Here is a 43080-nt window from a genome sequence, read left to right as displayed (position 1 = left end):
GACCGACAAGGCCACGATGGAATTCGAGGCGGTCGATGAAGGCGTGATCGGCAAAATCCTGATCGCGGAAGGCAGCGAGGGGGTGAAGGTCAACACCCCCATCGCCGTGCTGCTGGAAGAGGGCGAAAGCGCCGAGGACATCTCTGCGCCGAAGGCCGAGGCCCCTGCCCCCAAGCCGGAAGCCAAGACCGAGGCGAAGGCCGCAGCTCCCGAGGCGAAAGCCGCGGCGGCCACGCCCGCCACCCCGGCACCGGCTCCGGCGGAGGCATCCTCCGGCGAGCGCGTCTTCGCCTCGCCGCTGGCGCGGCGGATCGCGGCGGAAAAGGGTCTGGATCTGGGCCGCATCAAGGGCTCGGGTCCACATGGCCGCATCGTGAAGGCCGATGTGGAGAATGCCAAGCCCGAGGCGGCCCCGGCTGCAGCCGAGGCCAAGGCGGCCGAGGCGCCGAAAGCTGCCGAGCCCGCCAAGGCGGCGATGCCCACCGGTGCCAGCGCCGATGCCGTCAAGAAGATGTACGAGGGCCGGGAGTTCGAGGAGGTCAAGCTGGACGGCATGCGCCGCACCGTGGCCGCCCGTCTGACCGAGGCCAAGCAGACCATCCCGCATTTCTATCTGCGCCGGGACATCAAGCTGGACGCGCTGCTGAAATTCCGCAGCCAGCTGAACAAGCAGCTGGAAGCGCGCGGCGTGAAGCTGTCGGTCAATGACTTCGTCATCAAGGCCTGCGCGCTGGCGCTGCAGCAGGTGCCCGCCGCAAATGCGGTCTGGGCGGGCGACCGCATCCTGAAGCTGAAGCCGTCGGATGTGGCCGTGGCCGTGGCCATCGAGGGCGGGCTGTTCACGCCCGTGCTCAAGGATGCCGAGATGAAATCGCTGTCGGCCCTGTCGGCAGAGATGAAGGATCTGGCAGGCCGCGCCCGCAACAAGAAGCTGGCGCCGCATGAATATTCCGGCGGCACCTTCGCGATCTCCAACCTTGGCATGTATGGCGTCGACAATTTCGATGCCGTGATCAACCCGCCGCATGGCGCGATCCTTGCCGTGGGCGCGGGCGTCAAGAAGCCCGTCGTCGGTGCGGATGGCGAACTCAGCGTGGCGACGGTGATGTCGGTGACGCTGTCGGTCGACCACCGCGTGATCGACGGCGCGCTGGGGGCCGAACTGCTGCAGGCCATCGTGGACAACCTTGAATCCCCGATGCTGATGCTGGCCTGAGCCTGATCGTGTGACCTAGGAAACGCCCTCCGTTCGGGGGCGTTTTCCACCAAGATTTAGGCCCCGGGAAACGCCAAGTTTTCCGGGGCTTTTTATGTTCGGGATCTGCCGCCGCGCCTGCCGCCGCAGCCGGCTGATCCGCGCCCTTGGGCAAGGGGGCAAACGACATCGACGCCTCTCCGGCACGAGGGAATGCGGCATCCGGCATGCAGCTTATGCATGGCACCCTTGAGCCTGCTGCCGGTTGTGGTGGCGCTCACACGGGCTAATCTCCGCCGCGTGCCGCAGTGCGGCGGATTCTTACCCTGAACGGGCACCCCCGACAAACCGGAGCAGACCATGGCCTTACAAGACCGTCAGGCGACGCTGACGATCCTTTCGCTTGCGCTGGGGGCCTTTGCCATCGGTGTCACCGAATTTGCCGCGATGGGGCTGCTGCCCTATTACGCCGCCGATCTGGGTGTGACCGAACCCGAGGCCGGCCATGCCGTCAGCGCCTATGCGCTGGGGGTGGTGGTGGGCGCGCCGGTGCTGGCGGTGCTGGGCGCGCTGGTGTCACGCAAGACGCTGCTGATCCTGCTGATGGCGCTTTTTGCCGTTGCCAATGTGATGGCGGTGCTGGCGCCGAACCTGCCGCTGCTGGTGGCGGCGCGGTTTCTGGCGGGGCTGCCCCATGGCGCCTTTCTGGGCATCGCGATGCTGTTTGCCGCCGAATTCTCGCCGCCCGGACGCAAGGGCGCGGGGGTGGCGCAGGTGCTGATGGGGCTGACCATCGCCAATGTGGTGGGCGTGCCGCTGGCCGGCGCCATCGGGCAGGCCTTTGGCTGGCGCTGGTGCTTCGTGATCGTGACCGGGCTTGCCATCGCCTCTGCACTGATGATCGCGCGGGTGGCGCCGGATGTGCGCACCGGGCGAGCCCCGAGCCCGCTGCGGGAACTGGGCGCGCTGGCCAATCGCGCGGTCTGGATGACGCTGCTGGTGGGCGCGGTCGGCTTTGGCGGGGTGTTTGCCGTCTATGCCTATCTCACCGCCGCGATGCTGGATGCGACCTCTGCCCCGTCCTGGGCCATTCCGCTGGCGCTGTCGGCCTTTGGTGTCGGCGCCACGGCGGGCACATGGGTGGGTGGACGGCTGACCGACTGGTCGCGGTTCGGCGCGGCCTTGGTGCTGCTCATCGGCATGACGCTGATGTCGCTGGTCTATACGCTGGTGATCGGCAACTGGGTGGCGATGACGGTGACGGTGATGGCGCTTGGCCTGACCGCCAGCCTTGCCATCCCGCTGCAGATGCGGCTGATGGATGTCGCCGGAGAGGCGCAGACGCTGGCCGCCGCACTGAACCATGCCGCCTTCAACGCCGCCAACGCGCTGGGGCCGTGGCTGGCGGGGCTGGCTCTGGCAGCAGGCCATGGCTGGCAGGCCACCGGCCATGTCGGCGCGGCGCTGTCGCTGGCGGGGATCGCGATGCTGGGTCTGGCGTGGCTGGATGCCCGCAGGCCGCGCGGTCTGGTCGCGGCGCCGGGCATGTGACGGAGCGGGGCGCGGGGGCCTTACCCCGCGCCGTGCCAAGGCTCAGCCGCTGCAGTTGCAGCCGGTGAGTTTCTGGTCCATCGACCGCGAGGGCTGGTCGCAGCCCGCCTCGCCCACGATCTTGGCAGGCACGCCCGCCACGGTCTTGCAGGGCGGCACATCGGCCAGCACGACCGACCCCGCCGCGATGCGCGACCCGTCGCCCACGCGGATATTGCCCAGCACCTTGGCGCCAGCGCCGATCAGCACGCCATTGCCGATCTTGGGGTGACGGTCCTCGTCCTCCTTGCCGGTGCCGCCCAGCGTCACCGAATGCAGGATCGACACGTCATCGCCCACCACGGCGGTTTCCCCGATGACGATGGAATGGGCGTGGTCGATCATGATGCCCTGCCCGATCCGGGCCGCCGGATGGATGTCCACCCCGAACACCTCGGAGGACCGCATCTGGAAGAAATAGGACAGGTCGCGCCGCCCCTGATTCCAGAGCCAATGCGCCACGCGCTGGCTTTGCACCGCCTGAAAGCCCTTGAAGAACAGCAGCGGCTGCAGATAGCGATGGCAGGCCGGATCGCGTTCATAGGTGGCGCGGATGTCGGCCCGCGCGCGCAGGGCCAGCACCGGATCGGCGGCATAGGCCTCGTCGCAGATTTCGCGCAGGATCTGCTCGGACATCTCGCCATTGGCGAGCTTCAGCGAAATGCGATAGGCCAGCGCCCGTTCGATGGTGGGATGGTGCAGGATGGAATAATGCACAAGCCCGCCCAACAGCGGCTCGCTGGAAACGACATCCTCGGCTTCCAGCGTGATGCGACCCCAGACAGGGTCCAGTTCGGCGATCTTCGCCCGGGTTTCGGCCATGGTCTTTCTCCGTCCGTTCAGCCCAGTCTAGCAGATAGGATGGCCCGGCTGAAACGCAAAACGGTGATGGTCGGCAGCGGCAGCGGTGATGAATGGTCAAAGGCGCGCCCGGTGAGGAGCGCGCCTTCGGGTCAGGATCAGACCGACAGGATCAGCCGGGCAAAGGGCCCCGGACCGTAGCGGGCAGAGATCTGCGCCACCTGCACCTCGATCAGCCCCGACAGCCCCTCCGCCGCCGGGCTGATCTGCCAGAAAGGCGCGCCCAGCGTCACGTCGCGCAGCAGGGTGCCGCCCTGCGACAGGCGCAGCAGATAGGCCTCGCTTTCCTCGCCAAGCGGCACTTCGGGGGTGTCCCAGCCATCGCCGTCGATCCGGGTGCGGCGGATCCAGCGCAGCGTCAGCCCCGAGCCCGCCCGCTCCGCCCGCAGATGCGCGGGCCGGTAGGGGCGCAGACCATTGCCGTCAAACGCCGCGACCACATGCACATAGGACGGATCGTCATAGCCGCGCCGGGCGGGGCCGATGCGGAAATGCCGTGCCTGCCCCCGGGCGGCGGGGGACAGCGCGATCTGCTGCGCGGCCCCGTCCAGCACCACCACGCGCGATCCCGCAGGCCAGAGCGCGGGCGCCGTGCCATCGGTGCCAAGCTGCCCGCGCAGGCGATGCGCAACCTGCCAGACCCCCGGCGCCACCAGTGCCGCGTCACGGAACTGCAGCAGCTCCCACGCACCCGGGCTGCCATCGCCGATGGCGAGCAGGTTCGCGCCCCCCAGCAGCGCCGCGTCCGACACCGATTGCAGCGTGCCGCCGCGCAGCCGGATCCGCAGCGGCGCCCCCCGGTCGATGCGGCCTGCGGGATGGGCGGGCAGATCGGCTTCGGTCACGCCGGTGACGGCGGCGGCGGCAATGACCTCGTTCAGCACATAGTCGCTGTCCGTGGCCGCATCATAGACCGCGACCGCCCCCGGCCATGGATCGGCGGCAATCGCCAGATGCGGGGCATGCGGCACCTCGTCCCCGCCCATCAGCGGCAGGTCCAGAAACAGCGGCAGCACCGGCGCCGCCGCCACGCTGGGCCGCAGGCTGGGCGGCGTGTCGGCAAATTCCGCCGGAAGGTAGATGTCCGGCTCGATCCGTACCGCCTCCACCAGCTGCTGCGCGCCCAGATCCACCCGGTCGATCCGCGCCAGCGTCCGGCCAGAGGCGGCGGAGATCGACACCACATCCCCCGCCCCCAGCGCCAGCTGCGACGGCGGCAGGGCAAAGCGCAGGGTCTCGCGCGCCACCCGCGCCTCTGACAGCCAGCGTTCGGCGACCATGCGCCCCTCGGCGCGGGTCAGGGTCAGGGCCAGCTCGGTTTCGGCCACGGCATGGGTGCGGTCGTCGGGCAGCACTGCCTCCTCGGCCACCACCGCATGATCGCCATCCGCTTCGACGAAGCGCAGACGCACCCGACCGGCCAGTTCCGCAGCACTGGCGCGCGACTGCACCAGACCACCCTCCACCTCCTCGCTCAGCGCAAAGCCCGCCGGATCCAGCGGCAGCGCGCGCCGTCCGGTGCGGGGCAGGAAGATCAGCGCACCATCCCGTTCGATGGCGTCAAAGCCATGCGCCAGCATCAGGGGCTGCAGGGCACGCCGCGCCTCGCCCACCTGAGCGACCAGATAGCCGCGCACCCAGCCGTGCAGGCGGCTGACATCCACCTCGCGCAGCCCGGCCCGCGCGCAGATCTCCGCCACGACCGAGGCGAGCGTGCGCGAACTGCACCGCCCGGTGATCCAGTGCCCGCGCCGGTAATTGTCGCCATCGGCCCACAGATCCGACAGGCCGGGAAACCACGGATAGGGCCGCGCGTCCCATGCCCAGACAAAGGCGCGGCTCAGATCCAGCATCGGCGCGCCGTAAACTTCGGACACCGGATTGCGCGCGGGGTCCGCCCAATAGCCGAACTGCGCCCGCAGATACTGCCGCTGGATCAGCTCGTCCCGCATCCCGTTGGAATAATGCGGCAAGGTGCTTTCCGAGCTTTTGGGGTCCAGAAACTTGTTGGGCTCGTTGGTGCCCTTGTCCACCGCAGCACAGCCCAGTTCGGTGAACCACAGCGGTTTGGACTGCGGCACCCAGTCTGTCGGGTCGGGCTGGCGCTGACCGCCGATGCGGTCGTGATGGCGCAGGCTCCACCAGCTGCGGAGGTCCTTGTAGCGGAACACCCACGGCTCGCCATAAGCGCCGTCGGTGATGGCATCGCGGCGCTGCGCGGCGCGGGCCTCGGGCGTGGGGTAATGCCAGTCATAGCCCTCGCCGCCCTCGATATTGGACATGAGGTAGCCGGGATCATAGACACTGTCCCAGCCCGCATCCGCATGGCTGTCGCCGTCGCGCCAGTCCGACAGCGGCATGTAATTGTCGATGCCGACAAAATCGATCTGCGGATCGGCCCAGAGCGGATCGAGGTGAAAGAAAACGTCGCCCGATCCGTCCTGCGGATGATAGCCAAAATATTCCGACCAGTCCGCCGCATAGCCCAGCTTGACCGCAGGCCCCAGCAGCGCCCGGCAGTCCGCCGCAAGCGCGCGCAGCGCCGCCACCGCCGGAAAGCCTGTGGCGCCGCGGATCTGCGTCAGACCGCGCATTTCCGACCCGATGCAGAATGCCTCCACCCCGCCCGCCGCCGCACAAAGCGCCGCCTGATGCAGGATGAAGCGGCGATAGGACCACTCGTCCGGCCCGTGATAGCTGACCGCGCCATCGCTGACGGTAAAATCCATGGCCGAAGCGCTGCCGAAAAACGCCGCCACCTCTGCATCCGCCGCCAGCGTGCCATCGGGCGATCCCGCCCGACCCGGCGCCACGCTCAGCGTGAGGCGCCCGCGCCATGGCAGCACCGGCTGGTCCGCAGCCCCGGTCCATGGATCGGGCCGCGCATTCCCCGCCATCTGCGTCATCAGGATGAAGGGGTAATACATCACCTTCAGCCCCTGCGCCGCCATGTGCCGGATCGACTGGATCACCGAGGCATCGGCGGGCGTGCCGCCATAGACCGGGCGGTCGGCGTCACGCGGCACCAGCAGCGCCTCGGTCCGCGACAGGCCGCTGACCCGCCATGGCATGTTGCCCGCGTCAAACGCCTGCTGTTCCACCCCCGGACGCAGCGTGCAGAGCCCGCAGCGCAGATCCTCGCCGAACCAGCTGACCACCAGCGACACCGCGCCACAGGCAGGCAGATCCGTCTGCAACTGGTCCAGCGCGGTGCTGAAATCCGGACGGTCCGAGGGCGAATTGACATTCGCCACCCCCGAAACCCCGTCTCCCCACGCCATATGCACCGGTTCGGTGGCCAAGGCATATTCGCCGGTGCCGGGGATCATCGCCACCGCCTGCACCGCCTGCGGCACATCCAGCGGATCGGCCAGATCGGGGCGCGTCACCTCGAAGCTGAACTGCGGCACCCGGTTGCCGAAGCGGTCCAGCATCAGATCCTCGATGACCACATAGGCGGTGCCGCGATAGGCGGGCACAAGGCCCGCACCCTCGACCGCCTCCATGCAGGGATCGGGATCCTGATCCGCCGTGCCACGATAGACCCGCATGTTCAGATCGCGCAGCGGCAGTTCGGCACCATCCGCCCAGACCCTGCTTACGCCCGAAATCTCGCCCTCGCACAGCGCCAGCGCAAGGCTGACCGAATAGCTGTAGCTTTTCACCGTGGTCTTGGGTGCCGATCCCTTGCCCCCGCCGCTGCTGACCTTCTTCTTGGCGACATGTTCGCGGAATTCGGTGGCCCAGATCACCTGACCGCCGATGCGAACCCGTCCGTAAACCTGCGGGATGGCAGCACCTTCCCCGGCCCCGCTCAGCCGGAACCGTTCGATCCGCCCGGTCTCGACGGTCTGCGCGCCCTGTCCCATCAGCCGCTGGTCCAGCGCCTGTCCCAGCGTCGCCCCCACAAAGCGGCCCACCGCTGTCATCGACAGACCCAGCACCGTGCCGCCCAGCGTGCTGCCAAGGGCGGCCCCCGCGGCGGAAAGAAGGATCGTGGCCATCAGTTCTGCTCCAGTGGCAAGGCAAACCGCGCCACCAGACGGCGACGCCAGGGCGTGGTCAGCGCGCATTCCAGCACGCCATGACCGCTATAGGCATGAATGAACGCGGGGCTGGGTCCGGCGCGCGACTGGATCCCCAGATGTTTGGCGACAGACCCGTCGCGCATCCGGAACAGCAGCACGTCACCCGGCGCAGGGCGGGTCAGCGGCTTCGGCCGCAGATGCCGCAGCCCCGCCGCCAGCAGCACCTCGTCGCCCTGCGGCTCCGCCCAGTCCATGCTGTAGGGCGGCACGGGTTCCGGCTCCGCGCCGATCACCTCGCGCCAGACGCCGCGCAGCAGCCCCAGACAGTCGCAGCCCGCCCCCCGGACCGAGGCCTGATGCACATAGGGCGTGCCGATCCAGCCGCGCGCGGCCCCCACCACCTGCCACGCGCCGGTCATCTGCGGCTTCCTCCGCCGCTGACCGGGGCCTGCGTGGCATGCACCATGATCCAGTCCTCTTCGGGGATGTCGGGAAAGCCCTGATAATTCACCAGATTGTTGAACTTCAGCCGACAGGTCTCGAACCGCTTGTCGCAGCCCGCCGTCAGGCGCAGCAGGTCGCCCGCCCGCACCACCGCGCGCAGCGGCTCCCACAGTTCCACCACGCGGCGCCCGTCCAGCACGCGGTCACGCTTGACCGAGCCGACAAGCCCCTCGGCGGCTCCCGACATCCCCTGCACCCGGCCCCGCGCGAACCAGCCCTCCTCGGCCCCGGCAAGCGGGCCCAGATCGAACAGCCGGTTGTCTTCGGCGGACAGAACCACGCCGTCCCGAACATAACCCGGCTCGGTCAGGTCCATGCGGCAGGTGGCATCCCCCAGCACCGCCGAACAGGGCTTCTGATAGGCCCGCCCCAGCGGGCGGTTCAGCGCCTCGGTCAGCCCGCGCAATTCGGCATGAAAGGCGCCGCCGCTGCGCCGGATCTCGCCCAGACTGCCGCGAAACAGCAGACGCCGCGCCGCAGGATCGGCCCAGTTGACCAGCCAGCAGACCACCTCGGCGCCGTCATAGCGCCCCGCCTCCACATCCGCCTCGGACAGCGCGCCATCCGACAGCGCGCCCAAGGCCTCGGTATTGTCCACCGACAGGCCGGTCGCCTGCTGCAGCGCCATGGCCGAAAGCCCGGTGCCCGCGCGAAAGCTCAGCCCGTCAAAGTCCAGATCGCAGTCATGATCGGTGAACCCCAGCCGCAGCCCGTCGCTGCGGGTCAGCGCCCAGCACCGCGCCACCGTGGTCAGCCCTGTGGCCAGATGCGCGTGAAGCTCCGCCGCGCCCATCAGACCCGCACCTCCACCACGGGCACATCGGGCACCTGCCCGGCCTGAAAGCTGGCGACCGACACGTTGATGCGGTCTGTGTCGAACCGCACCGGCACGTCAAATTCATACCCTGCGGTGATCTCGGCCCCCGCCAGCGGCGGCTCGACAAAAGTGACGCGCCCGGTTGTGTCGTCGAGCGTAAAATGCACCCCCTCCATCATCTCCACATCCTGCACCGCCGTGCGCACCGTGCCCGCCACCGGCTTTGTGATGGGCCGCGCATAGCCCGCCCCGCCCGAGAGATAGGTCTTGGTCAGCGCGAACACCCGGGTCACCCCGTCGCCCCGCGCGATCACCTGATCCGTGGCCCCGATCCGCCCCGAGGGCCGGCAGGATTTGAAATCCGCCCAGTCCTTCCAGCGGAACCCGTAAAGCTGCCCGCGCCGCGCCTCGAAAAACGCGATCAGCGCCTCGATATCGTCCAGCGACCGCAGCCCCAGACCGGCATCATAACGCCGCCGCGAATGCGCCCATGGCGTGTTGCGCTCTTCGTGCCCGCTGGTCAGTTCGACCACATCGGTCCGCCGCTCCGGCCCGCCAAGCGCACCAAAGCTGAGGCTGGCGGGAAATCTCACCTCGTGAAAGGACATGGACATGGATCCTCAACGGTTGCGGGCACCCTGCCCCAGCGCCCGGCCCATCTGGGCGGCGATCTGGGACTGGCTGCGGCGAAAGCCCTGAACATCGGGCGTCTGGATATGCATGACGACGGTGACAGGCGCGCCGCCGCCCTGTGCGCGCACTCCCAGCTTGCCATCGGCGCCCCGGGTCAGCGGCATGATCGCCTCCGGCCCCGCCTCGCCCATCAGCCCGGTGCCGCCGCGCATGGGAAAACTGACCGGCCCGCTGACAATGCCGCCGGTGGCAAAGGGCATCACCCGTCCCTGCGCAAAGGCCCCGCCCTGCGCAAAAGGCGAAAACGCCCCGAACAGCCCCTGCATCCCCGCCGCCAGCATGCCGCCGAAATGGTCGGTGACGGGCCGCAGTGCCGCCTTGTAGGCGGTGTCGATCATCGACCGCGCCACGGTTTCCAACGCTTCCGAGGCTTTCATGCCGTCAAACACCAGCCCGTCAAAGGCCCGCGCCAGCCCGCGGCTCAGCGCGCCTTCCAGCTTCGACACGTTGCGCCCGGTGTCGGAAAAGGTCTGATGGATGCGCTTCAGTTCCGCATCGAACCCCGCCGCCATCGAGGCCGCCTGCCCAAGGCTCGCCTCCAGCGCGGCGATGCCCTCGTCCAGATCTCCCAGCTTTTCGATCTCCGTCATCTCCGCTCTCCGTTCGATCCATCGGGAAAGGCCGCGATCAGCTCGTCCAGCCGGTCCCGGCCCATGGGGCCCGCGCCGGTCTCTGCGCCCAGCATCAGCCGCAGCTCCACCGGGGTCAGCGCCCAGAACTCCGCAGGCCGCAGCCCCAGCCCGCGCAGCCCCGCCCGCAGCAGCACTGGCCAGTCAAAGCCCGTCATCCGCCTTCTCCCGGCAGGGCAAAGGCGCGGGCCAGCAGTTCGGCGGCGGCGCGGGCGGCGGCCATCGGCCCGCCCTCGATCTGGGCCGCCAGCAGATCCGGCGCCTGCCCCGGCCAGCCCGCACCGCGCAGCCCCGCCACGATCAGCGCCAGCACGTCACGGGTGGAACAGCGCCCCTCTTCGAAGCGCCGCACCAGATCGACCAGCGATCCCTCCGCCAGCCCCGCCTCAAGCTCGGCGAGCGCCCCCAGCGTCAGCCGCATCAGGTGACGCTCGCCGTCGATGGTCAGCGCCACCTCGCCCCGCCACGGATTGACCATCTACGCCTCCGGCTGCGGCACGAACTGCAGCGCCCCCGCCGAGGCCAGCGCCACCTCATAGGTGGCCTCGCCGTTATGCGCGCCCGCATAGTCGATCGAGGTCAGCTGGAACGGCCCCTCCACCCGGCCGAACCCGGGAATGATGACCTGAAAGGCCGGGGTTTCGCCGTCAAAGAAGATCTGCCGCGCCCGTTCATCCGTGCCCGCATCCTTGAACACGCCCGAGCCCGAGATATTGGCCGATTTCACCCCGGCCCCCGCCAGCAGTTCCCGCCAGCCGCCCTGAGATTCAAGCGTGGTGACATCCACGCTTTCGGCGTTGAAACTGACCCGCGTGGCGCGCAGGCCCGCCATGGTCTCGAACTGGCCATCCCCGGTCAGGTCGACCTTGATCAACAGATCCTTGCCGTTCTGCGCAGCCATGCGCCTTACTCCTTGCTGTGGTTGAATTTCCCCGATCGGGGCAGGCACAGGCCCGCCACGCGGTCAGGCATCCTCGGTGCGCGCGCGAAAGATCATCTCGACCCGCCGCAGCCCGCCGCCCTCGCGCCGCGCGCGCGCCTTCAGAAAGCGCAGGCTGACCAGCCGTCCGCGGCCCAGATCCGGCAGCGGGCCCAGAAGCGCATCCGACACCGCCGCCGCCACTTCCTTGGCGCGCTGGAATCCGGCGGCGTCGCTGATCACCGCCACCGACAGATCGTGCCACGCCCCGGCCCCGGTGGCATCCGACGCGTCGCGCGCCACCTCCGCCCCCAGCGTGACGTAAAGCGCGGGCAGCGCCCCCTGCGGCAGCGCGTCATAGACATGGCCCTGCACCAGCGCCGCCATGGCCTCGTCCTGCATCAGCCGCTGATAGATCGCGGCCTGAAGGGCTGCGGAAACCGCATAGCTCATGCCGCCACCTCCTCGCGGGTCTCGCAGATCAGATACAGGCCACCCGGGTCCAGTTCGGTCACCGCCAGCACGCGGAACACCCGCAGCCCCTGACGGAACCGCTGCCCCGGCACCGGGCGGCTGCTGGCGCCCATGGGCGCGCCGCGCACGATGATGCGGAAGGCGTTGATCGCGACCGGCCCGGTCTCGCCCAGCGCCTCGCGTCCGCTGCGCGGCGACACCTCGGCCCAAAGCGTGCCCAGTTCCGCCCAGCTTTCGACAAGCCCGCCCGCCCCGTCCGGCATCGATACCGGCGCCTCCAGCACCAGACAGCGGTTCAGCAGCGGCGCGGTCATGATCCGAACCCCACCCGCAGGGGCCGGTAGCGCGCGATCAGCGAGGTCACGCCGAACGGCATGCAGCCTTGGCCCAGCGCGGTTTCGGCGCGGTAGTCATAGTAATGCGCGGCCAGCAGCAGCACCGCCTGCGCCAGATCCGGCGGCAGCCCGTCAAACTGCGGCGCATATCCCGCAGCAAAGCGCAGCTCGGCACTGCCCCCCGCCGGGATCACCGGCAGCAGCCCCCCCGGCGGCTTCAGCCGCGGCGCATGGGCGTCCTTTTCCAGCCGGTATTCGCCCAGATCGATCAGCTGCGCCACGCCCTCCCGGTCCGTCAGCCTCAGCGAAATCAACGCCTGCACCGGCGCCACCGGCAGCACCACACCGTCGCGGTCCCGCCACGCGCCCAGCGTCCAGACAAAATTCCGCACCAGCAGCGCCTTGCCCGTCCGCGCCTCCACCGCCGCCAAGGCCGCGCGCAGGAACGATCCAAGAACGACATCCTGCAGATCATCCTCGGCAAAGCCGCTGCCCAGACGCAGATGCCGTTTCAGGGCCGCAACCGGCAGCGCCGTGTCGGGCAGCTGGCTCTCTTCGATCAACATCATCGCATTCTCTCCGCAATCCTATCCCGGTCTCCGTGGTCCGGGACAAAGGCGGGCGCGTGCCAGCCGCGTTGCTCGGACGGAGGGAGCAGCTGGACAACGCGGGCCAGTCCGGCACGCGCCCCACAAGGGCGGGTCTCCCCGCCCCCATGTCCGGTCACGTTCAGGCCACGGCGCAGCGCAGAAGCTTGATCGCGGCGAAATCGCTCACATCGCCGCCGACGCGCTTGGTGGCATAGAACAGCACATGCGGCTTGGCGCTGAACGGATCGCGCAGCACCCGCAGGTCGGGACGTTCCGCGATGGTGTATCCGGCGGCGAAATCGCCAAAGGCCACGGCGAAACTGTCGGCGGCGATGTCGGGCATGTCCTCGGCGATCAGCACCGGATACCCCATCAGCCGCGCAGGCTGTCCCGCCGCCAGACCGTCGGACCACAGATGGCGGCCATCCGCGTCCTTGAGCTTGCGCAGCGCGCCTGCGGTCTTGGAATTCATCACGAAACTGGCGCGCGCGCGGTACTGCGCGCCCAGCGCATAGACCAGATCGATGATCGCATCGCCATTACCCAGACCGGCATCGGTGCCGGTGGGCACATAGCCAAGGTTGCCCCATGTCCAGACATCATTGTCGATGGCCGGATGCGAGAGGAACCCGCGCGGCTTGTCATTGCCATCCCCTGCGACGAAGGCCGCCGCCTCGGCGCGGGCGAACCGGTCGGCAATGCGCCCGGCCAGCCAGCCCTCGATGTCAAAGGCGCTGTCATCCAGCAGCCGCTGGCTCGCCTTGGGCATGGCCGACAGCTCGTGCAGGCGGATGGAAATGCGGTCGATGCCCGGCGTCGCCGTCTCGGCGGTGGCGGCGGTCTCGTCGGCCCAGCCCACACCGGTCTCGCCCTGATCGATCAGCACGTCATAGGACGAGGCCTCCACCGTCACCACGCCAGCAATCGCCCGGATCGAGGCGGTGCTGTCCAGCACCGACTTCACCGAATCAGAGGTGACGGGATCCACCAGATAGCCGCCATCCCCGGCCACGGCGCTGGACATGGCCTTGCCCTCCAGCACCAGCCCCCGCAGCCCGTCATCGTCGCCATGACGCAGATAGGCGGTGAAGGCGCGGCGATGCGGCAGGGTCACATCCTGCGCACCGGCAAGGGCGGGGCGGGCCAGCGCCGCGGAAGTCTTGGTCTCAAGCATGGTCAGTCGCTCTTCCTGTTGTTGCATCTTGGCGTGAATGTCGGCCCTTGCGGCCCTCATATCCCCGATAAGTCCCGCCATCGCGGCGCTCACCCGGGCGACCGGGGACGGATCTTCCCCGATCCGAGACGTGGTCTCGGTCCTGCTCATCATCTCTGTCCCTTCAGCGATGGCGTGCGTCAGCCGCGCGCCAGGTCAAGGCGGGCGCCCTCCAGCGCCAGCGCCAGATCGCGCAGCAGGACGGCCTCGGGGCTCTCTCCCTTGGCCTCCACCCGCGCACCGGGCAGCATCGGGAAGGTCACCAGCGACACTTCCCAAAGCTCCAGTTCCGTCAAAACCCTGCGCCCCTGCGCATCCTTGCTGGCACGCAGCGTGCGATAGCCGATCGACAGCCCGTCGATGACCCCGGCAGCGATCAGCGCCGCCGCCTCGCGACCCCGCACCACGCTGTCCAGAAGCCGCCCCCGCACCCACAGCCCGCGCCCGTCCTCGCGCACCTCGTCCCAGATCCCGATGGGCTGCGCGGGATCGTGCTGCCACAGCATCTTGACCCCGCGCCCCTCGGCGGCCAGCCGGGCCAGCGACTGCGCATAGGCGCCCGGCGCCACCACGTCGCCGCCCTGATCGCAGGCGCCGAACACCGAGGCATAGCCCTCGATCCGGCTGCCCTCCGCCACGGTGACCTCGGCCCCCAGACGGCAAAACTTGTGCTCCAGTTCCATTGCAGATCCTCCTGTGGCCCGCTCAGGGCGCCGCCGTCATCAGCCCTTGGAACGCCTGCGCCAGAATGACCCCGGCCACCCCGTAAACGGTCAGCCACAGCCGCTTCTCCAGCCGCTCCATCAGCACCTCGATCCGGTCGAGCCGCGCGTTCAGCGCATCGACCTGCAACCGGCTCACCCGCTCATGCGCCTCCAGCTTCAGCGCGGGGGCGCAGGCAAAGGGATCGTAGCCATGCCCGCGTTCACTCACCCGCATCCTCCTCCTGCGGCAGGGCGGGCAGGCCCAGCATCCGCCGTTTCTCGGGATCGGTCAGGAACGCCGCCTCCGCCACGCGCCGCCACTGCGCCTCGCGCTCGGCGGACAGGGCGGGCACCTGATCCAGATCGGGCTTCAGCTCCACCTCCTCGCCCAGAAAGCCCGACAGCCAGCGCCCCACCGCCGCCGTGACCCGGGTGGCCAGCGGCAGCACCGTCAGCCGGTAAAAGGCGCGGTGCGCCTCCTGATAATTGGCATAGGTCGCCTCGCCGGTGATCCCCAGCAGCATGGGCGGCACACCGAAGGCCACGGCGATCTCGCGCGCCGCCGCCTCCTTGGTCTGCTGGAACTCCATGTCAGAGGGCGAAAACCCCATCGGTTTCCAGTCAAGCCCCCCCTCCAGCAGCATGGGCCGCCCGGCATTGCGCGCGCCCTGATGATGCGTCTCCATCTCCGCCACCAGACGCTCGTACTGGTCCTGGCTCAGGCTGCCCTGCCCGTCACCGCCCGACCACACGATCGCCCCCGAAGGCCGCGCCGCATTGTCCAGCAGCCCCTTCGACCAGCGCGAGGCGCTGTTATGCACATCCACCGCCTGCGCCGCCGCCTGAATCGGCGACAGCCCGTAATGGTCGTCCTGCGGGTGAAAGGTCTTGATATGGCAGATCGGCGGCAGATCCCCGCTCACGTCAAAGCGATGCGTGCGCCCGTCCACCACATAATCATAGGCGACGGGCCAGCCATCCGCCCCCGGCACCAGCCGCATCCGGTCCGACCGCAGCACATGCAGCTCGCGCGGCAGACCGTCCCCCGCCGACACCGCCTCCAGATAGGCGTCTCCGGACAGCAGAAGCTGGCCATAAAGCGCCTCGAACAGCTCCGCCTTGCCCTGTGCCGCATTGGGCAGCAGCACCAGCCGCAGCAGCGGATGGCTGACATAGCGCGTGTCCTGATCCTGCAGCACCAGCGGCAGCGCCGCCGCGGCTTCCGCGATCAGCTTCACCGCCCGGAACCCCACCGGATTGCCGACAAACCCCGCCCGGCTCAGCGAGGCGGTGTCGCGCGGCGACCAGGCGACCCGCCCCGCGCCCTGATAGGCAAAGAGACGCCCGGTGGCAGAGGCCTTGACCTCCGCCGCCCCCTCCACCCCGCCGCGCCCCCGCCGCAGAAACTCAAACACCATCGCCCGCTGCTCCTTCATCGCTTCCGAAGACAGGCCCACTCTGCACCGCCGGGATTAACCCCGCTTGACCCCGGCGCGCGCCCTGCGCGCAACACCCCTTCCCGGTTTCCAGCGGCCAGAAATATCCCGGGGGAGGCTGCGCGCAGGCGCAGCCGGGGGCAGAGCCCCCAGCCCCGCCCCGGCAGGGCTAGAGCGACCGGATGCCCGGCCGCTTCCAGCCCTCCGCCGCCCCGCAGATCAGTTCGGTCAGCGCCCAGACCAGCGCATCGACCCGGTCGGGCGATCCCTGCCCCTCATAGCCGCGCGCGGTCATCAGCCCCATCTGCTCTTCCAGCGCGGGAAAGGCGCGGGCATGGCCGACCCGCCCCTGCTCGTAAAGCGCCGCCACCGGTTCGGCGCGCAGCACCTTGCCGCGCGTCGCCGTGACCTTGCGCAGCGGCAGGTTGGGGGCCACCTGCCGCAGCACCGCCTCCACCATGGCGCCCCCCTGATTGACCTCCGCCACGATCCGGTCGGCCTGCCAGCGCTCGAAGGCCGCAACCGCCGCCCCCGCCCAGCCCAGCGGCCCCAGCCCCTGCACGCTGGCATCCTCCAGCACCACGGCACGCCATGCCTGCGGCGGCCCCTCGCAGATCACCCCCGCCACCACGATGCCGCAGGCATCCGCCGCCTTGCCCTCACCGGCGGGCGGATCCACCGCCACCACCACCCGGTCGAACGCCTCGGGCAGCGCCGCGCCCTGCGCCCGCTCCAGCACCTCCTGCGTCCAGAGCGCGCCGTCCACATCGCTCACCAGCACGCCATCCAGTTCCTGCCGGGCCAGACGGCTGTTGCCATAACGCGCCCGCACCTCCTCCAGGAAAGAGGCGGCCAGATTGGCGCGGTTCGCCTCGGTCCGCGCCCGCGTCACCACGGTCGACGGCAGCGCCAGCAGATCTTTCAGCACGCCGACATTGCGCGGCGTGGTGGTGACACAGACCTGCGGATGCACCCCCAGCCGCAGCGCGAACTGCAGCATGTCCCATGTGTCGCGCGCCTTCTTCCACTTGGCCAGCTCATCGACCCAGGCCGCATCGAACTGCGGCCCGCGCAGCCCCTCGGGATCATGCGCCGAAAACGCCATGGCCTCGGCGCCATTGGGCCAGACCAGACAGCGGCGCGTGGCGCTCCAGTCGGGGCGCCGGTCGGGGGGCGAACAGGCAAGGATGCCGCTTTCGCCAAAGATCATCACCTCGCGCACCTGATCCAGCGTTTCGCCCACCAGCGCCACGCGGCGGCAGCGCCCGGGCGTAAGCGGCAGCGCGCCCTCGACCTGCGCGCGCACCCATTCCGACCCGGCGCGGGTCTTGCCCGCGCCGCGCCCGCCCATGATGACCCAGGACCGCCAGTCCCCCTCGGGGGGCAGCTGGTGGTCCATGGCCCAGAAGTCGAACAGAAAGGGGAGTGCAAGGCACTCCCCCTCCGTCAGATCCTCAAGAAACCTCGCCTGCACCGCAGCACCGGCGGAGGCGAGCCATGCGGCACCCGATCTCATGGCGGGCCCGGTCAAGGTCAAGCGCCCAGTCTCCGGCGATCCCTTTCTGCTTACGTCTGACATTGGCGATCTGCGCCTCCGTTTCGTGCGAAGCCCTCAGCCAGTAGCGGAGATCGCCCAGCAGTTTGCCAGCCTCCGTCTTGTTGGTGCCTTCCCCCGCCTCCAGCTGCAGCAGCAGACGCGTCAGCGCCTCGCTGGACTCCCGCAGCAGGACCGCGATCCTCTCCCGCTCGTGTTCGAGTCGGGAAAGTTCTTCTTCGATGTGAACAAGGATCATGCTCGATACCTTTCGTGCCTGAATATTATTGTTGTCCCTCCAGGCGAGCGGAACGAAAAAGCGGCCACAGGGATCAGACCCGGGGGCCACCTGCCCATTTCGTCCAGCAGGCCCAAGAGCTACGCCCAACCGGGCAGAAAGTCAATTCCGGGGCAGCGAACGCCGAAGCCTAAGTCCCTGTTCAGACATATAAATTCCGCCTTAACCCCAGCGGACGCCACCCAAACCATCAAGCCCGCTTGCGCTTTTGGCAGCGCGCTGGCAGGCTCCGCACGCAGCTATCGGAGCCCGCCCATGCCCAGCCTGTCTTCCCGGATCTCCAGCCTCAATGCGGGCGGCAGCGACGGCTGGGGCATCTTCTACAAGGCCCGCGCGCTCAAGGCGCAGGGCGCCGCCGTGATCGAACTGACCATCGGCGAACCGGACGCCCGCACCGATCCCGCCATTCTCGACGCGCTCAGCGCCTCGGCGCGGGGCGGCCATACCGGCTATGCCGTGGTGCCCGGCATTCCCGCGCTGCGCGATGCCATCGCCGCGCGCCTGACCCGCCGCACCGGCGTGCCCACCACCCGCGACAACGTGCTTGTCACCCCCGGCGGGCAGTCGGCGCTGTTTGCCGCCCATATGGCCGCCTGCGATCCCGGCCAGACCGCCCTGATGGTCGAGCCCTATTATGTCACCTATCCCGGCACGATCCGCACGGCGGGCGCGCGGCCCGTGGCCGTGCCCACCGATCCCGCCCGCGGCTTCCTGCCCGATCCCGTAACGCTGGCGCGGATCGCGGCGCAGACCGGCGCCGCCTCGCTGCTGGTCAACACCCCCAACAATCCCACGGGCGCCGTCTACCCCGCCGCCACGCTTGCGGGCATCGCCGAGGTGGCGCAGGCGCAGGATCTGTGGCTGATCTCCGACGAGGTCTATGACACCCAGATCTGGCAGGGCCAGCATCTGAGCCCGCGCGCCCTGCCCGGCATGGCCGAGCGCATGCTGGTGGTGGGCTCGCTGTCGAAAAGCCACGCCATGACCGGCAGCCGCATCGGCTGGCTGGCGGGCCCGGCAGAGGCGCTGGCGGCGCTGGTCGATCTGGCCACCAACACCACCTATGGCGTGCCCGGCTATATTCAGGACGCGGCACTTTTCGCCCTGACCCAAGGCCCCGATCTGGAACAGCGCATCGCCGCCCCCTTCCGCCGCCGCCGCGATCTGGCGCGGCAGATCCTTGGCGCGCAGCGCGTGGTGCGGCTGATGCCCTCGGACGGGGCGATGTATCTGTTCCTCGACATCCGGGCCACCGGGCTCTCTGGCGAAGGCTTCGCCGAGGCGCTGCTCGACAGCCAGCGGATCGCGGTAATGCCGGGCGAAAGCTTCGGCCCCTCGGCGGCGGGATTCGTGCGCGTGGCCCTGACCCTGCCCGATGACCTGCTGGCCGAGGCGCTGCAGCGGATCTGCAGCTTTGCCGCCGGACGGGCGCAGGCAGCATGAGCACCCCCGTCTCCAGCCTGCGCAACCTTGGCCCCGCAACCGAAGCCGCCTGCGCCCGCGCCGGGATCCCCGATGCCGAAACCCTGCGCGCGCTTGGCGCGGATGAAACCTACCGCCGCCTGCTGGCCTCGGGCACCCGCCCGCATTTCATCAGCTATTACGTGCTGCACATGGCCCTGATGGGCCGCCCGTGGAACGACTGCCGAGGCAAGGAAAAAGAGGCGCTGCGCCTGCGCTTCGACGCGCTGGTGGCGGGGTGGCCGCAAAGCGCGCCCCCGATGCGCCCCCCGCCGGGATCGAGGCGATCCTGAACGACATCGGCGTGCTGCCCGCCCCGCCCGTCTGAGCACCGACGGAACCTTCCCCGGTCCCGCGTGTTGGATCCGTGACCTTTTTTGAAAACGGAGTTCACAATGGATCTTGTGCGCATCATCGTCGCCATCCTGCTGCCGCCGCTTGGCGTGTTCCTGCAGGTCGGGCTTGGCAAACATTTCTGGATCAACATCCTGCTGACGCTTCTGGGCTATATCCCCGGCATCGTGCATGCCATCTGGATCATCGCCCGCACCGGCCCGCGCACGGTCTGAGCCGGACTTGGCCGATGACCGCCGCACAGGATTTTGACCGGCTGGCCCGGGTAGAGCGGCTGGCGCGGCGCATGGACCGCGCCTTCCGCCTGCCCTTCACCCGCATCCGGCTGGGCTGGGATGCGATTCTGGGCCTCGTGCCCGGCATCGGCGACACGCTGGCGCTGCTGCCCGCCGTGTGGATCCTGAAAGAAGCCCGCGACATGGGGGCGCCAAACCCCCTGCTGGCGCAGATGGCGGGCAATATGGGGGTCGACTGGCTGATCGGCCTCGTGCCGTTTCTGGGTGACATCTTCGACGTGGGCTTCCGCGCCAACCTGCGCAACACGGCGCTGCTGCGCCGCTGGCTGGAACAGCAGCACGGCAAGCCGGAGCTGCGTCCCGAAGTCAGCCGCGTGTGAGCGCAGAGCGCCCAACCTGCCCGCCCCTCACCCCGCACACAAAAAAAGGGGCGCCAGACTGGCGCCCCTTTCTGCATCATGTCGCGGGACAGGTCAGCCGACCAGCTCGGTCCCGGCGAAGAAATAGGCGATCTCGGCTGCGGCGGTTTCCGGCGCGTCCGAACCGTGCACGGAGTTTTCGCCAACCGACTCGGCGAATTCGGCGCGGATGGTGCCCGCATCGGCATCGGCGGGGTTGGTGGCGCCCATCACTTCACGGTTCTTGGCCACGGCGCCTTCGCCTTCCAGCACCTGCACCACGACGGGGGCAGAGGCCATGAACTCGCAGAGTTCGTCATAGAAGGGACGCTCGGCGTGAACCTTGTAGAATTCGCCAGCCTGAGCCTTGGTCAGGTGAATGCGCTTCTGCGCGATGATGCGCAGGCCCGCTTCTTCGAACTTGGCATTGATCTTGCCGGTCAGGTTGCGGCGCGTTGCGTCGGGCTTGATGATCGACAGGGTGCGTTCGACGGACATTTGAGTCTCTCCATATCGCAAGGCCGGGCAAGGGGCCCGGCCGGTATTCGCTGGTGTGGGCGTTAACACGGGGCGGCGGGATTGGGAAGCCCCAGAAGGGGGCAAGCGCGTCTGGCGCAGGGGCGGCCCCTGACCCTGAAGCTGCCCCGGAAAGGAAGGGGGGCGCTGCCCCCCGAGGCCTGCGGCCTCTCCCCCCGGGATATTTTTGCCAAGAAGAAGCCGCAGCCTCGACTGCGATGGGGGATTTTGTCCGCCCGCGGGCTCTGCTAAGGGCTGCCCATGCTCAGGATCGAAGACATCTCTTATTCCGTCGAAGGCCGCCCTCTGTTCGAGGGCGCCTCCGCCACCATTCCCGCCGGTCACAAGGTGGGGCTTGTCGGACCCAACGGTGCTGGCAAGACCACGCTGTTCCGGCTGATCCGGGGCGAGCTTACGCTGGATGGCGGGGTCATCGACCTGCCCGCCCGCGCCCGCATCGGCGGTGTCGCCCAGGAGGCGCGCGCCTCGGACGTGTCGCTGATCGACACGGTGCTGGCCGCCGACACCGAACGCGCCGATCTGATGGCCGAGGCCGAGACGGCCACCGACGCGCATCGCATCGCCGAGGTGCAGACCCGGCTGGTCGATATCGACGCATGGTCGGCGGAGGCGCGGGCCGCCTCCATCCTCAAGGGGCTGGGTTTTGACGAGGCGGCGCAGCAGCGGCCCTGCTCGGCCTTCTCGGGCGGCTGGCGGATGCGCGTGGCGCTGGCGGGGGTGCTTTTTGCCGAACCCGACCTGCTGCTGCTCGACGAACCGACCAACTATCTGGACCTTGAAGGCGCGCTCTGGCTGGAAAGCTATCTGCAGCGCTATCCGCATACCGTCATCGTCATCAGCCACGACCGGGGCCTGCTGAACCGCGCGGTGGGGGCGATCCTGCATCTGGAGGAGCGCAAGCTGACGCTTTATCAGGGCGCCTATGACACGTTCGCGCGCACCCGGGCCGAACGCCGCGCGGTGATCGCCGCCATGGCACGCAAGCAGGATGACCGCCGCGCCCATCTGCAGAGCTTTGTCGACCGCTTCCGCGCCACCGCCTCCAAGGCGCGGCAGGCGCAGGCCCGCGTCAAGATGCTCGAAAAGATGGAACGGATCACCGCCCCCGAGGAAGCCGCCAAGCGCGTGTTCAGCTTCCCGCAGCCCGACATGCTGTCGCCGCCGATTCTGGCGCTGGAGGAGGCCTCCACCGGCTATGGCGACACCGTGGTGCTGCGGAACCTGTCGCTGCGCATCGATCAGGACGACCGCATCGCGCTTCTGGGGCGCAACGGTCAGGGCAAATCCACCCTGTCGAAGCTGCTGGCCGACCGGCTGGAGCTGATGGGTGGCACCATGGCGCGCAGCTCCAAGCTGCGCATCGGCTATTTCGCCCAGCATCAGGTCGACGAGCTGCATCTGGACGAGACGCCGCTGCAGCATGTGCAGCGCGAACGCCCCGACAGCCCGCCCTCCAAGCTGCGGGCGCTGCTGGCGGGATTCGGGCTGGGGGCCGCGCAGGCGGAAACCGAGGTCGCGCGGCTGTCCGGCGGGCAGAAGGCGCGGCTGTCGCTGCTTCTGGCGACGCTTGATGCGCCGCATCTGCTGATCCTTGACGAACCGACCAACCACCTTGACATCGAAAGCCGCGAGGCGCTGGTCGAGGCGCTGACCGCCTATTCCGGCGCGGTGATCCTTGTCAGCCACGACATGCACCTGCTGGGGCTGGTGGCGGACCGGCTGTGGCTGGTCAAGGATGGCACCGTCACGCCTTACGAGGATGACCTTGACACCTACCGCACGCTGCTGCTGACGCAGGACAAGCCCGCCAAGCCGGAAAAACCGGCAGCGCCCAAGCCGCGCAAGGCGACGCGGGACGAGCTGATGGCGCTGCGCGCCGAGGCCCGCAAATGCGAGGAGCGCGTGACCAAGATCGAGGACATGCGCGAAAAGCTGGCCGCGAAACTTGCCAACCCTTCGCTTTACGAAGAGGGCCGCGCCGGAGAGCTGGAGACATGGAACCGCAAATACGCGGAAGTCATGGAAGGCCTGCACCGCGCCGAGGCAATGTGGGAACGCGCGCTGGAAAAGCTGGAAGGCGCGCAGCGGCAGGGCTGACGGCGCGGGGTGGTCCGACACCTGCCCGCGCCCCTTCTGGGAGCGGGCCGGACCGTGCCGCCTGCCCGATCTGCCCGCGCAGACGCCACCCGCCGCAGATGCGGCGCGCCCGTCCCAAGCCGCGATGGACAAGCGCTCTGCCGCAGGGCTAGGGTTGGGCATGGATCCGGCCTTTCTCATCAGCGCCTTTGCCACGCTTTTTGTGGTGATCGACCCGATCGGGCTGACGCCCGTGTTCATCGCGCTGACGCCCGGTGCCGATGCGGCGCATCGTCGGGCGGTGGCGGTGCGGGCCTGCGTGATCGCGCTGCTGGTGCTGACGCTGTTCGCGTTTTTTGGCGAGGCGGTGCTGGGTTTCATCGGCATCTCCATGCCCGCCTTCCGCATCGCGGGCGGCATCCTGCTGTTCCTGACCGCGCTCGACATGCTGTTCGAACGCCGCACCCGGCGGCGCGAGGACAAGGCGACGCCGGAACCGCAGCCCGATCCATCGGTGTTTCCGCTGGCCATTCCGCTGATCGCCGGTCCCGGGGCCATCGCCTCGATGATCCTGCTGGTGGGGCAGACCGGCTCGCTGCCGGGGGCGCTGGCGGTGATGGGCGTGCTGCTGGTGGTGCTGGCGCTGGTGCTGGCCCTGTTTCTGGCGGCGGGATTTCTGGAACGGGCGCTGGGGCATACCGGCATCGTGGTGGTCACCCGCCTGCTGGGCATGCTGCTGGCCGCGCTGTCGGTGCAGTTCGTGCTGGACGGGCTGCGCGACGTGGCCGCCTTCGGCTGAGACTGGCAGAAGCCCCGCTCCGCGCCTACATCAGACGGGACGCAGGACGGGGGAACGCGGATGTCAGGCTTTGATCTGGGACGGCTGGGCTATCTGGGCCTGCTGCTGGCGGTGCTGGTGATCTGGATGTTCGTCCAGCATCGCGGCCAGCTGGCAAAAAGCCTGCAGCAGCTGGCGGCATGGGGGCTGATCTTTGTCGCGGTGCTGGCGGCGATCGGGCTCTGGGAAGACATCCGTCACACGGTGATGCCGCAGCAGGCGGTCTTTGCCGAGGCCGGACGGGTCGAACTGCCCCGCGCCCCCGATGGCCATTACTATGTGACGCTCGACATCAACGCAGTGCCGGTGCGCTTCGTGGTCGATACCGGTGCCACAGGCATGGTGCTGACGCGCGAGGATGCAAGCCGCGCGGGCCTTCACCCCGAGGATCTGATCTTTCACGGGCAGGCGATGACCGCCAATGGCGCGGTGATGACCGCCCCCGTCCGGCTTGACAGCGTGGGGCTCGGGCCGTTCGAGGATCGCGGCGTCCGCGCCTTCGTCAATGGCGGCGAGATGGGCCAGTCGCTTCTGGGCATGAGCTATCTGCAGCGCTTCGACCGGCTGGAAATCTCCGGCGGGCGGATGGTGCTGGAACGGGGCTGACCCGCTCAGCTTTCCGCCTTTTTCTTCCAGCTGCCCGACTCTTCGGACCAGTATTGCGCGGCGCAGCCTGCCGCGGTCAGGCTGCGCCAAAGCCCGCGCGCCGCCTGCAGGGCCTGCGTGTCGTTGCCGTCGAACAGGATGCAGGTCCGTTCCATCCGCCCCGCCTCCTCGGCGGAGACGGCGGCGCCGTCCACCGCCATCAGGCAGGCGGGATCGTTGGGCAGATCGCCCCGTTCGGTCAGCAGCACGGGCTGCAGCGCGTCATGCGGCCCACCCGCGCGGCCATGCGGCAGGAACCCGTCCTCCGGCCCCAGCCACAGCTTTTCATCCAGCCAGTCCAGCCGCGCCGGATCGGTGCCGCGCACCACCACCCGCCAGCCCGCCGCCAGCGCGCGGTCCAGCAGCATGGGCAGCGTCGCCTCCAGCGGGCGCTGCGTCAGGTGGTAGAACATCGCCACCCCCATGGCTCAGCCCTCCGCGTCGGTCTCGGCCTCGGGCCGCGTCTCGAACCGGGCGCGCACCAGCCGGTCCAGCGTCAGCACCCCCCAGCCCGTCGCCCCCTTGGGCGCCAGCAGCGAGTCGGTCTTGAGCGAGGCGACCCCGGCGATGTCCAGATGGATCCACGGCACGTCGTCCTTGACGAAGCGCTTGAGGAACTGCGCGGCGGTGATCGACCCGCCGGGCCTGCCGCCGATGTTCTTCATGTCCGCGATGGGCGATTTCAGCATGTCGTCATAGGCCTGCGCCAGCGGCATCCGCCACGCGCCCTCGCCCTCGGTCTGGGCGGTGCGCAGGAACTGGCCGCAGAACGTGTCCTCGTTGGAATAGACGGCGGCGTTCTCGTATCCCAGCGCCACGATGCAGGCGCCGGTCAGGGTGGCCAGATCGACCATCGCGGCGGGCTTGATCACCTCCTGCGCATACCAGAGCACGTCGCAGAGCACGAGCCGGCCTTCGGCATCGGTGTTGAGGATCTCGATCGTGTCGCCCTTCATCGACCGCACCACGTCACCGGGGCGCATCGCGGTGCCGGAGGGCATGTTTTCCACCAGCCCGACCAGCCCCACCACATGCGCGCTGGCCTTGCGCAGCGCCAGCGCCTTCATCACGCCCGCGACGACACCCGCGCCGCCCATGTCCATGGTCATGTCTTCCATGCCCGCGCCGGGCTTCAGCGAAATCCCGCCCGTGTCAAAGACCACGCCCTTGCCGACCAGCGCCAGCGGCGCGTCCTCGGCGCCGCGCCAGCGCATCACCACCAGCTTCGACGGCGAGGCCGAACCTTCGCCCACGGCCAGCAGCGCGTTCATGCCCAGATCGCGCATCTGCGGCTCGTCCAGCACCTCGACCTCGACCCCCAGATCACGCAGCGCCTCCAGCCGGGTGGCGAATTCGGTGGTGGTCAGCACGTTGGCGGGCTCGTTCACCAGATCGCGGGTGAAGGTCACGCCTTCGGCCACGGCCAGCACCGGCGCGGCGGCGGCGGCCACCTCTTCGGGCTTGGCGCACTGGAAGCTTGCCGCCCCCAGCGGCTCGCCGCGCTCGCTTTTATGATCGGTGAAGGCATAGCCGCGCAGCGCCAGACCCAGCGCCACCTGCGGCACGCGCGCCAGATTTTCCGCCAGCACCACCAGCGGCTTGGCCCCTGCCATGCGCGCCAGCGACGCCCCGGCGCGGCGCGCCTCGGTCAGGCCGGGCCTGCGCTCCAGCCGGATCAGGTGCAGCGCCTCGGCCGCCATGCCCGCAGGCCAAGCCAGCGTCACGCCCTCGCCCTCGGGTTTCTTGGCCCAGCTTTCCGCCGTGGTGGCCCGCGTCAGGGCGCCGCGCGTCAGCCGGTCCAGCCGCCTTGCCGCACGCCCCAGCTTCCCGTCCGCCCCCACAAATACCGCCACATGGCCCGCCACCGTGGCCAGCGGATCCAGATCCACCGGGTCGAACGCGATGCTGCGCAGTCTGGTCATGCCACCTCTCCCTTTCAGGCGTCTCATTGCCCCTAGTGGTAGTGTGCCGCCCGGCTCTTGGCCAGACATACCTTTTCCCCCGCGACGCGACGCATTAAGGTCGCGGGAAGCAGCGAACGGGGGACATCACGGCGTGCAGAGATTCGACAGATACATGCTGTCGCAGCTCATGGTCCTGTTCGGGTTTTCCGCTCTGGTTCTGGTGCTGGTCTACTGGGTCAACCGCGCGGTGACCCTGTTCGGGCGGCTGATCGCCGACGGCCATTCGGGGGGCATCTTTCTGGAATTCACCGCCCTCAGCCTGCCGGCGGTGGTGGCGATCGTGCTGCCGATGGCGGGCTTCGCCGCCTCGGTCTATGTCACCAACCGCGCCTCCAACGACTCGGAACTGACCGTGGTGCAGGCGGCGGGCTATTCGCCGTGGCGGCTGGCGCGGCCCGTGCTGGCCTTCGGGCTGATCATCGGCACCATGATGGCGATCCTGACCCATGGGCTGGTCCCCGCCTCGGTGGCGCAGCTGCGCGAGCGCGAGGCAGAGATCTCGGGCTCGGTCTCGGCGCGGCTGCTGCACGAAGGCACCTTCCTGCATCCCGTCTCCGGCGTCACCTTCTACATCCGCGACATCACCCCCGAGGGCGAACTGCAGGACGTGTTCCTGTCCGACCGCCGCAGCCCGGAGCGCACCGTGACCTATACCGCCCGCGCCGCCTATCTGCTGCGCGACGGCGACACCACGCGGCTCGCCATGGTGTCGGGCATGGCGCAGACGCTGCAGGAGGCAACGCAGACCCTCTCCACCACCAATTTCGATGATCTGACCTATGACATTTCCGGCATGATCACCGCCGATGACCGTCCGGGCCGCCGCGCCCGCCAGATCTCCACATGGGAGCTGCTGACCCGCACCGAGGCCGTGGCCGAAGAGGTCAATGACAGCCCCGGCGAGATCCTTGAAGAAGCGCATATGCGCTTTGAACAGCCGCTTCTTTGCGTGGTGGCGGCGCTGATCGGCTATGCGGCGCTGATGACCGGCGGGTTTTCGCGCTTCGGCGTGACCAAGCAGATCGTCGGCGCCATCTTCCTGCTGGTGCTGCTCAAGATCGTGGAAAGCGCCGTGGCCGATCCGGTGCGTGACCGCGCCGCGCTCTGGCCGCTGATCTATGTGCCAAGCCTGCTGGGCATGTCCATCACGGCGGGGCTGCTCTGGCGCGCCGCCAGTCCGCGCCGCCCGCGCCGGATCCCGCAGCCGCAGGAGCAGACGGCATGATCCTGCATTTCTATTTCGCCCGGCGCTTCCTGAAGTTCTTCCTCAGCATCTTCACCGTTTTCGCGCTGTTTCTGGGTCTGGTCGATCTGGTCGAACAGCTGCGCCGCTTCGACGAGACGGTGAGCTTCGGGCAGGTGGTGCAGATCACCCTGCTGAAGCTGCCGGAGGGGCTTTATACCATCCTGCCGCTGGTGATGATCCTTGCCACGGTGGCGCTGTGCATTTCGCTGGCGCGCAGTTCGGAACTGGTGGTCAGCCGCGCGGCGGGCCGGTCCGGTCTGGCGGCGCTGATGGGCCCGGTCGGCGTGGCGCTGGCGCTGGCGCTGCTTGCGGTGGCCATGCTGAACCCCATCGTCGCCGCCACCTCCAAGCGCGCCGCCGATCTGGACGAGGCATGGCGCAATGACAGCGGCTCGGTGCTGTCCATCGGCCCCGAAGGCCTGTGGCTGCGGCAGGGCGGCCCCGAAGGCCAGATCGTGATCCGCGCCGCGCGCACCAATCCCGATGCCTCCGTGCTTTATGACGTGACCTTCGTGGATTACACCGCCGAGGGCGGGCCCGAACGCCGCATCGAGGCCGAGGAGGCGCGGCTTTCGGGGGGCGACTGGCTGCTGACCAAGGCCAAGCAATGGCCGCTGACCGCAGGCCTTAACCCCGAAACCGGCTCCGAAAGCTATGACGAACTGCGCCTGCCCTCGACGCTGACGCAGGACGGCATCCGCGACCGCTTCGGCGAGCCTTCTGCCATTCCGGTCTGGGAACTGCCCCGCTTCATCCGCGGGCTGGAGGAGGCGGGCTTTTCCGCGCGCCGCCATGTGGTCTGGCTGCAGATGGAACTGGCGCAGCCGGTGTTTCTGGTCGCCATGGTGCTGGTGGCGGCGGGCTTCACCATGCGCCCCAGCCGTCTGGGCCGCACCGGCGTTGCGGTGCTGTCGTCGATCCTGCTGGGCTTCGGGCTTTATTACATCAGGAATTTTGCGCAGATCCTCGGCGAGAACGGGCAGCTGAACCCGATCGTTGCCGCATGGATTCCCCCCGTCGCTTCGCTGCTGCTGGCGTTGGGGCTGGTGCTGCAGATGGAGGAAGGATGACCCCCCGCACCCGTGCGCTTGCCGCAGCACTGGCCCTTGGCCTGCCGCTGACGCTACCGTGCCCCGCGCTGCTGCACGCGCAGGCCACCGCCGAAACGCAGTCCAGCGCCGCCCTGCTGGTCGCGGATCAGGTGTTTGTCGAAGATGGCAGCCGCCTTGTCGCCACCGGCAATGTCGAGGCGCTGCAGGACGGCACCCGCCTGACCGCCCGCCGCATCACCTATGACCAGAAGGCCGACACGCTGCAGATCGAAGGCCCGCTGCGGCTGACCGATGCCAGCGGCAACCTGCTGCTGGCCGACAGCGCCGAACTCGACGAGGGCCTGCGCAACGGCATCCTGCAGGGCGCCCGCATGATCATGGACGAACAGCTGCAGCTGGCCGCGGTGGAGGCGCGCCGCGAGGCCGACCGTTTCACCCAGCTGTCGCGCGTCGCCGTCACCTCCTGTCAGGTCTGCGGCCCGAACGAGGTGCCGCTGTGGCAGATCCGGGCACAACGCGTCGTGCATGACGAGGAAGCCCGCCAGCTTTATTTCGAAGGCGCGCAGCTGCGCGTGCTGGACGTGCCGGTGTTCTGGGTGCCCAGCCTGCGCCTGCCCGATCCCACCCTGAACCGCGCGCGCGGCTTCCTGATCCCCAGCGTGCGCAGTTCCACCCTGCTGGGCTTCGGGGTGAAGCTGCCCTATTTCATCCCGCTTGGCCCGCATCAGGACGTGACGCTGACCCCCTATGTCTCGCCGGTGACCAAGACGCTGGAAGCGCGCTACCGTCGCGCCTTCGCCAATGGCGATCTGGAGGTGAACGGCGCGCTGACCCGCGACACGCTGCTGGATGACGAACTGCGCGGCTATGTCTTTGCCGAAGGCGGCTTTGCGCTGCGGAGCGGGTTCGATCTGGACTTCGATCTCAAGGCGGTGACCGACGAGGCCTATCTCAACGATTACGACTATGCCTCGCTTGAACGGCTTGACAGCAGCGTGACCCTCAGCCGGGCGCGGTCGCGCGACCTGTTCCGCACCGGGCTCACGCATTACCAGTCGCTGCGCGCAAGCGAACAGGACGCGCTGCTGCCGTCATGGATTCTGGATCTGGGCTATGAGCGGCGCTTCTTTCCCGCCCGGCTTGGCGGCGAATTCCGGCTGGGCACCGATCTGCACGGCCATTACCGGCAGTCCGAGGAGGACGAACTGGGGCGCGACGTGGCGCGGCTGACCGCCGAGGCCAGCTGGCGGCGGCGCTGGACCCTGCCCGGCGGCCTGCGCGCGGGCGTGCTGACCGAGCTTTGGGTGGACCGCTTCGCCATCCGGCAGGATTCCTCCGCCGAAAGCGACGTGACCCGCGCCACCCCCGGCGTGGCACTGGATCTGCGCTGGCCGCTGGTCCGGCAGGCCGCCGAGGGCCGCACCCTGCTGGAGCCGCTGCTGCAGTTCGGCTGGGTCGGCGGCAGCCGTCCCGACATTCCCAATGACGAAAGCACCCGCCCGGAATTCGACGAAGGCAACCTGCTGTCGCTGCAGCGCTTTTCCTCTCCCGACCGGCGCGAGCACGGGCGCACGCTGGCCGCTGGCCTGCGCATGCTGCACGAAGCCCCCGCAGGCTGGACCACGGGTCTGGTGCTGGGCCGGGTCTGGCGCGACGAACTGGAGGACGAGTTCACCCGCTCCTCCGGGCTTGATTCGCGCGATTCCGACTGGCTGGTGGCGGGCCGCTTCACCAATCCGCTGGGGCTCAGCATTTCGGCGCGCGGCCTTCTGGACGAACGCGCCGAGTTCAACAAGGCCGAGGCGCGCGGGGGCTGGTCCAACACGCGGCTGGATTTTGGCGCCTCCTATGTGCTGCTGGTCAACGATCCCGAGGAAGACCGCGACGAGACGCAGGCCGAATGGTCGCTGGACGGCACGTGGCGGATCGATGCCAACTGGACCGGCGACACCGAATGGCGCTACGACCTTGCCGACCAGCGGCTTGACCGCGCAGCCCTTGGCCTGCAATACCGCAACGAATGCGTCCAGGTGGGCTTTTCGGTCTCGCGCCGGTTTGCCTCCTCCACTAACCTGGAACCGTCCACCGATTTCGGCCTGACCGTGGCGCTGACTGGGTTCGGCACTGCGGAAAGCGCCAAGGAGTATCGACGCACATGCAAGTGATGTCCGCCCGCCTTTTCCGCAGCGTGATTCTGGCTGCAGGGCTTGCCCTGTCCCCCGCCATGGCGCCCGCGCAGGGTCTTTTCTCCCCGGCGATCCAGGTCGATGACATGGTCATCACCAATTACGAGATCGACCAGCGCGCCCGCATGATCGAGGTGCTGAACCAGCCCGGCGATCCGCAGACCGAAGCCCGCCAGCAGCTGATCGACGACCGGCTGCGGATGCAGGCCGCCCTTGATGCCGGGATCGACCCCACCGAGGAACAGGTGCTGGACGGCATGACCGAATTTGCGGGCCGCGCCAATCTCAGCCGTGAGGAGTTTCTGGCAGCGCTGGCGCAGGGTGGCGTGGCCGAGGAAACCTTCCGCGATTTCGTGCGGGCGGGCTTTGCATGGCGCGAACTGGTGCGCGCGCGGTTTCAGGCCCGCGCCGATGTCTCGGAGGCCGAGATCGACCGCGCCCTGTCGCGCAGCGGCGGCGGGTCCGACGTGCGGGTGCTGCTGTCGGAAATCATCATGCCGATGCCGCCGGGTCAGGAAGAGGCCGTGCGCGCCCGCGCCAGCCGCATCGCGCAGATGCGGTCGGAATCCGAATTTTCCGCGCAGGCCCGCGAATATTCCGCCACTGCCACCCGTGGCGAAGGCGGGCGCCTGCCGTGGCAGGACCTGACCGAACTGCCGCCGGTGCTGCAGCCGCTGATCCTCGGGCTTGCGCCCGGCGAGGTGACCCAGCCCATCCCGATCCCCGGTGCCATCGCGCTGTTCCAGCTGCGCGGGCTGGAGGAGTCGGGCTACACCCCGGCAGAGGTCGCGTCGGTGGATTATGCCGCCTATTACCTGCCCGGCGGGCGGTCTGCCGAAACGCTGGCCCGCGCCCGCGTGCTCGCCAGTCAGGTCGACCGCTGCGACGATCTTTACGGCGCGGCCAAGGGCCAGCCGCCCGAGGTGCTGGAGCGGGTGACCCTGCCCCCCGCCGAGATCCCCACCGATGTCGCCTATGAGCTGTCGAAGCTCGATCCCGGCGAGGTTTCCACCGCGCTGACCCGCGCCAATGGCCAGACGCTGGTGTTCCTGATGCTGTGCAACCGCACCTCTGCCGTGGCCGAAGGCGCGGATCGCGATCAGGTGCTGAACGGGCTGCGCAACCAGCGTCTCAGCCAGCTTGCCGACAGCTATCTGGCCCAGCTGCGCGCCGATGCGCGCATCGTGGAGCGATGAGCCCGGCCCCCATCGCGCTCAGCTGCGGCGAACCTTCGGGCATCGGCCCCGAACTTGCCGAAGCGGCATGGGAGGCGCTGCGCGACAGCCTGCCGTTTTTCTGGATCGGCGCGCCCGGACATCTGCCGGGACGGGTGCCGCATGTGATCGTGGACCATCCGCGAGAGGCGGTCGCGGCTTCGGCCCGCGGCCTGCCGGTGCTGGCGCTCGACATGCCCGGCCCCCGCGTGCCCGGCACGCCGCAGTCCGCGCAGGCGGCGGGCGTGGTCGCCGCGATCGAACGCGGTGTCGCGGCCTGCCAGAGCGGCGAGGCGGCAGCACTCTGCACCCTGCCCATTTCCAAACAGGCGCTGGCCGAGGGCTGCGGCTTTGCCTTTCCCGGCCATACCGAATTTCTGGCGCATCTGGGCGGCGTGCCCGAGGTGGTGATGATGCTGGCCTGCGACGCGCTGAAGGTGGTGCCCGTCACCATCCATATCGCGCTGTCCGACGTGCCCGCCGCCCTGACCCCCGCCCTGCTGGAGGCGCGGCTGCGGCTGACCCATGACGCCATGGCGGGCTTTGGCGTGCCGCAGCCCCGCATCGCCGTCGCCGGGCTCAACCCGCATGCGGGCGAAGGCGGGCGCATGGGCCAAGAGGAGAGGACGCTGATCACCCCGGTGCTGGACCGGCTGCGCGCCGAAGGGCTGGATCTGCGCGGGCCCCTGCCCGCCGACACCATGTTCCACGCCGCCGCCCGCGCCCGCTATGACGTGGCGGTCTGCATGTATCACGATCAGGCGCTGATCCCGGTCAAGACGCTGGGGTTTGACGAGGGGGTGAACGTGACGCTGGGCCTGCCCTTCGTGCGCACCTCTCCCGATCACGGCACCGCCTTTGACATCGCCGGCAAGGGGCTGGCCAATGTCGCCTCGACCCTCGCCGCCCTGCGCATGGCGCGGGACCTGTCCTTGGGTCGGGGATGAAGGGTCTGGAGTTTGGGGGCTCTGCCCCCGTCCGACATGGGCGGACAGGACTTGACGAAGGGGGCTCTGCCCCCGTCCGCCGGGGGCGGACAAGATCTCAGGAAGGGGGCTCTGCCCCCGTCCGTCAAAGACGGACAAGACGAGAAGAAGGGGGCTCTGCCCCCGTCCGCCGGGGGCGGACAAGATCTCAGGAAGGGGGCTCTGCCCCCGTCCGTCAAAGACGGACAAGACGAGAAGAAGGGGGCTCTGCCCCCGTCCGCCGGGGGCGGACTCCCCCGGAGTTTATCGGGCAAGATGAAGGGGCGGGGGCGGCGCGCCCTGCCAGAAGAGACGAGGTGAGCCATGGCCGCCATTGACGGGCTGCCGCCGCTGCGCGAGGTGATCGCCAGCCACGGGCTGAGCGCCAAGAAATCGCTGGGGCAGAATTTTCTGCTGGATCTCAATCTGACCGCGCGGATCGCGCGGGCGGCGGGGGATCTGTCGGGCATGGACGTGCTGGAGGTTGGGCCCGGTCCCGGCGGGCTGACCCGCGGGCTTCTGGCCGAGGGCGCGCGCCGGGTGCTGGCGGTGGAAAAGGACAGCCGCTGCCTGGCTGCGCTGGCCGAGATCGCCGCCGCCTATCCCGGGCGGCTGGAGGTGATTTCCGGCGATGCGCTGGAGGTGGACGCGCTGGCGCATCTGCGCCCGCCCATCGCGATCTGTGCCAACCTGCCCTATAATGTCGGCACCGAACTGCTGGTGCGCTGGCTGACACCGCGCGACTGGCCGCCGGTCTGGAGCACGCTGACCCTGATGTTCCAGCGCGAGGTGGCCGAGCGGATCGTGGCGCAGCCCGGATCCAAGGCCTACGGGCGGCTGGCGCTGCTGGTGCAGTGGCGCTGCGAGGCGCGCATCGTGCTGTCCCTGCCGCCCGAAGCCTTTACCCCGCCGCCCAAGGTCTCCTCGGCGGTGGTGCATCTGAAGGCCCTGCCCGAGCCGCGCTATCCCGCCGATGCGGCGGTGCTGGAGCGGCTGGTGGCCGCCGCCTTCAACCAGCGCCGCAAGATGCTGCGCGCGGCGCTGAAGGGGCTTGCCCCCGATATCGAGGCGCGGCTGGAAGCGGCGGGCATCGCCCCCACCGAACGCGCCGAACAGGTGTCGCTGGAGCAGTTCTGCCGTCTGGCCCGCGAACTGGCGCGCTGATCCGGCCGCACCGGCAAGGCCAGCAGACAGCAGAAGGCCCCGTCCTTGCGGCGGGGCCTTCCTGTCTGCAGCAGCCGGTGGCGGCGTTATTCCGCCGCGTCGGGTGCCGAACTGGCCGAGGGCGCGGCATCAGCCGCGGTGTCGGACTTGCGGCTGCGCGGCTTGCGCGGGCGCTTCGGCTTGTCCTCGGATTTGGGTGCGGCCTGCTCTGCCGCAGGCTCTGCGGCTTCGGCGGGTTTCGGCGCGGGCTTGGCGCCGCCACGGCTGCGCGAGCGCGGCGCGGGGCGTTCGGCGGCAGGCTCCGGCTTGACCTCGGCGCGGTCTTCGGGCGTTTCCACCAGACCGCTTTCGCTGTCATCCGCGCCCAGATCCAGCACGTCGGGCTGGTCGCCAAAGCCGGGCGTGGCGCGCTGCGGCTGCTCCGGCTCGCGCGGCGGCTGCGGGGCTGCGGCGGGCGCAGCGTTTTCGGCGCTGTCGTCCTGATCGCTGCGGCCCTGCTGCTGCGGGTCACGGTCGCTGCGGTCGCCCCGGTCGCGGTCGCGCTGCGCCTGCCGGTCGCGGTTTTCGCGTTCCTGCTGTTCGCGGCGCTGATCCGCTTCTTTCTGGGCTTCGGACAGCATCCGCATGTAATGTTCGGCGTGCTGCTGAAAATTCTCCGCAGCGACACGGTCATTGCCCAGAGAAGCGTCGCGCGCCAGCTGGTTATACTTGTCGATGATCTGCTGAGGTGTACCGCGCACCTTTCCCTCGGGACCACTGCTGTCAAACACGCGGTTGACAACATTCCCAAGCGGATTGCGGTTGCGGTTGTTCTTCGACCGCGAGCGGGATTTCGATGATCGCATCTTGTCTGCTATCAGCCTTGTATCTGACTGTCCCTGTAACCGCTGGGCTGCGCCGGATGCGGCGCTGTCTTCCTGCCCGTGGTCACACCAATGTCGGGTTGGTGTCGGGCGGGACCGCCGTAAAGCATCCACCGCGCCGACCCCTCCTGCTAACCATGTCAGGCGGGGCCTGACAAGGGAAAAACGCCGCGAATGCGCGGTTTTCCACCGGATTTCCCGGGGATCCCGGTGTCAAACCGCTTGCAGGCGCCCGCTGACGACCCGGCTGCGCCCGTCCAGATCGGGCAGCACCGCGATGTCGCAGAGCCCGGCTGCGGCAAAAAGTCCGGCCACCGCATCACCCTGCAGCGGGCCGATTTCGACCATCAGCGCGCCGCCCGCCGCCAGATGCCGCGGCGCACCCGCCGCAAGGACGCGATAGGCGGACAGCCCGTCAGCATCATCGGTCAGCGCCATGCGCGGTTCATGGTCCAGCACCTCGGGCGCGAGACCGGGAAGTTCGTCCTGCGCGATATAGGGCGGGTTCGACACGATCAGATCGAAGCGGGCCTCGGGGTCCACCGCATCCCACCAGCTGCCCTGCGCGAAGCGGGCGCGCGGGGTCAGACCCAGTGCCGCGGCATTGCGCTGCGCCACCGCCAGCGCCGGATCCGACAGATCGGTGCCCAGCCCCTTGGCCTGCCGCCGTTCCGCCAGCAGGGTCAGCAGGATGCAGCCCGAGCCGGTGCCCAGATCCAGCACCCGGGCAAAGCGCCGCCCCAGCGCCGCGCCGATCAGCGTTTCGGTTTCGGGGCGCGGATCCAGCACATCCGGCGTGACATGGAAATCGCGGCCATAAAAGGCACGCCGCCCGGTCAGATGCGACACCGGTTCGCGCGCGGCGCGGCGGGCGACCAGCGCATGGAACCGCTCCGCCACTTCGGGGGGCAGCGGGTCGGGCAGCGCCAGCGTCAGCCGCGCGGGCGACAGATCCAGCGCATGGGCCAGCAGGCGGCGGGCATCGCGGGCGGCATCGGGCACCCCCGCATGGGCCAGAAGGCGCAGCGCCTCGCCCAGATGCTGGGCGCCGGTCATGCCATTTCCGCCAGCAGGCTGGCCTGCGCATCGGCGGTCAGCGCGCTGATGATCTCGTCCAGATCGCCGCCAAGGATCGCCTCCAGCCGATAAAGCGTCAGGCCGATGCGGTGGTCGGTCATGCGCCCCTGCGGGAAATTGTAGGTGCGGATGCGTTCGGAGCGGTCGCCGCTGCCCACCTGCGCCTTTCGCGCCCCGGCGCGCGCGTCGGCGGCCTTCTGGCGTTCCATGTCGTAGAGCCGGGCCCGCAGGACGTTCATGGCGATCTCCCGGTTGCGGTGCTGCGATTTCTCCGAGGAGGTGACGACGATGCCCGACGGGATATGCGTGATGCGCACGGCGGAATCGGTGGTGTTGACGTGCTGCCCGCCCGCGCCGGAACTGCGCATGGTGTCGATGCGGATGTCGCCGGGGGCGATGTCGATGTCGACCGCCTGCGCTTCGGGCAGCACGGCCACGGTGGCGGCAGAGGTGTGGATGCGCCCGCCCGATTCCGTTTCGGGCACGCGCTGCACCCGGTGCACGCCGGATTCGTATTTCAGCCGGGCGAACACGCCCTCGCCTTCGATCCGCACCACCAGTTCGCGCAGGCCACCAAGTTCGGTCGGCTGATCCTCGATCACCTCCCAGCGCCAGCCCTGCGCTTCGGCATAGCGCTGATACATCCGCGCCAGATCGGCGGCAAACAGCGCCGCCTCCTCACCGCCGGTGCCGGGGCGAATCTCGAGAATGGCGGGGCGCGCATCGGCGGCGTCGCGCGGCAGCAGCGACAGCTGCAGGGCGCGTTCGGCCTCTGGCAGGCGGGCGCGCAGGCGCGGCAGTTCCTCTTCGGCCAGCGCTCGCATCTCGGGATCGGCAAGCAGCGCCTCGGCCTCGGCCAGATCGGCCTGCAGGCGGTGCCATTCCGCGATCTGGTCGACCACGGGGCGCAGTTCGGAATATTCGCGGCCAAGGGCGGCGATGTCACCACCCCCCGTGGCCATGCGGGCCTCGAGAAACTCGAACCGTTCGCGGATCTGCTGGAGTCTGTCATTGGGGATCATGGCTTTCCATTCCCCATTGCCGCGCGGCGGTCAAGTGGGCTGGGCCTACTCCTCGCGGTAAAGCTCGGAAAGCCAGATTTCCACGCGGTCGCGGTTCACCCCCATGTCGGACTGGCCGAAGCGCTGGCGGGCGTAAAGCTCCAGCTCGCCCTCCTCCAGCTGCACGGTGGTGTAATCGGGAAAACCCATCCATTTCGAGCGCGACACATAGGTGACGCGGCCCTCGCCCGGGCTGCCCGCAAGCACCTCGGTGCGCGGGGTTTCAAGGATGATGCGGTGCAGCGCCTGAAAGCTGGTCTCGCCCCCCGGAATGCGGCGGCGCACGCCCCCCGCCAGATCCTGATCCGCAGTCACCTGCGGATCGACATTCCACACCGCCGGATCCGAGGGCGCAAGCCGGATCCACGCCAGCCCGCCCAGCACGACAAGCACGATCAGCCAGAACAGTTTGCGCAAGGCCGCGCTCCTTTTGTCTGTCGGGGCCCGCACGGGGGCGCGCGGGGGTCCGGTTTCCTGCGGCCCGCGCGCCCGTCATGGGCCGCTTTTGCCTGATTCCACGATTCCCCGCGGCGGGCAAACCCTACCCGGGCCCGCTCGCGGGAAGTTGCCGATATTGTTACCGCCGGGTCCAGCCCCAGAGGCAGAGCAGTTCGGTTGCCACATGCGCGCCCATGATGGCGGTGGCACCGGTGGTGTCAAAGGGCGGCGACACCTCGACCACATCGCCGCCGACCATGGTGATGCCCGCAAGATCCCGCAGGCAGACCGCCGCCTGATGGCTGCTGAGCCCGCCCCAGACCGGGGTGCCGGTGCCGGGGGCAAAGGCGGGATCCAGCGCGTCGATGTCGAAGGTCACATAGACCGGGTGATCGCCGACGATGGCGCGCGCCCGTTCCGCGATGGCCTCCGGCCCCGCGCGATGCACCTCGCGCGCGTCAAGGATGTGAAAGCCCAGCGTGTCGGGATTGTCGGTGCGGATGCCGATCTGGACCGACCGCGCGGGATCCACCAGCCCCTGCTTCACCGCCTTATACATGAAGGTGCCGTGGTCGATGCGGTCGAAATCGTCATCGGCCCAGGTGTCGGTATGGGCGTCGAACTGGATCACCGACAGCGGCCCGTATTTGGCGGCATGGGCGCGCAACAGCGGCAGGGTGATGGAATGATCGCCCCCCAGCGTCACCAGCGCCGCCCCCTGATCGAGGATCCCCTGCGCATGGGCCTGCAGCGTGGCCGGAAAGGCGGGCACATTGGCATAGTCGAAGGCCAGATCGCCCACATCCGCGATGGCGAATTCCGACAGCACGTCATAGCCCCAGCCATAGGGCGCGTCGCAAGGCTGCAGCGCGCTCGCCTCGCGGATCGCGCGCGGGCCAAAGCGGGTGCCGGTGCGGTTGGTCACCGCCTGATCGAAGGGCACGCCGGTCACGGCAATGTCCACGCCGCGCAGATCCTTGGTGTATTTGCGGCGCAGGAACGAGGTGGCGCCGCCAAACACGTTCTCGAAACTCGGCCCCTTGAGGTCATCGCGGGTGAAGGCGTGGTCCACTTGGGTCTTGGCGTCTTCCAGTGCCATCGGGCTTACTCCTGAAGCGGCAGCGCGGTTTCGATCAGCCGCGCAAAGAAGCTGGCGCCAACGGGGGTGATGGCGTCGTTGAAATCATAGGCGGGGTGGTGGCAGTTGGGCGTGTCCCCCTGCCCAAGAAACAGGTAGGCGCCGGGACGCGCCTGCAGCAGATAGGCAAAATCTTCAGCAGCCATAATGGGATCGCAGGCGTCGTTCACGCGATCCGCCCCCACCACGTCCCGCGCGACGGCGGCAGCGAAGCGCGCCTGATCGGGGTGGTTGATGGTGGCGGGATAGCCCCGGTCATATCGCAGCCGCGCGGTGCAGCCAAAGACCTGCGCCTGAGCCTGCGCGATTTCGGTGATGCGGCGTTCCGCCAGATCCCGCGCCTCGGGCGAGAAGCTGCGCACCGTGCCGCCCAGCCATGCGGTGCCGGGAATGATGTTGTGGCTGGTGCCCGCATGCACTTCGGTGACAGAGATCACCAGCCGGTCGAGCGCGCTGACATTGCGCGCAAGGATGCTGTTGATCGCCTGCACCATGGCCACGGCGGCAGGGATCGGATCGGCGGCGCGATGCGGTTCGGCGCCATGGCCGCCCTGCCCGTCGATGTCGATGCGGAAGCTGTCGGCAGAGGCCAGAAGCGCGCCGGGATTGGTCAGCAGATGGCCTTCGGGATCGCCGGGGGCATTGTGCAGGCCGTAAACCTCGGCGATGTCGAAGCGGTCCATGATGCCCGCCTCGACCATGGCGAGCCCGCCCGCGCCGCCTTCTTCGGCGGGCTGGAAGATCAGCGCCACGCGCCCGGCGAAATTGCGGGTCTCGGCCAGATATTTGGCCGCCCCAAGCAGCATGACGGTATGCCCGTCATGACCGCAGGCATGGGACATGCCCGGCACGGTGGAGGCATGCTCGGCCCCCGACAGATCGTTCATCGGCAGCGCGTCCATGTCGGCGCGCAGCCCGATCGTGCGCCCCGGCGCGCGGCCTTCGATGATCGCCACCACGCCGGTCTGCGCGATGCCTTCGTGGATTTCGGAAATGCCAAATTCCCGAAGCCTTTCAACCACAAAGGCGGCAGTCTTCACGCAGTCGAACAGCAGTTCCGGATGGGCATGCAGATGCCGGCGCCATGTCTTCAGCTGCTCCGCATCGGCGGCGATGGAATTGATGACCGGCATGTCTGTCCTCCGTGGCGTGGGCTTGCCGCCCCTCTGTCCCGCAATCGGCTCAGCCGCGCAAGGGCTGCCGCGTCTCGATCAGCTTGACGAAATACGAGGCACCAAGCGGGGCCGCCTCGTCGTTGAAGTCGAATTTCGGATGATGCACCGACGCGCCGACCCCTTGCCCCAGATAGACAAAGGCGCCCGGCCGCGCCTCCAGCATATAGGAGAAATCCTCGGCCCCCATGCTGGGCGCGATGTCCTCGTCCACGGTGGTGACCACGCCGCGCGCCACTTCGGCGGCAAAGCGGGTCTGGTCGGCATGGTTGACGGTGGGCGGATAGTTGCGCTGGTAATCCAGATCGGCGGTCAGACCATAGGCCGCCGCCTGTCCCGCCACGATCTCGCGCATGCGGCGTTCGGCCATGTCGCGCACATCGGCGTCAAAGCTGCGCACGGTGCCCGCCATATAGACGGTTTCGGGAATGACATTGGTGGCCGATCCGCCCTGCACCGTGGTCAGCGACACCACCAGCGATTTCAGCGGATCAAGGTTGCGCGCGGGGACCGACAGCAGCGCCTGCCCGATGGCCAGCGCGCAGGGGATCGGATCGACGCATTGATCGGGATGGGCGGCATGGCCGCCGCGCCCGGTCAGGCGCAGTTCGAAATCATCCACCGCCGCCATCAGCGGACCGGGCCGGGTGGCGATCACGCCCAGATCGGCGCCGGGATCAGTGTGCAGCGCATAGACTTCGGAGATGCCGAAGCGGTCCATGATGCCTTCTTCCACCATGATCCGCCCGCCGCCGATGGTTTCCTCGGCGGGCTGGAAGATCAGCGCGACGCTGCCCGTAAAATTCCGCGTCTCGGCCAGATAGCGCGCGGCCCCCAGCAGCATGGTGGTATGGCCGTCATGGCCGCAGGCATGCATCCGCCCCGGCACGGTCGAGGCCCAAGGCGCGCCGGTTTCCTCGGTCATCGGCAGCGCGTCCATGTCAGCGCGCAGGCCGGTCACCGGGCCGTCGCCCTGCCCGTGGATGATCGCGACCACGCCCGAGGTGGCGATGCCCTCGTGGATCTCGTCCACCCCGAACTCGCGCAGCCGTTCGGTGACAAAGGCGGCGGTCTGGTGGCAGTCAAGGCTCAGTTCCGGATGCTGGTGCAGATGGCGGCGCCATGTGCGCATGTCGTCCGCAAATTCGGCGATCCGGTTGACGATGGGCATGGGTGGACTCCTGTAGGGCTCTCGGGCAGGAACGGACCCAATACCTATTTGCCGGAGATGTCCATGACCCGCGATCTGATCCATGATCCCCATGGCGGGATGCCGCGCCTGCTGGAAATCATGCGGCGGCTGCGCGATCCCGAAACCGGCTGCCCGTGGGATCTGGACCAGGATTTCGCCAGCATCGCCCCCTATACGATCGAGGAAGCCTATGAGGTGGCCGATGCCATCGAGCGGCAGGCCTGGGACGAGCTGAAGGGCGAACTGGGCGATCTGCTGTTCCAGTCGGTGTTCCATGCGCAGATGGCGGCGGAGCGCGGGCTTTTCACCTTCGATCAGGTGGCCGACGCCATGTCCGACAAGATGGTGGCCCGGCATCCGCATGTGTTCGGAGAGGAAAGCCGCGACAAATCCGCCGACCAGCAGACCGCCGACTGGGAGGCGATCAAGGCGCAGGAACGGGCCGCCAAGGCGCGCGGCGGCGTGCTGGACGATGTGGCGCTGGGGCTGCCCGCGCTGATGCGCGCGGTCAAGCTGCAGAAGCGCGCGGCGCGGGTCGGCTTCGACTGGCCCTCCACCGATCAGGTGATCGACAAGATCGTGGAAGAGGCACAGGAGCTGCGCGAGGCGACCGATCCCGACCACCGGCGCGAGGAATTTGGCGATCTGCTGTTCGTGATGGCCAATCTGGCCCGGCACATGGGCATCGACCCCGAAGAGGCGCTGCGCGGCGCCAATGCCAAGTTCACCCGCCGCTTTGGCGCGGTGGAGGCCGCACTCTCCCATGCCGGGAAACGACCCGAAGAAAGCACGCTTGAGGAGATGGACGCCCTGTGGGACGCGGAAAAACTTCGGGAAAAAGCCGCCAAAAGTTCCTGAGTTTTACAGTCAAGGATTGATGTGACAAAAATAGTCGGGTTTAAGGGCCCCGAGAAACCAAGCACAGCACAAGCGGAGGATACACCATGCTGCGTCTCGGAACCGCCCTCGCCCTTCTGACGGCCGCCTCGCCGGCCCTCGCGCAGGAGGTCAATCTTTATTCCTACCGGCAGCCGGAACTGCTGCAGCCGCTGGTCGATGCCTTCACCGAAGAAACCGGCATCGCCGTGAACGTGGCCTATATCGACAAGGGTCTGGAAGAACGTCTGGTGGCCGAGGGTGACCGCTCCCCCGCCGACCTGATCTTCACCGTGGACATCTCTCGCCTGTCGGCGGCGGTGAATGCGGGCGTGACGCAGGCCGTCGAAAGCGACGTGCTGATGGAAAACGTGCCCGCGCAGTATCGCGATCCCGACAACCACTGGTTCGGCCTGACCACCCGCGCACGCATCGTCTATGCCAGCAAGGACCGCGTCGATCCTTCCGAAGTGACCACCTACGAGGATCTGGCCGATCCGAAATGGGAAGGCCGCATCTGCACCCGCTCCGGCACCCATGACTATAACGTGGCGCTGGTGGCGGCGATGCTGCACCACCATGGCGAGGAAGAGACCAAGACCTGGCTGGAAGGCCTGAAGTCCAACCTCGCGCAGAAGCCGCAGGGCAATGACCGCGCGCAGGTCAAATCCATCTGGTCTGGCGAATGCGACATCTCGCTGGGCAACACCTATTACATGGGCAAGATGCTGGAAGATTCCGAGCAGTCGGAATGGGCCAACGCCGTCAACGTGCTGTTCCCGGAATTCGAAGAGGGCGGCACCCATGTGAACATCTCCGGCGTGGCGATGACCAAGGCGGCGCCCAACCGCGAAAACGCGCTGAAGATGATGGAATTCCTGACCTCGCCCGAGGCGCAGAAGCTTTATGCCAGCGCGAATTACGAATACCCCATCGCGCCGGGCACCGAAGCCGATGACGTGGTCAACAGCTGGGGCAGCTTCACCCCCGATGACGTCAACCTGATGGAACTGGCCGGCCTGCGCGGCGACGCGCTGCGCCTGATCGAAGAAGTCGATTTCGACGGCTGATCCCTCACAGCCTGTCCCGCGCCGCCGCAAGGGCGGC

At 68.6% G+C, this 43080-nt stretch carries 45 protein-coding genes; 17 read left to right on the top strand and 28 right to left on the bottom strand.

Annotated features, from left to right (window positions below; translation table 11 throughout):
• Together VK682_RS18095 and VK682_RS18090 are read left to right on the top strand one after the other, a co-directional pair.
• On the top strand, positions 1-1216 hold a 1216-nt coding region (locus VK682_RS18095; RefSeq protein WP_324782309.1), incomplete at its 5' end, for a pyruvate dehydrogenase complex dihydrolipoamide acetyltransferase.
• A 339-nt stretch (positions 1217-1555) separates the two neighbouring features.
• Positions 1556-2746 carry an MFS transporter gene (locus tag VK682_RS18090; RefSeq protein WP_230797895.1) on the top strand — a complete coding sequence of 397 codons (1191 nt, stop codon included), beginning with the start codon at positions 1556-1558 and terminating at the stop codon, positions 2744-2746.
• 42 nt (positions 2747-2788) lie between these two features.
• Here the strand turns inward: VK682_RS18090 and cysE are convergent, their stop codons facing one another.
• From cysE to VK682_RS18000, 18 genes are all read right to left on the bottom strand, one after another.
• Complete coding sequence (gene cysE / locus VK682_RS18085; RefSeq protein WP_230797894.1) at positions 2789-3607, bottom strand: serine O-acetyltransferase; 819 nt, start codon at positions 3605-3607, stop codon at positions 2789-2791.
• A gap of 137 nt (positions 3608-3744) precedes the next feature.
• The gene (locus tag VK682_RS18080; RefSeq protein ID WP_230797893.1) at positions 3745-7650 is read right to left on the bottom strand and encodes a baseplate multidomain protein megatron; all 3906 of its coding nucleotides are present in this window, start codon (positions 7648-7650) and stop codon (positions 3745-3747) included.
• Entirely contained in the window at positions 7650-8093 is a 444-nt protein-coding gene (locus tag VK682_RS18075; protein WP_324782308.1) for a C40 family peptidase, read from the bottom strand. Before VK682_RS18075 ends, VK682_RS18080 begins: the two co-directional genes overlap by 1 nt.
• The gene (locus VK682_RS18070; RefSeq protein WP_230797891.1) at positions 8090-8971 is read right to left on the bottom strand and encodes a phage/gene transfer agent baseplate hub protein; all 882 of its coding nucleotides are present in this window, start codon (positions 8969-8971) and stop codon (positions 8090-8092) included. The genes VK682_RS18075 and VK682_RS18070 overlap by 4 nt, the downstream gene beginning before the upstream one ends.
• Positions 8971-9603: a DUF2460 domain-containing protein gene (locus tag VK682_RS18065; protein ID WP_230797890.1), complete on the bottom strand. Its 633-nt coding sequence runs from the start codon at positions 9601-9603 to the stop codon at positions 8971-8973. The genes VK682_RS18070 and VK682_RS18065 overlap by 1 nt, the downstream gene beginning before the upstream one ends.
• A 12-nt stretch (positions 9604-9615) precedes the next feature.
• The gene (locus tag VK682_RS18060) at positions 9616-10278 is read right to left on the bottom strand and encodes an RcGTA-type gene transfer agent tail tape measure protein (protein WP_230797889.1); all 663 of its coding nucleotides are present in this window, start codon (positions 10276-10278) and stop codon (positions 9616-9618) included.
• Entirely contained in the window at positions 10275-10475 is a 201-nt protein-coding gene (locus VK682_RS18055; RefSeq protein ID WP_230797888.1) for a rcc01693 family protein, read from the bottom strand. Before VK682_RS18055 ends, VK682_RS18060 begins: the two co-directional genes overlap by 4 nt.
• A complete protein-coding gene (locus VK682_RS18050) occupies positions 10472-10795 on the bottom strand; it encodes a gene transfer agent family protein (protein WP_230797887.1) in 324 nt (107 codons plus the stop codon). Before VK682_RS18050 ends, VK682_RS18055 begins: the two co-directional genes overlap by 4 nt.
• Entirely contained in the window at positions 10796-11218 is a 423-nt protein-coding gene (locus VK682_RS18045; protein WP_230797886.1) for a phage major tail protein, TP901-1 family, read from the bottom strand.
• Between the two features lie 63 nt (positions 11219-11281).
• On the bottom strand, positions 11282-11689 hold the full coding sequence (locus tag VK682_RS18040) for a DUF3168 domain-containing protein (protein ID WP_230797885.1): 408 nt from the start codon (positions 11687-11689) through the stop codon (positions 11282-11284).
• The gene (locus VK682_RS18035) at positions 11686-12024 is read right to left on the bottom strand and encodes a head-tail adaptor protein (RefSeq protein WP_230797884.1); all 339 of its coding nucleotides are present in this window, start codon (positions 12022-12024) and stop codon (positions 11686-11688) included. The genes VK682_RS18040 and VK682_RS18035 overlap by 4 nt, the downstream gene beginning before the upstream one ends.
• Positions 12021-12614, bottom strand: coding sequence for a head-tail connector protein (locus VK682_RS18030; protein ID WP_230797883.1), 594 nt, complete (start codon positions 12612-12614; stop codon positions 12021-12023). Before VK682_RS18030 ends, VK682_RS18035 begins: the two co-directional genes overlap by 4 nt.
• A 160-nt stretch (positions 12615-12774) precedes the next feature.
• Positions 12775-13959 carry a phage major capsid protein gene (locus VK682_RS18025; RefSeq protein ID WP_324782307.1) on the bottom strand — a complete coding sequence of 395 codons (1185 nt, stop codon included), beginning with the start codon at positions 13957-13959 and terminating at the stop codon, positions 12775-12777.
• Positions 13960-13988: 29 nt separating this feature from the next.
• Positions 13989-14531 carry an HK97 family phage prohead protease gene (locus VK682_RS18020; RefSeq protein WP_324782306.1) on the bottom strand — a complete coding sequence of 181 codons (543 nt, stop codon included), beginning with the start codon at positions 14529-14531 and terminating at the stop codon, positions 13989-13991.
• 22 nt (positions 14532-14553) lie between these two features.
• The gene (locus VK682_RS18015) at positions 14554-14787 is read right to left on the bottom strand and encodes a GTA head formation protein, RCAP_rcc01685 family (RefSeq protein WP_230797880.1); all 234 of its coding nucleotides are present in this window, start codon (positions 14785-14787) and stop codon (positions 14554-14556) included.
• Positions 14774-15970: a phage portal protein gene (locus VK682_RS18010; RefSeq protein WP_230797879.1), complete on the bottom strand. Its 1197-nt coding sequence runs from the start codon at positions 15968-15970 to the stop codon at positions 14774-14776. Before VK682_RS18010 ends, VK682_RS18015 begins: the two co-directional genes overlap by 14 nt.
• 187 nt (positions 15971-16157) lie before the next feature.
• Positions 16158-17504 (bottom strand): DNA-packaging protein, encoded by a 1347-nt coding sequence (locus tag VK682_RS18005; protein WP_089851116.1) that lies wholly within the window; start codon positions 17502-17504, stop codon positions 16158-16160.
• Complete coding sequence (locus tag VK682_RS18000; RefSeq protein ID WP_089851115.1) at positions 17443-17781, bottom strand: hypothetical protein; 339 nt, start codon at positions 17779-17781, stop codon at positions 17443-17445. The genes VK682_RS18005 and VK682_RS18000 overlap by 62 nt, the downstream gene beginning before the upstream one ends.
• A 294-nt stretch (positions 17782-18075) precedes the next feature.
• Between VK682_RS18000 and VK682_RS17995 the strand changes: the two genes are divergently transcribed.
• The 4 genes from VK682_RS17995 to VK682_RS17980 all read left to right on the top strand — a co-directional run bounded on the left by VK682_RS17995 (position 18076) and on the right by VK682_RS17980 (position 20251).
• On the top strand, positions 18076-19263 hold the full coding sequence (locus VK682_RS17995; protein WP_230797877.1) for a pyridoxal phosphate-dependent aminotransferase: 1188 nt from the start codon (positions 18076-18078) through the stop codon (positions 19261-19263).
• Positions 19260-19574 carry a TfoX/Sxy family protein gene (locus VK682_RS17990; RefSeq protein WP_324782305.1) on the top strand — a complete coding sequence of 105 codons (315 nt, stop codon included), beginning with the start codon at positions 19260-19262 and terminating at the stop codon, positions 19572-19574. Before VK682_RS17995 ends, VK682_RS17990 begins: the two co-directional genes overlap by 4 nt.
• A gap of 102 nt (positions 19575-19676) precedes the next feature.
• The gene (locus VK682_RS17985) at positions 19677-19850 is read left to right on the top strand and encodes a YqaE/Pmp3 family membrane protein (RefSeq protein WP_089851109.1); all 174 of its coding nucleotides are present in this window, start codon (positions 19677-19679) and stop codon (positions 19848-19850) included.
• A gap of 14 nt (positions 19851-19864) precedes the next feature.
• Positions 19865-20251, top strand: a complete 387-nt coding sequence (locus tag VK682_RS17980; protein ID WP_089851107.1) for a DUF4112 domain-containing protein — start codon at positions 19865-19867, stop codon at positions 20249-20251.
• Positions 20252-20344: 93 nt separating this feature from the next.
• Here the strand turns inward: VK682_RS17980 and ndk are convergent, their stop codons facing one another.
• Positions 20345-20767 (bottom strand): nucleoside-diphosphate kinase, encoded by a 423-nt coding sequence (gene ndk, locus VK682_RS17975; RefSeq protein WP_089851105.1) that lies wholly within the window; start codon positions 20765-20767, stop codon positions 20345-20347.
• Between the two features lie 279 nt (positions 20768-21046).
• On the opposite strand from ndk, the gene VK682_RS17970 reads away from it, so the two are divergent.
• The 3 genes from VK682_RS17970 (at position 21047) to VK682_RS17960 (ending at position 24326) form a co-directional block, all read left to right on the top strand.
• The gene (locus VK682_RS17970; protein ID WP_089851104.1) at positions 21047-22903 is read left to right on the top strand and encodes an ABC-F family ATP-binding cassette domain-containing protein; all 1857 of its coding nucleotides are present in this window, start codon (positions 21047-21049) and stop codon (positions 22901-22903) included.
• Positions 22904-23063: 160 nt separating this feature from the next.
• Positions 23064-23681, top strand: a complete 618-nt coding sequence (locus VK682_RS17965) for a MarC family protein (RefSeq protein ID WP_230797875.1) — start codon at positions 23064-23066, stop codon at positions 23679-23681.
• A 60-nt stretch (positions 23682-23741) separates the two neighbouring features.
• On the top strand, positions 23742-24326 hold the full coding sequence (locus VK682_RS17960) for a retropepsin-like aspartic protease family protein (protein ID WP_089851100.1): 585 nt from the start codon (positions 23742-23744) through the stop codon (positions 24324-24326).
• Positions 24327-24331: 5 nt separating this feature from the next.
• On the opposite strand, the gene VK682_RS17955 is transcribed toward VK682_RS17960, so the two are convergent.
• Together VK682_RS17955 and VK682_RS17950 are read right to left on the bottom strand one after the other, a co-directional pair.
• Positions 24332-24790, bottom strand: coding sequence for a DNA polymerase III subunit chi (locus tag VK682_RS17955; RefSeq protein ID WP_089851098.1), 459 nt, complete (start codon positions 24788-24790; stop codon positions 24332-24334).
• A 3-nt stretch (positions 24791-24793) separates the two neighbouring features.
• On the bottom strand, positions 24794-26287 hold the full coding sequence (locus VK682_RS17950) for a leucyl aminopeptidase (protein WP_324782304.1): 1494 nt from the start codon (positions 26285-26287) through the stop codon (positions 24794-24796).
• A 154-nt stretch (positions 26288-26441) separates the two neighbouring features.
• On the opposite strand from VK682_RS17950, the gene lptF reads away from it, so the two are divergent.
• From lptF to rsmA, 6 genes are all read left to right on the top strand, one after another.
• Entirely contained in the window at positions 26442-27554 is a 1113-nt protein-coding gene (lptF, locus tag VK682_RS17945; protein WP_324782310.1) for an LPS export ABC transporter permease LptF, read from the top strand.
• Positions 27551-28645, top strand: coding sequence for an LPS export ABC transporter permease LptG (gene lptG / locus VK682_RS17940; RefSeq protein ID WP_089851091.1), 1095 nt, complete (start codon positions 27551-27553; stop codon positions 28643-28645). The genes lptF and lptG overlap by 4 nt, the downstream gene beginning before the upstream one ends.
• Entirely contained in the window at positions 28642-30792 is a 2151-nt protein-coding gene (locus VK682_RS17935; RefSeq protein ID WP_324782303.1) for an LPS-assembly protein LptD, read from the top strand. The genes lptG and VK682_RS17935 overlap by 4 nt, the downstream gene beginning before the upstream one ends.
• Positions 30783-32009, top strand: a complete 1227-nt coding sequence (locus VK682_RS17930) for a peptidylprolyl isomerase (protein ID WP_230797872.1) — start codon at positions 30783-30785, stop codon at positions 32007-32009. Before VK682_RS17935 ends, VK682_RS17930 begins: the two co-directional genes overlap by 10 nt.
• Positions 32006-32974: a 4-hydroxythreonine-4-phosphate dehydrogenase PdxA gene (gene pdxA, locus VK682_RS17925; RefSeq protein WP_230797871.1), complete on the top strand. Its 969-nt coding sequence runs from the start codon at positions 32006-32008 to the stop codon at positions 32972-32974. Before VK682_RS17930 ends, pdxA begins: the two co-directional genes overlap by 4 nt.
• A gap of 342 nt (positions 32975-33316) precedes the next feature.
• Positions 33317-34156, top strand: coding sequence for a 16S rRNA (adenine(1518)-N(6)/adenine(1519)-N(6))-dimethyltransferase RsmA (rsmA, locus tag VK682_RS17920; protein WP_230797870.1), 840 nt, complete (start codon positions 33317-33319; stop codon positions 34154-34156).
• 86 nt (positions 34157-34242) lie between these two features.
• Here the strand turns inward: rsmA and VK682_RS17915 are convergent, their stop codons facing one another.
• The 7 genes from VK682_RS17915 to VK682_RS17885 form a co-directional block, all read right to left on the bottom strand.
• Entirely contained in the window at positions 34243-35001 is a 759-nt protein-coding gene (locus VK682_RS17915) for a DUF4167 domain-containing protein (protein ID WP_230797869.1), read from the bottom strand.
• Positions 35002-35232: 231 nt separating this feature from the next.
• Entirely contained in the window at positions 35233-36075 is an 843-nt protein-coding gene (gene prmC / locus VK682_RS17910) for a peptide chain release factor N(5)-glutamine methyltransferase (RefSeq protein ID WP_324782302.1), read from the bottom strand.
• The gene (prfA, locus tag VK682_RS17905; protein WP_089851073.1) at positions 36072-37118 is read right to left on the bottom strand and encodes a peptide chain release factor 1; all 1047 of its coding nucleotides are present in this window, start codon (positions 37116-37118) and stop codon (positions 36072-36074) included. The genes prmC and prfA overlap by 4 nt, the downstream gene beginning before the upstream one ends.
• Before the next feature lie 45 nt (positions 37119-37163).
• Entirely contained in the window at positions 37164-37574 is a 411-nt protein-coding gene (locus VK682_RS17900) for a DUF1499 domain-containing protein (RefSeq protein WP_089851071.1), read from the bottom strand.
• A 160-nt stretch (positions 37575-37734) separates the two neighbouring features.
• A complete protein-coding gene (gene speB / locus VK682_RS17895) occupies positions 37735-38694 on the bottom strand; it encodes an agmatinase (protein ID WP_089851069.1) in 960 nt (319 codons plus the stop codon).
• A 5-nt stretch (positions 38695-38699) separates the two neighbouring features.
• The gene (locus tag VK682_RS17890; RefSeq protein ID WP_230797865.1) at positions 38700-39866 is read right to left on the bottom strand and encodes a M20 aminoacylase family protein; all 1167 of its coding nucleotides are present in this window, start codon (positions 39864-39866) and stop codon (positions 38700-38702) included.
• A gap of 49 nt (positions 39867-39915) precedes the next feature.
• Positions 39916-41076, bottom strand: a complete 1161-nt coding sequence (locus VK682_RS17885; RefSeq protein WP_324782301.1) for a M20 aminoacylase family protein — start codon at positions 41074-41076, stop codon at positions 39916-39918.
• Between the two features lie 63 nt (positions 41077-41139).
• Here VK682_RS17885 and mazG point away from each other — a divergent pair, with 63 nt between their 5' ends.
• Both mazG and VK682_RS17875 read left to right on the top strand, forming a co-directional pair.
• A complete protein-coding gene (gene mazG / locus VK682_RS17880) occupies positions 41140-41955 on the top strand; it encodes a nucleoside triphosphate pyrophosphohydrolase (protein WP_324782299.1) in 816 nt (271 codons plus the stop codon).
• An 86-nt stretch (positions 41956-42041) separates the two neighbouring features.
• The gene (locus tag VK682_RS17875; RefSeq protein WP_230797862.1) at positions 42042-43043 is read left to right on the top strand and encodes a Fe(3+) ABC transporter substrate-binding protein; all 1002 of its coding nucleotides are present in this window, start codon (positions 42042-42044) and stop codon (positions 43041-43043) included.
• Positions 43044-43080: the final 37 nt, after the last annotated feature.

Origin of the sequence: Salipiger marinus (genome assembly GCF_035481585.1) — a bacterium.
GTDB classification, from domain to species: Bacteria; Pseudomonadota; Alphaproteobacteria; order Rhodobacterales; family Rhodobacteraceae; genus Salipiger; species Salipiger marinus.
Note: the sequence above shows the minus strand (reverse complement) of the source record. Positions and strands in the feature narration are given on the sequence as shown.

Excerpts from the sequence above, each read along its gene's own strand:
- VK682_RS18030 (WP_230797883.1), bottom strand. The coding sequence starts at position 12,614 with ATGATGTTGATCGAAGAGAGCCAGCTGCCCGACACGGCGCTGCCGGTT.
- lptG (WP_089851091.1), top strand. The coding sequence starts at position 27,551 with ATGATCCTGCATTTCTATTTCGCCCGGCGCTTCCTGAAGTTCTTCCTC.
- prmC (WP_324782302.1), bottom strand. The coding sequence starts at position 36,075 with ATGACCGGCGCCCAGCATCTGGGCGAGGCGCTGCGCCTTCTGGCCCAT.
- VK682_RS17980 (WP_089851107.1), top strand. The coding sequence starts at position 19,865 with ATGACCGCCGCACAGGATTTTGACCGGCTGGCCCGGGTAGAGCGGCTG.
- VK682_RS18040 (WP_230797885.1), bottom strand. The coding sequence starts at position 11,689 with ATGAGCTATGCGGTTTCCGCAGCCCTTCAGGCCGCGATCTATCAGCGG.
- VK682_RS17995 (WP_230797877.1), top strand. The coding sequence starts at position 18,076 with ATGCCCAGCCTGTCTTCCCGGATCTCCAGCCTCAATGCGGGCGGCAGC.
- VK682_RS18090 (WP_230797895.1), top strand. The coding sequence starts at position 1,556 with ATGGCCTTACAAGACCGTCAGGCGACGCTGACGATCCTTTCGCTTGCG.
- VK682_RS18075 (WP_324782308.1), bottom strand. The coding sequence starts at position 8,093 with ATGACCGGCGCGTGGCAGGTGGTGGGGGCCGCGCGCGGCTGGATCGGC.
- VK682_RS17930 (WP_230797872.1), top strand. The coding sequence starts at position 30,783 with ATGCAAGTGATGTCCGCCCGCCTTTTCCGCAGCGTGATTCTGGCTGCA.
- VK682_RS17990 (WP_324782305.1), top strand. The coding sequence starts at position 19,260 with ATGAGCACCCCCGTCTCCAGCCTGCGCAACCTTGGCCCCGCAACCGAA.
- VK682_RS18015 (WP_230797880.1), bottom strand. The coding sequence starts at position 14,787 with ATGCGGGTGAGTGAACGCGGGCATGGCTACGATCCCTTTGCCTGCGCC.
- VK682_RS18020 (WP_324782306.1), bottom strand. The coding sequence starts at position 14,531 with ATGGAACTGGAGCACAAGTTTTGCCGTCTGGGGGCCGAGGTCACCGTG.
- VK682_RS17875 (WP_230797862.1), top strand. The coding sequence starts at position 42,042 with ATGCTGCGTCTCGGAACCGCCCTCGCCCTTCTGACGGCCGCCTCGCCG.
- VK682_RS18050 (WP_230797887.1), bottom strand. The coding sequence starts at position 10,795 with ATGGTCAATCCGTGGCGGGGCGAGGTGGCGCTGACCATCGACGGCGAG.
- VK682_RS18010 (WP_230797879.1), bottom strand. The coding sequence starts at position 15,970 with ATGGTGTTTGAGTTTCTGCGGCGGGGGCGCGGCGGGGTGGAGGGGGCG.
- VK682_RS17935 (WP_324782303.1), top strand. The coding sequence starts at position 28,642 with ATGACCCCCCGCACCCGTGCGCTTGCCGCAGCACTGGCCCTTGGCCTG.
- VK682_RS18060 (WP_230797889.1), bottom strand. The coding sequence starts at position 10,278 with ATGACGGAGATCGAAAAGCTGGGAGATCTGGACGAGGGCATCGCCGCG.
- mazG (WP_324782299.1), top strand. The coding sequence starts at position 41,140 with ATGACCCGCGATCTGATCCATGATCCCCATGGCGGGATGCCGCGCCTG.
- VK682_RS17885 (WP_324782301.1), bottom strand. The coding sequence starts at position 41,076 with ATGCCCATCGTCAACCGGATCGCCGAATTTGCGGACGACATGCGCACA.
- VK682_RS17985 (WP_089851109.1), top strand. The coding sequence starts at position 19,677 with ATGGATCTTGTGCGCATCATCGTCGCCATCCTGCTGCCGCCGCTTGGC.
- VK682_RS18065 (WP_230797890.1), bottom strand. The coding sequence starts at position 9,603 with ATGTCCTTTCACGAGGTGAGATTTCCCGCCAGCCTCAGCTTTGGTGCG.
- VK682_RS18045 (WP_230797886.1), bottom strand. The coding sequence starts at position 11,218 with ATGGCTGCGCAGAACGGCAAGGATCTGTTGATCAAGGTCGACCTGACC.
- VK682_RS17960 (WP_089851100.1), top strand. The coding sequence starts at position 23,742 with ATGTCAGGCTTTGATCTGGGACGGCTGGGCTATCTGGGCCTGCTGCTG.
- lptF (WP_324782310.1), top strand. The coding sequence starts at position 26,442 with ATGCTGTCGCAGCTCATGGTCCTGTTCGGGTTTTCCGCTCTGGTTCTG.
- VK682_RS18080 (WP_230797893.1), bottom strand. The coding sequence starts at position 7,650 with ATGGCCACGATCCTTCTTTCCGCCGCGGGGGCCGCCCTTGGCAGCACG.
- VK682_RS18005 (WP_089851116.1), bottom strand. The coding sequence starts at position 17,504 with ATGAGATCGGGTGCCGCATGGCTCGCCTCCGCCGGTGCTGCGGTGCAG.
- VK682_RS18055 (WP_230797888.1), bottom strand. The coding sequence starts at position 10,475 with ATGACGGGCTTTGACTGGCCAGTGCTGCTGCGGGCGGGGCTGCGCGGG.
- VK682_RS17970 (WP_089851104.1), top strand. The coding sequence starts at position 21,047 with ATGCTCAGGATCGAAGACATCTCTTATTCCGTCGAAGGCCGCCCTCTG.
- VK682_RS18000 (WP_089851115.1), bottom strand. The coding sequence starts at position 17,781 with ATGATCCTTGTTCACATCGAAGAAGAACTTTCCCGACTCGAACACGAG.
- VK682_RS17965 (WP_230797875.1), top strand. The coding sequence starts at position 23,064 with ATGGATCCGGCCTTTCTCATCAGCGCCTTTGCCACGCTTTTTGTGGTG.
- rsmA (WP_230797870.1), top strand. The coding sequence starts at position 33,317 with ATGGCCGCCATTGACGGGCTGCCGCCGCTGCGCGAGGTGATCGCCAGC.
- pdxA (WP_230797871.1), top strand. The coding sequence starts at position 32,006 with ATGAGCCCGGCCCCCATCGCGCTCAGCTGCGGCGAACCTTCGGGCATC.
- prfA (WP_089851073.1), bottom strand. The coding sequence starts at position 37,118 with ATGATCCCCAATGACAGACTCCAGCAGATCCGCGAACGGTTCGAGTTT.
- ndk (WP_089851105.1), bottom strand. The coding sequence starts at position 20,767 with ATGTCCGTCGAACGCACCCTGTCGATCATCAAGCCCGACGCAACGCGC.
- speB (WP_089851069.1), bottom strand. The coding sequence starts at position 38,694 with ATGGCACTGGAAGACGCCAAGACCCAAGTGGACCACGCCTTCACCCGC.
- VK682_RS17955 (WP_089851098.1), bottom strand. The coding sequence starts at position 24,790 with ATGGGGGTGGCGATGTTCTACCACCTGACGCAGCGCCCGCTGGAGGCG.
- VK682_RS17890 (WP_230797865.1), bottom strand. The coding sequence starts at position 39,866 with ATGCCGGTCATCAATTCCATCGCCGCCGATGCGGAGCAGCTGAAGACA.
- VK682_RS18025 (WP_324782307.1), bottom strand. The coding sequence starts at position 13,959 with ATGAGCAGGACCGAGACCACGTCTCGGATCGGGGAAGATCCGTCCCCG.
- VK682_RS17915 (WP_230797869.1), bottom strand. The coding sequence starts at position 35,001 with ATGCGATCATCGAAATCCCGCTCGCGGTCGAAGAACAACCGCAACCGC.
- cysE (WP_230797894.1), bottom strand. The coding sequence starts at position 3,607 with ATGGCCGAAACCCGGGCGAAGATCGCCGAACTGGACCCTGTCTGGGGT.
- VK682_RS18035 (WP_230797884.1), bottom strand. The coding sequence starts at position 12,024 with ATGACCGCGCCGCTGCTGAACCGCTGTCTGGTGCTGGAGGCGCCGGTA.
- VK682_RS18070 (WP_230797891.1), bottom strand. The coding sequence starts at position 8,971 with ATGGGCGCGGCGGAGCTTCACGCGCATCTGGCCACAGGGCTGACCACG.
- VK682_RS17950 (WP_324782304.1), bottom strand. The coding sequence starts at position 26,287 with ATGACCAGACTGCGCAGCATCGCGTTCGACCCGGTGGATCTGGATCCG.